General features: G+C 44.9%; 49 protein-coding genes and 4 pseudogenes (2 of these 53 running past the window's edge). 23 read left to right on the top strand and 30 right to left on the bottom strand.

Annotation, left to right across the window (positions count from 1 at the left end; genetic code table 11):
- On the top strand, positions 1-645 hold the 3' portion of the coding sequence (locus NXX38_RS05690; protein ID WP_148366857.1) for a helix-turn-helix domain-containing protein. 195 nt of this gene lie to the left of the window's left edge; the window shows 645 of its 840 coding nt (coding positions 196-840); its start codon lies beyond the left edge, outside the window; the stop codon is at positions 643-645.
- A 123-nt stretch (positions 646-768) separates the two neighbouring features.
- On the opposite strand, the gene NXX38_RS05685 is transcribed toward NXX38_RS05690, so the two are convergent.
- From NXX38_RS05685 to NXX38_RS05670, 4 genes are all read right to left on the bottom strand, one after another.
- Complete coding sequence (locus NXX38_RS05685; RefSeq protein ID WP_004324019.1) at positions 769-1,524, bottom strand: succinate dehydrogenase/fumarate reductase iron-sulfur subunit; 756 nt, start codon at positions 1,522-1,524, stop codon at positions 769-771.
- Between the two features lie 36 nt (positions 1,525-1,560).
- Entirely contained in the window at positions 1,561-3,540 is a 1,980-nt protein-coding gene (locus tag NXX38_RS05680) for a fumarate reductase/succinate dehydrogenase flavoprotein subunit (RefSeq protein WP_004324018.1), read from the bottom strand.
- Between the two features lie 37 nt (positions 3,541-3,577).
- Positions 3,578-4,282, bottom strand: coding sequence for a succinate dehydrogenase/fumarate reductase cytochrome b subunit (locus NXX38_RS05675; protein ID WP_148366856.1), 705 nt, complete (start codon positions 4,280-4,282; stop codon positions 3,578-3,580).
- Between the two features lie 211 nt (positions 4,283-4,493).
- Complete coding sequence (locus NXX38_RS05670; RefSeq protein WP_258978767.1) at positions 4,494-5,363, bottom strand: AraC family transcriptional regulator; 870 nt, start codon at positions 5,361-5,363, stop codon at positions 4,494-4,496.
- Positions 5,364-5,518: 155 nt separating this feature from the next.
- On the opposite strand from NXX38_RS05670, the gene NXX38_RS05665 reads away from it, so the two are divergent.
- Positions 5,519-6,937, top strand: coding sequence for a sulfatase (locus NXX38_RS05665; protein ID WP_148366854.1), 1,419 nt, complete (start codon positions 5,519-5,521; stop codon positions 6,935-6,937).
- A gap of 30 nt (positions 6,938-6,967) precedes the next feature.
- Positions 6,968-9,349 (top strand): glycoside hydrolase family 20 protein, encoded by a 2,382-nt coding sequence (locus tag NXX38_RS05660; RefSeq protein ID WP_258978766.1) that lies wholly within the window; start codon positions 6,968-6,970, stop codon positions 9,347-9,349.
- On the opposite strand, the gene NXX38_RS05655 is transcribed toward NXX38_RS05660, so the two are convergent.
- From NXX38_RS05655 to NXX38_RS05615, 9 genes are all read right to left on the bottom strand, one after another.
- Entirely contained in the window at positions 9,324-9,473 is a 150-nt protein-coding gene (locus NXX38_RS05655; RefSeq protein WP_167511870.1) for a hypothetical protein, read from the bottom strand. The two genes, NXX38_RS05660 and NXX38_RS05655, sit on opposite strands and share 26 nt — an antisense overlap.
- Positions 9,466-10,182, bottom strand: coding sequence for a sulfatase/phosphatase domain-containing protein (locus NXX38_RS05650; protein ID WP_258978764.1), 717 nt, complete (start codon positions 10,180-10,182; stop codon positions 9,466-9,468). Before NXX38_RS05650 ends, NXX38_RS05655 begins: the two co-directional genes overlap by 8 nt.
- Before the next feature lie 16 nt (positions 10,183-10,198).
- The gene (locus NXX38_RS05645) at positions 10,199-10,960 is read right to left on the bottom strand and encodes a sulfatase-like hydrolase/transferase (protein ID WP_258978763.1); all 762 of its coding nucleotides are present in this window, start codon (positions 10,958-10,960) and stop codon (positions 10,199-10,201) included.
- A gap of 158 nt (positions 10,961-11,118) precedes the next feature.
- Positions 11,119-12,264 carry a DUF1735 and LamG domain-containing protein gene (locus tag NXX38_RS05640; protein ID WP_148366851.1) on the bottom strand — a complete coding sequence of 382 codons (1,146 nt, stop codon included), beginning with the start codon at positions 12,262-12,264 and terminating at the stop codon, positions 11,119-11,121.
- 6 nt (positions 12,265-12,270) lie between these two features.
- On the bottom strand, positions 12,271-13,203 hold the full coding sequence (locus NXX38_RS05635) for a glycoside hydrolase family 18 (protein WP_148366850.1): 933 nt from the start codon (positions 13,201-13,203) through the stop codon (positions 12,271-12,273).
- A gap of 28 nt (positions 13,204-13,231) precedes the next feature.
- On the bottom strand, positions 13,232-14,785 hold the full coding sequence (locus NXX38_RS05630; RefSeq protein ID WP_258978762.1) for a SusD/RagB family nutrient-binding outer membrane lipoprotein: 1,554 nt from the start codon (positions 14,783-14,785) through the stop codon (positions 13,232-13,234).
- 12 nt (positions 14,786-14,797) lie between these two features.
- Complete coding sequence (locus NXX38_RS05625; protein ID WP_409012880.1) at positions 14,798-18,031, bottom strand: SusC/RagA family TonB-linked outer membrane protein; 3,234 nt, start codon at positions 18,029-18,031, stop codon at positions 14,798-14,800.
- Between the two features lie 210 nt (positions 18,032-18,241).
- Entirely contained in the window at positions 18,242-19,189 is a 948-nt protein-coding gene (locus NXX38_RS05620; protein WP_258978760.1) for a FecR family protein, read from the bottom strand.
- Positions 19,190-19,245: 56 nt separating this feature from the next.
- Complete coding sequence (locus tag NXX38_RS05615; RefSeq protein ID WP_258978759.1) at positions 19,246-19,839, bottom strand: RNA polymerase sigma-70 factor; 594 nt, start codon at positions 19,837-19,839, stop codon at positions 19,246-19,248.
- Positions 19,840-20,054: 215 nt separating this feature from the next.
- On the opposite strand from NXX38_RS05615, the pseudogene NXX38_RS05610 reads away from it, so the two are divergent.
- Positions 20,055-21,016 (top strand): annotated as a pseudogene (locus tag NXX38_RS05610) (glycoside hydrolase family 18 protein).
- Positions 21,017-21,133: 117 nt separating this feature from the next.
- Here NXX38_RS05610 and NXX38_RS05605 read toward each other — a convergent pair.
- Entirely contained in the window at positions 21,134-25,252 is a 4,119-nt protein-coding gene (locus NXX38_RS05605) for a two-component regulator propeller domain-containing protein (RefSeq protein ID WP_258978758.1), read from the bottom strand.
- Between the two features lie 190 nt (positions 25,253-25,442).
- Between NXX38_RS05605 and NXX38_RS26700 the strand changes: the two are divergent.
- From NXX38_RS26700 to rhuM, 6 genes and pseudogenes are all read left to right on the top strand, one after another.
- Positions 25,443-28,575: pseudogene (locus NXX38_RS26700) on the top strand (SusC/RagA family TonB-linked outer membrane protein).
- 15 nt (positions 28,576-28,590) lie between these two features.
- Positions 28,591-30,441, top strand: coding sequence for a RagB/SusD family nutrient uptake outer membrane protein (locus tag NXX38_RS05590; protein ID WP_074637502.1), 1,851 nt, complete (start codon positions 28,591-28,593; stop codon positions 30,439-30,441).
- Positions 30,442-30,453: 12 nt separating this feature from the next.
- On the top strand, positions 30,454-31,128 hold the full coding sequence (locus NXX38_RS05585) for a DUF3823 domain-containing protein (RefSeq protein WP_074556561.1): 675 nt from the start codon (positions 30,454-30,456) through the stop codon (positions 31,126-31,128).
- A gap of 77 nt (positions 31,129-31,205) precedes the next feature.
- The gene (locus tag NXX38_RS05580; RefSeq protein WP_258978755.1) at positions 31,206-32,204 is read left to right on the top strand and encodes a family 43 glycosylhydrolase; all 999 of its coding nucleotides are present in this window, start codon (positions 31,206-31,208) and stop codon (positions 32,202-32,204) included.
- Between the two features lie 84 nt (positions 32,205-32,288).
- On the top strand, positions 32,289-33,881 hold the full coding sequence (locus NXX38_RS05575) for a glycoside hydrolase family 30 protein (protein WP_258978754.1): 1,593 nt from the start codon (positions 32,289-32,291) through the stop codon (positions 33,879-33,881).
- A gap of 110 nt (positions 33,882-33,991) precedes the next feature.
- On the top strand, positions 33,992-34,969 hold the full coding sequence (rhuM, locus tag NXX38_RS05570) for a RhuM family protein (protein WP_258978753.1): 978 nt from the start codon (positions 33,992-33,994) through the stop codon (positions 34,967-34,969).
- A gap of 181 nt (positions 34,970-35,150) precedes the next feature.
- On the opposite strand, the gene NXX38_RS05565 is transcribed toward rhuM, so the two are convergent.
- Together NXX38_RS05565 and NXX38_RS05560 are read right to left on the bottom strand one after the other, a co-directional pair.
- Positions 35,151-35,807, bottom strand: a complete 657-nt coding sequence (locus NXX38_RS05565; RefSeq protein WP_148366840.1) for an HU family DNA-binding protein — start codon at positions 35,805-35,807, stop codon at positions 35,151-35,153.
- Positions 35,808-36,978: 1,171 nt separating this feature from the next.
- On the bottom strand, positions 36,979-37,107 hold the full coding sequence (locus NXX38_RS05560; protein ID WP_004301204.1) for a hypothetical protein: 129 nt from the start codon (positions 37,105-37,107) through the stop codon (positions 36,979-36,981).
- Between the two features lie 71 nt (positions 37,108-37,178).
- On the opposite strand from NXX38_RS05560, the gene NXX38_RS05555 reads away from it, so the two are divergent.
- The 4 genes and pseudogenes from NXX38_RS05555 to NXX38_RS05540 all read left to right on the top strand — a co-directional run bounded on the left by NXX38_RS05555 (position 37,179) and on the right by NXX38_RS05540 (position 38,278).
- Entirely contained in the window at positions 37,179-37,472 is a 294-nt protein-coding gene (locus tag NXX38_RS05555; protein ID WP_004301205.1) for a hypothetical protein, read from the top strand.
- 18 nt (positions 37,473-37,490) lie between these two features.
- Positions 37,491-37,667 carry a hypothetical protein gene (locus tag NXX38_RS05550; RefSeq protein ID WP_004301206.1) on the top strand — a complete coding sequence of 59 codons (177 nt, stop codon included), beginning with the start codon at positions 37,491-37,493 and terminating at the stop codon, positions 37,665-37,667.
- Between the two features lie 11 nt (positions 37,668-37,678).
- Positions 37,679-38,005 carry a hypothetical protein gene (locus NXX38_RS05545; protein ID WP_004301207.1) on the top strand — a complete coding sequence of 109 codons (327 nt, stop codon included), beginning with the start codon at positions 37,679-37,681 and terminating at the stop codon, positions 38,003-38,005.
- A 16-nt stretch (positions 38,006-38,021) separates the two neighbouring features.
- A pseudogene (locus NXX38_RS05540) lies at positions 38,022-38,278 on the top strand (hypothetical protein).
- Positions 38,279-38,339: 61 nt separating this feature from the next.
- Here NXX38_RS05540 and NXX38_RS05535 read toward each other — a convergent pair.
- On the bottom strand, positions 38,340-38,654 hold the full coding sequence (locus NXX38_RS05535) for a hypothetical protein (RefSeq protein ID WP_004301209.1): 315 nt from the start codon (positions 38,652-38,654) through the stop codon (positions 38,340-38,342).
- Positions 38,655-38,958: 304 nt separating this feature from the next.
- Between NXX38_RS05535 and NXX38_RS05530 the strand changes: the two genes are divergently transcribed.
- The gene (locus NXX38_RS05530) at positions 38,959-39,339 is read left to right on the top strand and encodes a single-stranded DNA-binding protein (protein ID WP_004301211.1); all 381 of its coding nucleotides are present in this window, start codon (positions 38,959-38,961) and stop codon (positions 39,337-39,339) included.
- Between the two features lie 87 nt (positions 39,340-39,426).
- Here NXX38_RS05530 and NXX38_RS05525 read toward each other — a convergent pair whose 3' ends face one another.
- Together NXX38_RS05525 and NXX38_RS05520 are read right to left on the bottom strand one after the other, a co-directional pair.
- Positions 39,427-39,720 carry an HU family DNA-binding protein gene (locus NXX38_RS05525; RefSeq protein WP_256596129.1) on the bottom strand — a complete coding sequence of 98 codons (294 nt, stop codon included), beginning with the start codon at positions 39,718-39,720 and terminating at the stop codon, positions 39,427-39,429.
- A gap of 263 nt (positions 39,721-39,983) precedes the next feature.
- Positions 39,984-40,595 (bottom strand): recombinase family protein, encoded by a 612-nt coding sequence (locus NXX38_RS05520; protein ID WP_004301218.1) that lies wholly within the window; start codon positions 40,593-40,595, stop codon positions 39,984-39,986.
- A gap of 238 nt (positions 40,596-40,833) precedes the next feature.
- On the opposite strand from NXX38_RS05520, the gene NXX38_RS05515 reads away from it, so the two are divergent.
- From NXX38_RS05515 to NXX38_RS05480, 8 genes are read left to right on the top strand one after another with little or no spacing between them, the layout of a single operon-like run.
- A complete protein-coding gene (locus NXX38_RS05515) occupies positions 40,834-41,883 on the top strand; it encodes a hypothetical protein (protein WP_004301222.1) in 1,050 nt (349 codons plus the stop codon).
- 27 nt (positions 41,884-41,910) lie between these two features.
- Complete coding sequence (locus NXX38_RS05510; RefSeq protein WP_005680025.1) at positions 41,911-42,357, top strand: hypothetical protein; 447 nt, start codon at positions 41,911-41,913, stop codon at positions 42,355-42,357.
- Positions 42,354-42,755: a hypothetical protein gene (locus tag NXX38_RS05505; protein ID WP_004301227.1), complete on the top strand. Its 402-nt coding sequence runs from the start codon at positions 42,354-42,356 to the stop codon at positions 42,753-42,755. The genes NXX38_RS05510 and NXX38_RS05505 overlap by 4 nt, the downstream gene beginning before the upstream one ends.
- Entirely contained in the window at positions 42,746-43,336 is a 591-nt protein-coding gene (locus NXX38_RS05500; protein WP_004301229.1) for a hypothetical protein, read from the top strand. The genes NXX38_RS05505 and NXX38_RS05500 overlap by 10 nt, the downstream gene beginning before the upstream one ends.
- A complete protein-coding gene (locus NXX38_RS05495) occupies positions 43,326-44,171 on the top strand; it encodes a hypothetical protein (RefSeq protein ID WP_004320581.1) in 846 nt (281 codons plus the stop codon). The genes NXX38_RS05500 and NXX38_RS05495 overlap by 11 nt, the downstream gene beginning before the upstream one ends.
- Before the next feature lie 19 nt (positions 44,172-44,190).
- A complete protein-coding gene (locus NXX38_RS05490; RefSeq protein WP_073350124.1) occupies positions 44,191-44,415 on the top strand; it encodes a hypothetical protein in 225 nt (74 codons plus the stop codon).
- Positions 44,390-45,847, top strand: a complete 1,458-nt coding sequence (gene mobV / locus NXX38_RS05485; protein WP_004301236.1) for a MobV family relaxase — start codon at positions 44,390-44,392, stop codon at positions 45,845-45,847. Before NXX38_RS05490 ends, mobV begins: the two co-directional genes overlap by 26 nt.
- A gap of 54 nt (positions 45,848-45,901) precedes the next feature.
- Positions 45,902-47,302: an OmpA family protein gene (locus NXX38_RS05480; RefSeq protein WP_004301238.1), complete on the top strand. Its 1,401-nt coding sequence runs from the start codon at positions 45,902-45,904 to the stop codon at positions 47,300-47,302.
- A 100-nt stretch (positions 47,303-47,402) separates the two neighbouring features.
- Here the strand turns inward: NXX38_RS05480 and NXX38_RS05475 are convergent, their stop codons facing one another.
- From NXX38_RS05475 to NXX38_RS05430, 11 genes and pseudogenes are all read right to left on the bottom strand, one after another.
- Entirely contained in the window at positions 47,403-47,999 is a 597-nt protein-coding gene (locus tag NXX38_RS05475; protein WP_008669449.1) for a DUF2284 domain-containing protein, read from the bottom strand.
- A pseudogene (locus NXX38_RS26695) lies at positions 47,996-48,094 on the bottom strand (ABC transporter ATP-binding protein); the annotation flags it as partial. The pseudogene NXX38_RS26695 and the gene NXX38_RS05475, both read right to left, overlap by 4 nt.
- 116 nt (positions 48,095-48,210) lie before the next feature.
- On the bottom strand, positions 48,211-48,948 hold the full coding sequence (locus NXX38_RS05470) for a DUF6064 family protein (RefSeq protein ID WP_258978750.1): 738 nt from the start codon (positions 48,946-48,948) through the stop codon (positions 48,211-48,213).
- 3 nt (positions 48,949-48,951) lie between these two features.
- Positions 48,952-49,452, bottom strand: a complete 501-nt coding sequence (locus NXX38_RS05465; RefSeq protein ID WP_008782454.1) for a threonine/serine exporter family protein — start codon at positions 49,450-49,452, stop codon at positions 48,952-48,954.
- Positions 49,449-50,216, bottom strand: a complete 768-nt coding sequence (locus tag NXX38_RS05460) for a threonine/serine exporter family protein (RefSeq protein ID WP_016278623.1) — start codon at positions 50,214-50,216, stop codon at positions 49,449-49,451. Before NXX38_RS05460 ends, NXX38_RS05465 begins: the two co-directional genes overlap by 4 nt.
- Before the next feature lie 14 nt (positions 50,217-50,230).
- Positions 50,231-50,986, bottom strand: a complete 756-nt coding sequence (locus tag NXX38_RS05455) for an ABC transporter ATP-binding protein (protein WP_008782458.1) — start codon at positions 50,984-50,986, stop codon at positions 50,231-50,233.
- Entirely contained in the window at positions 50,983-51,963 is a 981-nt protein-coding gene (locus tag NXX38_RS05450) for an iron ABC transporter permease (protein ID WP_008782459.1), read from the bottom strand. Before NXX38_RS05450 ends, NXX38_RS05455 begins: the two co-directional genes overlap by 4 nt.
- The gene (locus NXX38_RS05445) at positions 51,964-53,103 is read right to left on the bottom strand and encodes an ABC transporter substrate-binding protein (protein ID WP_008782460.1); all 1,140 of its coding nucleotides are present in this window, start codon (positions 53,101-53,103) and stop codon (positions 51,964-51,966) included. It lies immediately after the preceding gene.
- Positions 53,104-53,107: 4 nt separating this feature from the next.
- Positions 53,108-55,198 (bottom strand): TonB-dependent receptor, encoded by a 2,091-nt coding sequence (locus NXX38_RS05440; protein ID WP_258978749.1) that lies wholly within the window; start codon positions 55,196-55,198, stop codon positions 53,108-53,110.
- 13 nt (positions 55,199-55,211) lie between these two features.
- Positions 55,212-56,291, bottom strand: coding sequence for a glutaminyl-peptide cyclotransferase (locus tag NXX38_RS05435; protein ID WP_004320571.1), 1,080 nt, complete (start codon positions 56,289-56,291; stop codon positions 55,212-55,214).
- Positions 56,292-56,376: 85 nt separating this feature from the next.
- A protein-coding gene (locus NXX38_RS05430; RefSeq protein ID WP_016278620.1) for a DUF4971 domain-containing protein crosses the window boundary here: on the bottom strand, positions 56,377-57,671 show its 3' portion. It continues 760 nt past the right edge of the window; 1,295 of the gene's 2,055 nt are visible here — the last part of the coding sequence; its start codon lies off the right edge, out of view; it ends in the stop codon at positions 56,377-56,379.

Here is a 57,671-nt window from a genome sequence, read left to right as displayed (position 1 = left end):
GGTGAATTTATACTTCAAGCTATTGATTCTACATTTGAGATGCTTGCCATGCTTGAATGTGAGTGCATTTATTATCGTTTTATTCAACCGGAATTATTTTGTGATTCTCGTTTCAATCATATAATGAAAGATGTATCACCTCCACTTATCTATTCCCCAATAAAGATAGTTCCTGAACTACAATATTTTTTGAAAGGTTCCATCACTTATTTAAAAGGAAATAAAGTCTGCCGGGATTTGTTGTCTCTCAAGCGGAAAGAACTGGCATTTGTGTTGGGGTATTATTATTCTGATTATGACCTCTCGAGTCTGGTGCATCCGCTCTCTAAGTACATAAACAGTTTCCACTACTTTGTTATTAAAAATTATAAGAAAGTAAAGACAGTAGAAGAGCTGGCTCAATTAGGTGGATATACCCTTAGCACATTTCGTCGTATTTTCAACAATGTCTTTCATGAACCAGTTTATGAATGGATGCTGGCACGCCGTAAAGAGGGCATTCTCGATGATTTGAGTAATTCTGCTTATAGTATTTCCGAGATATGCTATAAATATGGTTTTGAGTCCTTGCCGCATTTTTCTAATTTCTGTAAGAAATCTTTCGGTGCTTCTCCACGTAATTTGCGTGGACAAAACCGTTCATGATGATTGATTATTAATAATAATCGTGATCTATTCATACATAAAGAAATCCCCTGTCGGACTAGCCGGCAGGGGATTCTGTCATTAATCAAATTAAGCTCTCGCTATCTTGAAATCTAGCAATTTCTAGTCTTTTAATTTTGCGATGATGAAGTCACGGTTCAAGCGGGCGATGTTGCTGATAGAGATGTTCTTCGGACATTCAGCCTCACAAGCACGAGTGTTGGTACAGTTACCGAATCCCAGTTCGTCCATCTTTGACAACATAGCTTTTGCACGACGCAAAGCTTCCGGTTTACCTTGCGGCAGCAAGTTCAACTGGCTAACTTTTGCAGAAACGAATAACATAGCAGAACCATTCTTACATGCAGCTACACAAGCACCACAACCGATACAAGAAGCAGCATCCATAGCTTCGTCAGCGATAGGCTTCGGAATCAGGATAGCGTTAGCATCCTGCGGAGCACCTGTACGTACGCTCACGTAACCACCAGCCTGCATAATCTTGTCATAAGCAGTACGGTCTACCATCAAGTCCTTGATTACAGGGAAACCGGCCGAACGCCAAGGTTCAACAGTAATCGTATCACCATCCTGGAAACGACGCATATAGATCTGACAAGTAGTAGCACCTGTTGCAGGACCGTGCGGGTGTCCGTTGATGTAAAGAGAACACATACCGCAGATACCTTCGCGGCAGTCGTGGTCGAATACTACCGGTTCTTTTCTTTCGCTGATGAGCTGTTCGTTCAGAATATCCAGCATTTCGAGGAAGGAAGTATCGCCGGGGATATCTTTCATTTGGTAGGTTTCAAAAGCACCTTTAGCTTTCGGACCAGCTTGGCGCCATACCTTCAGTGTAAATGATATATTTTTATCCATTTTCTTCTAATTCTTTTAAATGTTTAACTTCACCGATTAGCTCTTGTAGTTACGGGTTTGAACCTTGATAGCTTCGTATACCAGCGGTTCTTTGTACAACACCGGAGCTTTTTCATCGTCACCTTGATATTCCCAGCATGCTACATAGAAGAAGTTTTCGTCATCACGTTTAGCTTCTCCTTCTTCAGTCTGGTATTCTTCACGGAAGTGACCACCACAACTTTCGTTACGGTTCAATGCATCGTAAGCAACAAGCTCACCCATTGTGATGAAGTCGTACAGACGGATTGCTTTGTCAAGCTCTACGTTCATGCCTTCTTTAGAACCGGGGATAAACAGATTCGTTTCGAATTCCTTGCGGATTTCTTTCAGTTCGGCAATACCTTTCTTCAAGCCTTCTGCTGTACGTCCCATACCTACATATTCCCACATAACATGACCCAGTTTCTTGTGGATAGAATCAACAGATTCTTTACCCTGGATGCTCATGAACTTGTCGATCTTAGCTTGAACTGCCTTTTCTGCTTCTGCAAACTCAGGAAGATCAGTAGAGAAACGAGGAACAGTGATTTGATCTGCCAGATAATTCTGGATTGTATAAGGCAATACGAAGTAACCGTCAGCCAAACCTTGCATCAATGCAGAAGCACCGAGGCGGTTTGCACCGTGGTCGGAGAAGTTACATTCACCGATAGCGAACAGACCCTTGATAGTGGTTTGCAGTTCGTAGTCTACCCAGATACCACCCATTGTATAGTGGATAGCCGGATAAATCATCATCGGATTATAATATTTTACGCCATTGATTTCTTTTGCCAGTTCTCCCGGATTAACGTCAGTGATTTCTTCATACATATCGAAGAGGTTACCATAACGTTGGAGAACGATGTCGATACCCAAACGGTTGATAGCTTCAGAGAAATCGAGGAATACGGCTAAGCCGGTGTTGTTTACACCGAAACCTGCGTCGCAACGTTCTTTGGCAGCACGGCTGGCAACGTCACGCGGAACCAGGTTACCGAATGCCGGATAGCGGCGTTCCAAGTAATAGTCGCGGTCTTCTTCAGGAATATCACTTCCTTTGATTTCGCCTTTCTGAAGTTTCACAGCATCTTCTTTCTTCTTCGGAACCCAGATACGACCGTCGTTACGGAGAGATTCAGACATCAAAGTCAGTTTAGACTGCTTGTCACCGTGTACCGGGATACAAGTCGGGTGAATCTGAACGTAAGCGGGGTTAGCGAATACAGCACCCTTGCGGTAGCAAGAGATAGCAGCTGTACAGTTACATCCCATAGCGTTGGTAGACAGGAAGTAAGCATTGCCATAACCACCGGTAGCGATAACTACAGCGTGAGCGGCAAAGCGTTCCAGTTCACCTGTTACAAGGTTTTTAGCGATGATACCGCGGGCACGTCCGTCAACGATTACCACGTCTTGCATTTCATAACGAGTGTACAGTTTTACAGTACCTACGTTTACCTGACGGCTCAATGCAGAGTAAGCACCCAGCAACAACTGCTGACCGGTCTGGCCTTTAGCATAGAAAGTACGGGATACCTGTGCACCACCGAAAGAGCGGTTGTCCAGTGTGCCACCATATTCGCGAGCGAAAGGAACACCTTGTGCCACACATTGGTCGATGATAGCGTTAGATACTTCAGCCAGACGATATACGTTAGCTTCACGGGCACGATAGTCACCACCTTTTACAGTATCGTAGAACAAACGGTAAACGGAGTCACCGTCATTTTGATAATTCTTTGCAGCATTGATACCACCCTGTGCAGCGATAGAGTGCGCACGACGGGGAGAATCCTGAATACAGAAATTGAATACTCTGAAACCCATTTCACCGAGTGAAGCAGCGGCAGAAGCACCTGCCAGACCCGTACCCACAACGATGATGTCCAAACGGCGTTTATTAGCGGGGTTCACCAATTTCTGGTGAGCTTTATAGTTGGTCCATTTCTCAGCCACCGGGCCTTCTGGAATTTTTGAATCTATCTTGATCATAATATTATTTACAATTTAATCATTTACAATTTACTATTTAGCAAGCACCGCCACAAATCAGTGTTTTCACAAAGAATACCACTACTACCAGTGCGAAACCGAGTACAACAATCGTAGAATAGATGTTAGAAATACATTTCCAACGATTGATCCATACTTTGTTGTTCCATCCCAGTGATTGCATTGAACTCCAGAAACCGTGAGTCAGGTGGAACCACAAAGCAAACAGCCAAACGAGGTAAAGAACTACGTAAACCGGGCAAGAGAAAGTCTGCTGGATGTGATAAGCACCGTTAGCAGCATAAGCCAGTGTCAGTGTGTCAGCATGCATGCCCATGTTGTGCATCAGTTCCGGCAACTGCATTTTTGCCCAGAAGTTGAAGAGGTGCAAACCAAGACCTACGATAACGATAAGACCCAGCACCAACATGTTTTGAGATGCCCATTCTACAGTTTTCGGTTTGTCTGTCACTGCATAGCGTTCGCTACCACGCGCTTTGCGATTCTGCATTGTCAGCCAGAATGCGTAGATAATGTGAATTACGAAAAGAGCAGCCAGTCCTGCGGTAGCCACTAATGCATACCAGTTTGCTCCCAGGAACTCACAAATCATGTTGTAACCATCAGCCGAGATGATCGCAACCAAGTTCATCGCCATGTGAAATGTTAGAAACAGGACAAGGGCGATACCGGTAACGCTCATCACCACTTTCCTTCCTACAGATGAATTACTTAACCACATAAATGATTGAATTTAAATTATTTAATTGTTAGAACTAAAAATTCGACGTTTTACACCTCTTACGGACTGCAAAAATAGGGGAAATAGATTGATTGAGCAAGGAATTAAAGAAATAATTCTTTAATAATGAATCAATGTGCTAATGTGTCAATATGCCAGCCAGTATGCATGCATGGCGCAACTGATTGGCATATTAGTATTATGGGACTATTTATTGTATCTTTCCGATTTTCTCACCACTGGCTGCTTTCTTGCGTAAAGCGCGTGGGGTATCGCCGAAAGAGTCTTTGCAGAAGTGGGCGAAGTGAGACAGGGAGTCGAATCCGTATTTGTTGCAGATTTCAGTGATTCGCATTTTGGTGTGTTGCAGGTCTTCCAGTATTCCTTCCCGTTTCTTTTCCAGTATCCATTCATATACGGGCATGCCATACAAGTTTTTGAAAAGGCGGCGGAAGGTAGTGGTCGTGTATCCTCCCAGATGTGCAAATTCTTCCACATTCTTTACATTACTGTAATTCTGCATGACGAAATAGTGGAAACTTTCCGTATAAGTGCTGATGGGATAGAAGAATGAACTTAGCTGGGGCAGAGGATAGAAATTGGTGATCAAGAAGACAAGTTCCTTACATTTTAAGTCGATATACTTGCCGCAAGGAGTTTCTTCGTTGAGGAATTCGGGCATGCTGGTGACAAGGTGGTATAACCTTTCACTCATAATCAGTGGAGTGTAGGTCACCGGGACCTCTGTGTGTTCCATCATTTCCTTGTACCGGTCTTCGCAGAGCAGAGGCAGCTCGTTGAACCAGTAGACAACGTATTCAACATCTGTCAATGCTAGTATTTCGACCTTGGAACCAATAGCTTGCAGGATAAACTGTCTTTCACGCAGTGTATTTCCGGGATACTCCTCACTATTGATAAGTAACTCACCCTTTATCATGAAAAGCATACAATTCTGCGTACACTTATCCTTGGGGATATGTTCCCCTTTGGGTAAGTTTCTGTATATAAGGATATTCTCAACAGCTTTGGGACATCCTGTACAGTTGGTATATTGTATGCAAAATGAATTTCCTGGCATGAAGTTATTCGTGAATTGTTATTTACGGGGAACAAAGATATAATTTTTTTGCGGAAAATGACATTCTTTCTTTCATTTATGTTTTAGTAGAAAGCTTTGTACGATTGTCTTTATTATAGTGGAATGAATTTATAACTAAAATTATGAACTATATTATGAAGAACAAAAAGGTATTAATAGGAATGGCGGGCATGGCTGTATTGTCTGCCGAAGCTATCGCACAGAAACCGGCCAATATCATACTTATCAACCTGGACGATGCCGGAAACGGAGATTTCTCTTGTCGTGGAGCAGTTGGTTATCAGACTCCACATATTGACTGGATGGCTGCCAATGGGATGGCAATGAACAATTTTTATGCGGTTCAGCCTATTAGTGGTGCTTCGAGGGCGGGGTTAATGACAGGATGCTATCCGAATCGTATCGGATTTGCTTACGCTCTGAATCCCGGTTCTCCTTATGGGATCAGTGCGGAGGAAGAAACGGTTGCGGAATTATTGCGCGACAAAGGATATGCAACGGCTATTTTCGGGAAGTGGCATCTGGGAGATGAGAAAAAGTTTCTTCCGCTTCAGCATGGTTTCGATGAATATTATGGGCTGCCTTATTCGAATGATATGTGGCCTCATCATCCCCAGTACAAGTTCCCGGATCTGCCTTTAATTAAGGGGAATGATATTATCGGTTATAATACGGATCAAACAAGGCTGACTACCGACTATACCAATTATGCAGTCGACTTTATTCATCGCAATGCAAGGAGTAAGCCGTTCTTTTTGTATCTGGCCCATTCGATGCCTCATGTACCTTTGGCTGTATCTGATAAGTTTAAAGGAAAAAGCAAGCAGGGGTTGTATGGTGATGTGATGATGGAGATAGATTGGAGTGTGGGGGAGATTCTCCGAACCATTCGTGAGGAGGGGATAGAGGACAATACGATAGTGATTCTCACTTCGGATAATGGGCCGTGGGCGAATTATGGCAATCATGCAGGGTCGTCCGGCGGACTTCGGGAAGCAAAGGCGAATACATTTAATGGAGGTACCCGTGTTCCTTGTTTCTTCTATTGGAAAGGGAAGATTCAACCGGCTACAGTGTGCAACAGTTTATATTCCAATATCGATATTCTGCCTACTTTGGTTGAGATAGCGGGAGCTGAAAAACCGAAGCAAAAAATAGATGGAATTAGTATGTTGCCAGCATTGACGGTTGATCCTACGATTGCTGCCCGCAAATATCTTTGTTTTTATTATCATAAGAATTCGCTGGAGGCTATTACTGATGGAAGTTATAAGCTGGTTTTTCCTCACAAATATGTGTCTTATGACAGCCAGGTGCCTGGTAATGACGGACTTCCCGGAGCGTTGGGAAAGGGTGAAGTGAAGGAGTGCGAACTTTATGATTTGAGACGGGATATGGGTGAACGTGTGAATGTGATTACGCAGTACCCGGAAATTGTGAAAGATTTGATGAGAGAGGCCGATGTGTGGCGTGATGAACTGGGAGATGATCTGACCGGGCGTCAGGGAAAAGCACGAAGGGAAGCCGGTAAGTCGGATAAGGCTGCCAAGTAGATAAGATAACCTAATAGATTCAGAATATATATGGTTAAAGTCAATATCTGCCGGAGTGCATTATTTCCACCTATATCATTATTTCTATTCATTTTTGTAGGCTTCTCTTTGTTTACGGTGGATTCTGTGGCATCGGTTTCTTATCGGAACTTGATTCCCGAACCAGTGTCGATAGTAGAAAAAGATGGGAGACCATTCGTCGTGAATGAGCAGACGAAGGTGATTTATTCGGGGAACTATCCTGAATGGAAATCTGTTGCGGATTTACTGGCTGCTTATCTCTCGGAAAGTACCGGATATCCGTTGACTATTGGAAAGTTCTCAAAGCTGCAGCGTAGTAATGAAATTATTTTTGAAAGGAATTTCCAACTGCCGAAAGAAGGGTTTAAGTTAGAAGTTACGGAAGATTATATGATTATCGAGGCGGCAGACTTGGCGGGAGCGTTTTATGCTGTTCAGATGTTGCGGCAGTTATTACTTCTTGGGTGGGAAAGACCGGCGGAACAGGAAAAAAGAATAGGAGAAGTAATCGTATCGGGGAAGGAGTTAAGTTTTCCTCCTGTGGCGTTGGAAGATTATCCTTCCATGTCATATAGAGGGGCCATGCTTGATGTGAGCCGTCATTTCTTTTCCGTTGCGCAGGTGAAACGTTATATCGACTTATTGGCTTTTCATCGTTTGAATCATTTTCACTGGCATCTGACGGACGACCAGGGATGGAGGATAGAAATAGAAAAATACCCGAATCTGACTAAAGTCGGTGCATGGAGAGGAGCGGACAAATATGGTGGTTATTATACCCATGAAGATATAAAAGAAGTAGTGGCTTATGCAGCCGAAAGATTTATAACGATTATTCCGGAAATAGATATGCCCGGTCATACACAGGCTGCTTTGGCGGCATATCCGGAATTAGGTTGTATGGAGAAGAATTATGAAGTGGCTACGGAAGTTGGTGGAGTTCATAAAGATGTGATGTGCCTGGGAAATGATTTTACCCTGCCTTTTGTAAAGGACGTTTTGAAAGAAGTTGCCGGGTTATTTCCGGGGGTGTTTATTCATATCGGAGGGGACGAAGTGCCTAAAGACCGTTGGCAGCAATGTGATGCTTGCCAGAAGGCAATCACGAAACATGGTTTGAAAGATGCTGGTCGGCATACGGCAGAGGAGTTTTTGCAAAGTGCTTTTAATGAAGAAATAGCTGGTTATCTGCATGGATTGGGAAAGCGGATGATTGGCTGGGATGAAGTGCTTTCCGATAGTTTGAGCAGGGAGGTTACTATTATGTCCTGGCGTGGGCTAGGACGTGCCACGGCTGCGCTCCGCAAAGGTCACTCTGTGATTGTATCTGCGGATTCTCATTTGTATTTGAATCATTATCAGACAATAAATTCGGAACAGGAACCTCGTGCAACCGGCGGACTGGTGGAGATGAAGAAAGTATTTGAGACTCCTTTTTTCTCCCTGCAACTTTCAACGACCGAAAAGGAAAGAGTGCTAGGGGCGGAAGCATGTTTGTGGACTTCATTTATCGACAATGACTCATTATTGGATTATATGCTCCTTCCGCGTCTGGCTGCTTTTGCAGAAGCTGCATGGTGTGAAGGGAGGCGTGGCACTTACGATCATTTCTTGCACCGTTTGCCCGGTCTTCTGAATTGTTATAACCGGTTGGGATATGGACATGCGAATCACTTCTTTACTATTTCCGCAGCCTATCAGTCCGTTCCTGAAGAAAGGAACTTGCAGATTTCGTTGGAAAGTTTGCCCAATACGGAAATTTACTACACGTTGGATGGCAGTCAACCAATTAAATCTACTTCTTCCTTATATAAATCTGCCTTCCGGATAGATAAGAGTTGTGTCTTGAGGGCTGTTTCCTGTTTATCTGACGGACTTTCTAGTGATGAATTGCGTCAGGAAATCTTTGTGAATAAAGCCACATTCAGACCTGTCCGGTTATTAAATGCCCCTTCCGAACGTTATCAGGGGGAAAATGGGAGAGTACTGGTAGATGGAATCCGAAGCATAAACTTTCATAATACAGGTTTGTGGGTAGGGAACCACTCTTCTGATCTGAGCGTAGTGATAGATTTGGAGTCTTTGCAATCTATTTCTTCGGTGGAAGTCTCTGCCTTGACTGATTTAAGTGCCTGGATTATGGGGCCACAGTCTATTTCCGTATTCGTATCTACGGATGGAGAGAAGTATGCAGCAGTATCCCGCCAAATATACAATGCGCCGACAGACGCTATGGGAGAAAAACAGAGTGATCTGAACCGGCTTTCTTTTGATGCAACGTCTGCGCGTTATGTAAAGATTGTGGCGGAGCCTTTTAAAAGCTTGCCTAAAGGACATTCCGGTGAAAACGAACCCCCTTTTCTATTTATTGATGAAATAAGAATCTATTAGTACTACTACTTCTTCCGGCAAGTCCCGTACTGTAGCCATTGGCTTGCAGAGTAGTTGTCAGTCGGCGGATGTTGCTATTACAGGCATAGTCTGCCGACAGACCGGTAAGTATCGTTTTATTCATAGATATATAAGTGTTGCATTTCCTCAAATGTCAGTTTGTGCCCGTCTTGCCACCAGTGGGAGTCGGATAAGTTGCAGAAATCTTTTTCTTCTTCCATACGGAAGGCTAATTGTTCTTTCAGGTCGTGCGCTGTTTTTTCCTGTCCGGGTAATAGATTATGTTGTTCCGATGGATCTTTCTGCAGGTCGAATAATTGTTCGGTAATTGTTCCGCCTACATTGTAAATAAGGTATTTGTATTTTCCGCTGACGAATCCCCGTTGCAGGTTGGAGTAGGCGAGAAATAAATCGCTGCGGTGTGTGGCGGTAGAGTCTTCCAACACATGACAGAGAGATTGTGCCGTCATACTTTCCGGTAAGGCAATGTTTGCCAGTTCACAAAGTGTCGGGGCAATGTCGTGCAGATAGCACAGGGCGTTACTCTTTCTCCCTTTCTGTACTTTGTAGGCGGGAGCGATAAGGGTGAGCGGTACTTTCACGCTGTGGTCGTAAAGGTTCTGCTTTCCCAGTAATCCGTGACGTCCCATTGCCAGACCGTTGTCGGAGGCAAAGACGACAATCGTGTTGTCCGCCTGTCCCGTTTCTTGCAATGCCTGCATAATACGTCCTATCTGTACATCCACTTCGCTAATCATCCCGTAATAATCGGAGAGTTCTTTTTGTATCTGCCCGCCTGTCCGTGGGACAGGTACCAGTAATTCGTCACGCACGTTCATCTCTCCATTGTCAAATGGGTGGCGGGGGGAGAAAATTGGCCGGCAGGTTAAGAGTGTCCGGAGCGTATTTCTGACCGTAAGCAGGGAGTTGGTTGCGCGGGTCGTGAGGTGAAGTAAATGCGACATAAGCAAGGAAAGGCTGCTTTTCATCTTTACGCCTTTGCAAAAAACGGATAGCTGCGTCAGCATACATTTTTGATGAGAATTCTTTTCCTGTAAATTCAGTCTCTTTTCCATATACGCCTGTCGAGTCGTAATGGTTCAGATGAGGTGAACAATGCCCGTTCAGTTCATACGGATGCATACCACCGAAATAGATGTTGTCTCCTTCCTGAAATGAGCGGTTGAAGGAGGCCTTGTCCGAATGCCATTTTCCTGTGGCAAAGGTGCGGTAACCATTCCGTTTGAATTGTTGCGGAAAAGTGGTGTGTGTTTCGGGAATTTTCATCCCGTCCGCCTGAATATCATAGATTCCGCGTCCGGTCATCAACATGGCGCGGCTTGGCATGGATAATGCTCCACACAACGCACCATTCGTATAAGTATTTGTAAAGGTGATACCTGCGGCGATGAGGCTGTCGATTGCAGGAGTGCACACGTCATTATTACCTAGAGCATGAATAGAAGAAGCTTGTAAATCATCTGTTAAAATGAATAAGAGGTTGGGATGCTTCGGAGTATTTTCTGTGTTCGGCTGACATCCGGTGACTAATGGTGTAAAAATGAATGGGAGATAGCAGATATTTAATGAATGTTGGATGATTTGTTTCATGTTGACAATGGCTGTATTTAAAGTTACCTTTAAAAGGTTTATTATGTTTTAGACGTGAATTAAGTTTGTAGAACGAACCGGGAAGAAATTCGTAAGGTCACTTAATTCACGTCTAAAGATAATGAATGTAATTTGCGCTATTTATTTTTCAACAAAAGTTAGTTTGTCTTTGTAAAGCATTGGTCGGCTTTCCATTCCTTGACACTTCCGGATACTAACGTTGCATGGTTATTGTTTCCTGAACTGTCATACAGAATTTCGTCTTTACCTTCCTCGACCGGACCTTCATCCATTTTCCAGTAACCGACAAGATTGGAGTTTACAGTGACTGGACCTGCCATGTTGTTTTGGATTTCAGACTGCGTGAGAGCTTTGTTCCAGAGTCGTGCCTGTCCCATCATGTGCTCATTTATCGTATTGGTGTTGAAGAATGCAATGGATGTGATAGGAACAGGTATGCCGCTTGCTTCAACGTCTTGTACTTTTTCTCCGTTGGCATAGAAATAACATTTCACTTGGTCGTAGACAAGAGCGACATGTGTCCAGGTCCGTTTCTGGAAGGAGAACTTGTTGAAGAACCCTTTGTTATTTTCGGCTTGCGTTCCGAAGATATTAATCTGCATCTGGTCTTTGGTAATCTGGTTGTTGGCATTACCCAAACGAATGTAGAAGGCAGAACAGTCGATAACACACTGGTTGTTGTAATTGAAGCCGTCCATCCACAGCCAGAATTCGATTGTGAAGTTTTCTACCGAAATAGTGTTTACATTTTCCGACTTGAAGCCACCTAGAGTACTCATATAAGGTGTATACTGAGTCCACGGCTTGTCGAGTAACAAAAGATATTTGGAACCCAGTTTTTCTTCGGGGACACTGCCGTCGCCTATCACTCTGATGGGCAATGCATATTTTACGCCTTCTGCCGCGTCATAAGGGCTAATGGTCACAACAGTCGGTTGAGCCATTGTCTTGCCGCTTGCGATGGTCACTTCTTTGTTGAATGAATGTTTGTCCGCCGGCAATAATGAATAGTTGGCCAGCGTCTTTTCATTGTATTCGTTCAGTATGGTTTCATCCACCACCAATGTGGCGTTGACGTCTTTAGACATGATGTCGGCGATGCGGACCGTAAAATCTGTTACTGTCTTTTCACCTACATTGACAGGCACGCTCTTTACATTCTTGAAAGCAGCTTCATTGATGTAAATGCGGTTTCCTATCGGGTCATATTCTTCCTTACAACCGGTTAAGGCTAACAAAGTCAATAATCCGGCAAATAATGTATATGCTTTATTCTTTCTCATAATATATTATTTTTTAGCTGGGTTCATTATTTGGATAGCTTGGCGCAAGTATTTGTAATTGTTGGAGAATTCGTATTCCATGTGGAATGTACCCAGTCCCCCTTTGCGTCCTTCAACAGGGTTCCAGTAAGCCATTCCGAGCAAGGAAGGCATTTCTCCTCGTTCCGGGTCACGGAAAGTAACTCCACCGGTTGCGGCCCAACTTTCAAAGTTTTCCGTTACGATGTAACGTTCGGGACCTATATATTCTTTTATCCAGTCGAACCGTTGTTTTAATCTTGTGGCGGAAGTTGCTCCGTATGCTTGCGATACTGCATAATTGGCATATTTCCAACCCTCTTCCGAGATGAGATCTACAAAGCCGTCTACAATAATCAACTTGTCCGGACCTAATCTTTGACGCATTTCCCTTAACAGGGTAGTCATGTTTTCTTCTTTGTACAGCAAGTCTTTGCTGGTACATTCGTGGTCGAAATCAATTCCGTCATAGCCGTATTTGTGTATACTGTCGGCTATCGCTTGTGCAGCTTTCGGAATATTTTCCGCTACGTTCTCGAAGTTACCGGGAAGATTGGCCATGTTGTGTGAGAATAGGGTGAATGTAACACGTGTTCCCAACACTTCCTGAACATATTTCAGGTCGTCTTTCTGGAATTGCGTCAGACTGCCGTATGATCCCCAGATAGAAACGATATCTACACTGTCCGGAATACTTTTCAGACTGTAGTATAACGAGGCTGCCCCTTGCGGTGACCAGCTTCCGAACCATCCGAATGTGAGGGGGTGATCACTTTTTTTATATTCCCTGAGTGCTGCATAATATTCTTCAGACAGCGGTTCAGGTTCGAAATTCTTGGTTTCCATTTCAGTCCAGTCATCGCAGCTATGGAAATTCATAGCTATGAGCATCACAAATAATAGGTTGAATATATTTTTCATATTGTTTATTCTTTGGTAATTTATCCGGTTAATCCTTCTTTGCCCACCATAAATCAGTAGCATCCGTATCCTGTCCGTTCGACAAGAAAGTACAAGCCTCTGTAACGTTGGCTCCATTACTGTTGTATTCATCTTCCGAGAAACGCAGACGGCGTTGCTGGCGTTTTTTAGTGACACCTTGTGTGGAAAGGTTGTCATGTGCGGGGAATACAGCCGGATATCCGGTGCGACGGAAGTCAGCCCAAGTTTCGTTTCCAATCGGGAAGTTGGCAATCATCTTTTGTGTCAGGATGCGTTGCAGGTTATCTTCGTCTGCATTAGCACCTGTCTTATCCCAAGCTACCGTTAATTTGCATGGGTTTGTGTAGTTGTAGGCAGCGTTCAACGGACATATGTAATCAGCCGGTACGTTCGTATTGTTGGCAATGTATGCATCGGCACCTGATATTCCGTGCTCGTTGAATGACAGGCGGATACCTTCTTTGTAGAATTCTTCTGCCGTTCCGCCCATGTTCCACTTTTTCAGTGCGCCTTCAGCCCGTAGGAAAGCTACTTCTGCTGCGTTGAATATCAACATGGGAGTTTTCGTTTCTACTTTGACGGTAGAATAGGTTGAGAACATACTGGTGGTAATACCTTGTATGCCGGAGCGCACGCCGATATAATCATAATCTCCGGATACGGATGATTTAGTAAAGTAGGCTTCGCAACGAGGATCCTGATATCCGTTCATAAAGGAGACGATGCAGGCATTGGCACGAACCTCCCCCCAAGAGTTCACACTGGCAAGACCATTCTTATAGTTCGTTGCAGTGATGTTGTCGTAGGCGTCGCAGTCGTTACTGTCCATCACTCCGTATGGATGCGATACGGCTTCTTCTGCTTTTTCCTGTGCATATTCGGGTACTGCATTACTGATGCGGATAGCGATACGTAGTTTCAGGGAATTGGCGAATTTAATCCATTTCTTATAATCTCCCTGATAGATACGGTCTTCTGTGGTCAACTCGTTAAAGGACGGGTCGGTATTCATCAATGCGGTGAGTACGCCGATGCTGTAATCCAAATCGTCCATCATTGCTTTCCATGCAGTCTCTTCATTATCGTATCCTACGGAGTATTGTCCGCTTTCAACTTTTGTGTAAGGAAGCGGACCTTGCATGGTAGCTATAATCTGCATGATATATACCCGCATGATTTTAGCTAATGCATAATAGTGTCCCGAGGCTTCGCTGAAACGCTCGATGGAGAAATAGTTGGGGTAGAAATTTTTGAAATACCAGTCAACCGACCATTTATTCCAGTTGTCGTCTACATTATAAGTATAGAAATGTTGCGACCGGCTCCAACTGCTGGAAGGAGTCAGCATGCCACCGAACGGACCTGCCCAGAAAGTGATGTTACGTTGGGCGGGGTTCTCTTCGGTAGAAGACATACACGTGATAAGTTGTGCAAACAGCAGACGGGAGTTCAATGTAGGTGGCTGATACTGATTGGTGTTGAATTCCTCAAATTTTCCCGTACAATTACACATGAGTACTGTCAATAGTACCGAACATATTATTTGGGTTACTTTTTTCATAATTCTTTTTGTTTAGAAATTGAGTTTTACGCTAAATCCGAGATTACGTGTAGTGGGCTGCATAAAGTAGTCATAACTTTGATAGTAGTTCGACTGTGTTGATGCGGTTGCTTCTGGGTCGAAAGGTGCCTTGCAATAAATCATCCAGAGATTCTTACCTACTAATCCGACGGTCATTCTTAGTTTGTCACGGAACCATTCTTTAGGCAAAGTGTAGCTCAGGCTCAATTCCGCCAGACGCACATTGGTGGCGCTGTATGTATAATATGCAGCGTATCCTTTCACAGTGTCAAAGTATTTTTCCGTATCTACATATCCATGATTGATAGGCACGCCACCAGTATCACGGTAGTTGGCAGTTACTTGTGAAACTCCGTACTGGTCAAGCACACTTTGTGTACCGGACAAGGCAATACCACCGAAACGAGCAGTAAGCGTCATACCCAGATTGACACCTTTGTAAGAGAAGTTGTTGCTCCATCCCATGTTTGTCTTCGGCAGGATCGAACCTAGTTTGAATTCGTCTACCGATTCGATTTCAATCTTTCCTTCCTGTGAAACGAAGACGTTACCATTACCGTCTCTCTTGATACGGTGAGTAGCATATACGTCACCGATAGAACCGCCTTTGTATAATTTTACACGTGCATCGAGATTGCCTAATTGTCCCATATCGTAATTATCTTTGGTAATTGGCTCTCCGGTCATCGGGTTAATGGAACCTTCGGTCAGCTTGATAATTTTATTCTTGTTCCAAGAGAGAGTCAGGTGGCTGTCCCATGCAAAACCGTTCCACTTGTCGCTATATCCTAATGCCATTTCTATACCTTCATTGCGGACATTACCACTTTGGATATACGCTTTGGAGTATCCGGACGAGATAGATAGGTCGGCGGTGAAAGTCTGGTTGATCGTGTTCGACTTATAATAAGTCAAATCGAAAGAAAGACGGTTGTCCAACCATTTTGAGTTCAGACCGAATTCCCATGAACGGGTCTTTTCCGGTTTCAGGTTACGCATCGGGTAAATGGATGTGGAAGACCATTTACCGGAAGCTATATTGAATTCGTATGTCGGACGTGTGATGAAACGCTCGAAAGAAGTACCTACTTCTGTATATGAACCGCGCACTTTCAGGAATGAAATCCATTCGGGTAGTCTGGCCATGCTGGAAATGACACCGGACAAACCTACGGATGGATAGAAGAAAGAAGATGCTTCGGAAAAGGCAAGTTGTGATTCCCAGTCGTTACGTCCGGTAGCGGTTAAGTAAAACATACTCTTGTAGCCGACTTCCGCATTGATGAAAACACCTTGCGACTGCTGGATATATCCCGATTGGATTCTTCTGTATTTGGCAGATGTGTCAATGTTGTGTACGGCAAAGAAGTTATAAATACCTTCCAGGTTACCGCCATGACCTATCTGCTCTTCTCTCTGGTCGTTGATAGAAGCTCCGATATTGGCATTTACGGACCACATGTTTTCGTTGAATGATTTGGCAATGTTCAGCATGATGTCACCGTAGAAACTGCTGTACTCTTTGCGGTTGTCATAGTAACCACCATAATCGCTGGCAAACTGCTCGATAGTAGAAGCGTAGCGCTTATCGGTGGAACGCATATCTGTTTTGTCATATTTCAGACGACCGGTAATGTCAATTCCGTCGATGATGTTCCATTTCAACGATGCATTGGTCATGAAACGTTTCTTTTTATTCTCACGGACAATGCGGTTCATGGTCCAGTAAGGATTTTGCAGTTCCATACTTTGAGTTTCGTACGGCCAGTATTGTTCATAAATGCCCAAACCTTCGTTGTAGCGTTCGTACATACGGATTGCATCGAAGTTTTCTCCGCGTGGGAACAGGTATAAAGCGGTAAGCGGGTTGAAATAACGTCCCTGTGCGGTCATATTTCTGTCATTCTGGAAAATCAGGTTGGCACCGAAGTCCAGAACCAGTTTGTCGTTCAGGAAACTAGCGGTATTGCGTCCTGATACGTTATAACGTTCGTATTTGTTGTTGGGCAGAATACCGTTTGAGTTAGTTGCCGAGACGGAAACATACGTCTGGTTTTTTGACGTACCAGTAGAGAGCGATACCGAATTAATGGTATTTACACCTGTGCGGAAAAACTTTTCAGGGTCATAGTTGCTGTTCACAAGGTCACCCCAGCTGGCGAATACTCCATCTTTATTTCCATATTTACTTTGCATTTTGGGTAACATGGTGGGAGTAGAGAAAGTAGTACTGCTCGATACACTGATATTCGTTTTATCTTTTGTTCCTTTCTTGGTGTTGATAAGTACTACACCGGAAGCAGCAGCATTACCATAAAGTGCCGCTGCAGCGGGACCTGTCAGCATGTTGATGGACTCAATATCTTCCGGGTTGATATCCGCAACGGCGTCACTACCAGGCTGGTCGGCTGTGATACCCGTATCGGTCCCTTCGTTCACAACGTTGAACATCGGAATACCGTCGATAACGTAAAGGGCATTATTAGATTTGGTAATTGACTTCACGCCACGCATTACCACACGCGCTGCAGAACCCGCACCGGATGCCGAAGAATTGATTGTCACACCTGCAACCTTACCATTCAGCGAGTTCATAAAATTCGCATCCTTTACAGTAGTGATATCGTCAGAGCTTAACTGTTGCACATTGTAGCTCAACGCTTTCTCCGAACGTTTGATACCCAAAGCGGTTACAACCACCTGCTCCAGTTCAGTTGCTTCTTCCGACAGGACGATGTTCAGTCTCGTCTGACCGTTGAAAACAATGTTCTGTGTCTGATAACCGATATAAGAAACAGTCAGCACATCACCGACGTGTATATTTTCCAAACGGAAATCACCGTCAATAGAAGTAATGGTTCCCTGTCCGTTTTTAGTGGAGATGGAAGCTCCGATAACAGGACCGGAGGAATCATTTATTACACCCGAAACGGCATAGGATTTCTGTTGTTCCGTTCCTGATTTTTTGATAAACAAAATAATCCGTTTGTCTGTAATCCGATAATCTATGGAAGTGTTTTTCAGTAAAGAGGTTACGATTTGATTAATATCATTCGATGTCATCTTTATTGACGTCTTCTGATTAGTGTTGATGTCACTGTTGTAAAAGAAAGAATATCCACTTTGTTTCTCAATACTTTCGATTACTTTGGCAATGGAGGTATTCGTAAAGTCTAGCTTGACATCCCGTTTCACGGTCTGTGCGAGAGCAAAATAGGGAATCATTAAAAGTAATATTGCCAAAAAGAGGTCTTTTTTGAGCTCTTGTGTGGAAGTGTGGCAATATTTTTGATAAGAAATTTGGTACTTTCTTAAGTTTGTCATACTTTTATAAATTAGAAATTAAGGATTGTGACGATGGGCATCGTCATGATTTTTGCAAAGTCTCAGAAGCGGGAAAATATTGGTACTATTTTCTCGCTTTTTCTGTGTTTTTTACAGTACTATGTCATAGGCTATTCGTTTTTTAAGTTTTACAATATGGGTTATTTTAGTATTATATTTTTTTCCTTTTCGTTCATACTTGAACGGGGTGCTTATCTGCATTATTTTTAAAATAGACTCAAGCGGCTCATTGGTATAAAACTCTCCAGTAAAGGATTTTCCTATCAGCTCATCATTCATGATGATAAATTTCACATTAAACAGTTGTTCCAGGCGTTGGCAGATGTCGAGCAAAGGAGTATCTGACAATACCCATACATTCTGGGTCCAACGTATCTCACGGATGGCATTGTTTAATTCTGTGAGCAGCATATTTCCGCTGTTAACATCGTACTTCAGTTGCTGACTGGGTTTCATCAACATCTGTTTCTTTTCATTGCTTACTTCAATAGAGCCTTCCAGTAAGGTCGCTGTAATCTGCGGAGACTGCGAACTGGCATTTACAGTGAACTTTGTTCCCAACACCCTGATCTTTAATTCACCGGCACGTACAATGAATGGATGTTTCTTATCATGCTTTACATCAAAGTAGGCTTCCCCTTCCAGAAAGATTTCTCTTGAATCGCCCGAAAAATGCTCCGGATAAATCAGCTTGGAATGATTGTTCAACTGAATCATGGTTCCATCGGGCAATGGCACTTTCTGTACGATCCCACTGTTGTTGGTCTTTATGATGAACGAAGGATCTGTATCCAACATCATGTACAACCACCCGCTCATTGCAATTAACAAAGCCACCGTAGCTGCTGCGAGCCATATTCGGTACTGCTTGTTACGGCGGCGGAAAATGTCAATAGAGTTGCTGTCAGTTTGGATTCGTGTCATCAGCCGGGAGAAAGACTTTTCTGCTGAGTGTTCTTTACTTGGTCCCGGAGATCGCAGTTTGATACCGGCAATCAACTCATCCATTTCATTTGTTTTTTCTTTTTCAATGCGCATTTTTTTCTTGTTTTCTAAAGCTTTATACTATATAGAAAACTCAAGTGGTAAAACTACTAAAAGGAAAAAGAACTTTTTTTTAAAATTTTTTCTAGAAACGGTTTTATTGATTCCTTTATTTTAGCTTTGGCGAGTAAAAGCTGGCGTTCTACGGTACAAAGTTTCACGTTTAAAGCCTCTGCTATTTCGCGATGATTCATTTCATCTTCTTTCGCCATTTGAAAGATGACACGGCAACGTTCGGGCAATGAGGAGATTGCCTGTTTTACTGCTTGATGCAATTCTTTGTAAGATAATTCGTCCAGAGGATTCTGGGTAGTGATGTTTATTTGCAGTTCGGTCTCAGGAAGATCATCCCTTTTGGAGATATATCCACTTTTCAGTACATTGAGGCATCCGTTGCGTACTGCTTGATAAATGTAAGGGTGAAAATTAGGGATAGCCGTAAGCATGCTTCTGTCTTTCCACAAAACAAAAAATACGTCTCCTATAACGTCCTCGCACGCAGCTTCCGAATGAAGAAACAGCATCGCGAAATTGAAAAGGCGGTCGTAATAATGCATATATAACGTACGAAAAGCTTTCGAATCCCCTTCAGATACTAATTTCAGTATCTCTTGTTCATTGCTTATACGTTGTTTATTACTCATAGATTCTTCTCTTCTGGTAAAAGATTGTGGTTTGGCGTACAAAGAAACAGACTTTATTTTGTTTTTCCTAACGTTTTTATGAGTGGTGTTTGTTTTTTCTCTGTTATTGAGAAAACTTTATGTTGATTTTTGGAAGTATTATAGTAATTATTGAACATCTATTTCTATTTGTCATGCGTATTTTTGTGATCTAAATTCATTAATTATCAATCATTATGCTAATGCTAAGAAAAATTGTATTCTTCTTTTTTTGTTTGTAGGGTTATTGTTATTTGCACAACAAAACTATATGGTGAGTTCTTATGTGCGGGGTAATTTCTACAATCGCGGACGTATTTCTACTGAAAGTCTGCGGGCGAGTGACGACCTTATTTTCTTGAATGTTCATCCTGATAAAGATGGATCGCTTTCATTCGAGAACCCACGTGCATTTCAGGGAAAGGGGGTGACAACTTGGGAAGGATTGATTAAATCGGTTCGTGCAAAAGTAAAAGGAACAAAAGCGAAAATACGTTTAGGAGCTTCCAGTGGTGAATGGAAGGCAATGGTGGCTGATGAGACTGCTCGTACGGCATTTGCAAGAAACATAAAGAAAGTGCTGGAAAAGAATAAATTGGATGGCATTGACCTTGACTTTGAATGGGCGGAGAATGAGAAAGAGTATGAAGATTATAGTCTGGCTATCGTGAAGATGAGGGAGGTGTTGGGCGATAAGTATATTTTCAGTGTTTCTTTGCATCCTGTTTGCTATAAAATTAGCAGGAAAGCTATTGATGCAGTTGATTTTATTTCACTTCAATGCTACGGTCCTTCGCCGGTTCGTTTTCCGGTAGAGAAATATGATTCGGATATTCAGATGGTATTGAAGTATGGTATTCCCAAAGAGAAACTGGTAGCGGGAGTTCCTTTCTATGGTGTGACAAAGGATAATTCAAAAAAGACAGAGGCTTATTTCTGTTTTGTACAAGAGGGATTGATTACTGAGCCTGCACAAAATGAAGTAATATATAAGGGAGAGAAATATGTGTTTGACGGACAGGACAATATCCGCACTAAGACCCGTTATGCGATGGAGCAAGGACTAAAAGGCATGATGAGTTGGGATTTGGCCACGGATTTGCCGTTGGATGATTCTAAATCATTGCTCAAAGTGATGGTTGAAGAATTAAGGAAATGACCTCCCCTACAGGTCGCTGAATTTCCTATTGGGAGGTATCAGAAGAGATTCTTCATTATCGTTCTGAATAATAGAACAACATGAAGGCAGATTCTACTTCTGATACATCTCCCTTTCTCAAGATTGTTTAATTTGCTTCAGGTAATCTGAAGGAGAGAGCCCAAATTCTTCCTTAAAGCATTGACGGAAATATCCCGTACTGTTCATTCCTACTTTGTAGGCTATTTCAGAGATATTGAACTTCCCTTCAAGCAGCAAACGTTCTGCATTCTTCATTTTCACTTTTCGGATATATTCGTTGGTCGAGAGTCCTGTAAGTGCTTTCATTTTCCGGTAAAGAGTGGAACCGCTCATGCACATTTTATCAGATAGATAGTTAATATCAATCTTCTCTGAAGAAAGGTTTTCCTCGATTAACAGGGTAATTTTTTCGATAAACTCATTATCTAATTTGCTCAAAGCTTCGGCAATTACTATACGCTTTTCACTTAAATCTATTTGACTTCCCGGAGTAGATTGCGCCTGGAATTGGGCTACTAACTTTTTCCTTGAATCGAGCAGATTATTGATTCGGCTACGTAACAGAGAAGCACTGAAAGGTTTCGTCAGATAAGAATCGGCTCCTACTTCATATCCTTCTTCTTTATCTTGGAGAGAATCTTTGGCTGTCAGCAGAATAATAGGAATATGGCTGGTGCGCACATCATCTTTTAATTGCTTGCATAAAGTGATGCCATCCATCACAGGCATCATAATGTCGCTGACTACAATATCGGGGATACGGCTAAGAGCTTGTTGCTTACCTTCTTCTCCGTTGTTGGCCGTGATTACCTCAAACGAGTCGGTGAAGGATTCAACTATATATTTCTGTATTTCTTCATTGTCTTCTACAATCAATAGGATTGGTTTACTGGTATCTAATGTCGCTTCTTGTGAATATTCCAGTTCCGTATTCTGGTTCATCTCTTCTTGAACCGGTTCCGTTGAGTCTGCGTGTAAGGCATTGGGGTAGATATTATCCGTCAGTAAACTGATATAGAACGTACTTCCTTCATTTTGGATGCTTTCTGCACGAATTTCCCCTTCATGTAAGGTGACGAGATTCTTCACCAAGGCCAGTCCGATACCTGTACCGGATGCCTGATGCTTGCCGCTTTCCTGATAATAGCGGTCGAAAATATGTGGCAGGGCCTCGGCGGAAATTCCGTACCCTGTATCACTGACTTTTATTTCCGTATAAGCTACCTCATTACGCATGGTCTGATGCAAACTTAGCGTTACGCACCCTTGTTCTGTATATTTGATAGCGTTGGAAATCAGATTGTCCAAAACAATCGTGATGATTTCTTTATCGAAGAAAAGAAACATTTCTTCTTTTTCTATCTGAATCCGGAAATCTATTTTGGTATTTTGATTTAATTCTTTGTATTTAAGCCCTATTTCATAAATCAGAGGGGCAATGTTTCCTTTGCTGACACACAATTTCTTGTTTTGTGTCTCCGTCTTTCGGAATTCCAGTATCTGATTGATCAGATTGAGCAAACGTAGTGCGCTCTGATGGATAACTGATAGTTTCTGGGCTTGTTTTGCAGGAAGTGATGCTTCTTTTTGCATATCTTCGAGAGGACCGAGGATTAAGGTCAACGGTGTACGCAGCTCATGCGTGATATTGGTATAGAAACGCAAGCGTTCCTGATTTAACTCCTGTTCCTGCTCATGGTTTTTCTTTTCCAACGTATAGAGACTCTCCAGATCTAACTTCTTTTTGTAAGCATGCAAGATAAGATAAGTGATGCTGATAGATACCAAGATGTAGATAAGTTTTGCCCACCACGTCAACCAGAGAGGAGGATTGATACGGATGGTCAGGGAAGTGGCTTCTTCCGGCCATTTTTGATTATGAATTCGTGCTTTGATAAGGAACTCATATTTTCCCGGAGGAATGTTTCGGAAAGTGACACTATTATTTTCGTTGACGGTATACCAGGAATTTTCGAGTCCTTTCAGCATATACACATATTCTACCTGATTGACAAGTGAGTAGTTTTGTACATTGAATGTCAATCCGAAGCTATTTTGTGCATGACTCAACTCAACGTTTTGTCCTTTGGAGAGATTGATAATCATGTCATTGTTTTCCAGATTACTCAACCGTCCCAGTATTTTCATCTCTGTGACAACTGCTGCCGGGGCCGGTTGTTCATTCATAGTAATGTCTGGATTGAAACAACATACTCCATTGATAGAACCGAAATAAATCTGTCCATTCTTGCTTTGTGTGACACAACTGCTTGAAAAACTTCCTGCCGGAACATCGTCAGAGTGGTCATAGTTATAAAAACAGCCTTTATTCGTGACATAACAACTGATACCTTTATTATTGCTAAACCAGATATTCCCTTTTTTATCTTCTGTTATGGCACAAATATTCGTATTGATCAGCCCGTCTTTCCGTTGGTAAGTTTTGTAATTCAGCTCATCAGTCGACAGGAAACAAACTAATCCTTCCCCCGTTCCTATCCACATTCTTTTTTGTTTATCCTGTATGATCTGATTGATGGTGTTAGAACAAAAGCCATCTCTTTGAGTGAACGTCTTGATTTTCTGTAAGTTCGGGGTGTATATGCCAAGTCCGTCTCCGAAAGTTCCAATCCAAAAACGTCCTTTCTCATCTTGAGCTATAGAACGTATAAAATCACTGTGCAGTTCGCTATTATCTGTATTGTAATGTTGGATAATTTTCATGGTGAGAGGATTTAATACAACAATTCCTCCACTATATCCAACCCAAATGTTATGTTGGGCATCTTCATAGATCGTACGGACGTCTAGATTAGATTGTCCCATGAGGGAGATGGAACGGAATCTTTTATTCCGGCTATCATAATAGCTGATTCCTCCTTGGTAGGAACCGAACCATAAATTCCCTTTTGAATCCTGTAAAGAAGCTAATATAAAATTTGAAGGAATATCTCCACTCTCTTTCTTATAAATGGCAATCCGTTTCTCTCCTTCAAATACATTAATACCTCCTCCGTCTGTTCCGATCCAAATCCGTCCTTGTCTGTCCATACAAAGACTGCTGGCTACTTTGTTGTTCAGGCTGTTTTCATTGTTTGGAATCGGGGAATAGCTTAATGTGGTGAACAAAGGAGGTTTGCTACTAATAAAGTTGATGCCTCCTCCCCATGTTCCTATCCAGATATTGTCGAAAGAATCCTGAAATATACATCGAGCGCTTGCATTAGAGAGGCTTCGACTATCATCACCCTCCTGTATGTATTCAATAGAAAGCTCCTCTGGTGAGAGAAACATACCTTGCTTCAGGTTTAATATGGCAATGCCATTGAGCTCTGAAGCAATCCAAAGTCTATTATCTTTTAATTGCCGGATGGATAATATGCGACTGCATAAAGTAGCATACTTGTCATTCTTGTTATTTCTGAATGTGATAAAGTTATCATTGGCAGCATTATATAGAGCCAGTCCATTATTCGTTCCTAACCAGATGTTGCCGTTTGCATCTTTTATGATACAAAACACATCATTACCGGGCAAGCTTGTCGGATTTCCCGTTTCATTCTGGAAATTCTTTACACTTTTGTCTTTGAGAGAAAAAATACTGAATCCGCTTCCGACATGGCCGATATACAAATTGTTGTCTCCTCCGTCCAATACTGTCCATGTCTGATTGGAGGGCAGACTAGGCACCGTACTCCTATTATAATGTGTGAATTGCCCGTTATTAATATTTAGATATTCTATACCTCTATAATAGGTGCTGACCCATAAACCATCGTCGTTTTGGGTGGAAGGAGAGATGTCCGTTACGTCATTTGTAATCAGGCTGTGTGGATTTTCCGGGTTATGTTGGTAGGCAGTAAATGTTTGTTCGTCATAATTGTATGCATTTAGTCCGTCTCGCTGAGTGGCTATCCAAATGATGGGACGTTTGGAATCAGCATACACCCGGTTGAGTTCGTTGCCGGTGATTCCCTGATTGTTATGTGGCAAATCATTTTTATAATAAGTAATGAAGCGGGTACCGTCAAACTTATTAAGTCCTTCTTCTGTAGCAAACCATAAAAAGCCTTGTTTATCCTGTGTAATACTGACTACATAATTGTTGGATAATCCTTGTTCTATCCCCAGTTTTTTTACAGAATGAGACTGGGCTGTCAATTGAAGAATAGACAACAAGGATAAAAATAAAGTAGAAGCAATGTGTTTTTTCATAACTCGTGCTTATTTGTTTCAATTACCAGTTCAAAAATAAGAATAAATATTTTATTTAGAGTGTGTAAATCGTGCAATGAATGATTTGCATAGCTCTTCTGCATGATTTTTGCTTAATTGATTTATATCAATACTCTATATTTGCATCGGAAAAAACAACAAAAAATGTTTAATCTTTAAATTCTAATTTATGAGGTATGTAAGAATCTTATGCATGTGTGTCATACAGTTGCTTCTGTCAGCTGCAGCATTTGCACAAACACAAGTTACAGGACATGTGGCCGATGTGAGAGGAGATGATATCATTGGTGCCAATGTTACTGTCAAAGGAACTTCTAATGGAACCATTACGGATATCGATGGTAATTTCACAATTAATGTAGATAGTAAAAATGCCGCATTGGCAATTTCGTTCATCGGTTATAAGACTAAAGAGGTGAAGGTGGATGGAAAGACACATCTTCAAATCGTTCTTGAAGAAGATACGGAAACCTTGGATGAAGTTGTGGTGGTGGGTTATGGTACACAAACCAAGAAAAGTCTGACCGGAGCCATCAGTGATGTTAAGTCTGATGCGTTGACGCGTTCTGTTTCTACGACTACTGCGGGAGCTTTATCCGGTAAGATAGCAGGTGTGTCTACGCGTGCTGTGGATGCCCGTCCGGGTAGAGGCATTAATCTTGAAATTCGTAATATGGGTAGCCCCCTGTTTGTAATCGACGGCATTCCTTACGGAGGAATGAACAGCCGCGACTGGTTGCAGGCATCGGATGTTTCCGGTAGCGATGTGTTTAATGCTCTGAATATCGAGGATATCGAGAGTATCACTGTCTTGAAGGATGCTTCTGCTGCTATTTACGGTCTGCGTGCATCAAATGGTGTAGTTCTGGTAACTACCAAGAAAGGTAAAAAGAATGATAAAGTAAGCATCAATGTCAATGGATACTATGGTTGGCAGAATCTGACCCGTTTCCCCGAATTGGCAAATGCAGGACAATATGTAAGAGGTTTGGCCGAAGCAGCACAGAATAGAGGTGAAGATCCAAGCAAATTATATAGTCCCGAAGAACTTGCTAAATGGGAAGCTGGTACCGAACCGGGATATAAGAGCTATGACTATTATGATATGGTAATGAGAAAAAATGTGCCTCAATACCACATCAATGCGAATGTGACAGGTGGCTCTGAAAAGACCAACTATTATCTTTCTGTAGCTCATACCGGACAAGATGCGATGATGCCTGACTTTAAATATGAGCGTACCAATCTTCAGTTGAATATTGATACTAAGATAACAGACCGTTTTACAATAGGTGCACAGATTAGCGGTAAGTATGAAAAGAGTGAAGACGTAGGTTTGCCGGGTGGTGACGGTTATTATTCGGCTATATTGGCTATGTTTAAAATGCAGCCTATCGAAAGCCCTTATGCCAATGATAATCCGGAATATATCAATAATGTACATGAGAATGGTTACAATCCGGCTGCATTCAGTCGTGACATTGCCGGTTACAAAGATAATTTGACTCGTAATGCCAATATCAATGCTTATGCGCAGTATGATTTCTCTTTCGGTTTGACTGCAAAAGCTACGTTCTCGTACAATTACACCAACAGTCGTTTTGACGGTTATCAATATGCTTATCAAATCTATACATACGATAAGGAGAAAGATACTTATAACGGAACATCTGCCGCAGGACGTTGGAGAAATCAAATAGATCGTAGTGTGCCTGCGCGTTATATGCAATTGCAACTGAATTATGCAAAACAGATTAAAAACCATAATATTTCGGCGGTTTTGGGTTATGGAAGCCTCCGATTATGATTGGACTAAGAAAACTTATGGTACAGAACCTTCTACTGACTATCTGCCGTTATTGCAGTTTGATGAGCTCAACAGTTTCGCTGATGAATGGAGTTACGAAGCGCGTGCCGGATGGATTGGGCGTATCAATTACGACTTTGCCCACAAATATCTGATTGAATTATTGGCTCGTTATGACGGTTCTTATCTCTATGCAGCAAATAATCGTTGGGGATTCTTCCCGGGTGTATCTATAGGTTGGAGAATCTCGGAAGAGAAATTCTTTGAAAAGTTGAGACCTGTTGTAGATGATTTGAAGATTCGTGCTTCTATTGGTCAGACAGGTACAGAAAAGGATGTAAAACTGTTTGATTACTTGAGTGGTTATACGTGGAATAATGGTAATGCTGTATTGGATGGTGAACTGGTGACCGGATTGAACCAGAGAGGATTACCTATTACCAACTTATCCTGGACGAAGAATACAACATCGAATATCGGTTTTGACCTGACTATGTTCAATAATCGTTTGAAGGTAACCGCCGATGCTTTCCGCAAGGATATTACCGGTGTACCGGCTGCCCGTTATGATGTATTGCTTCCGAGTGAAGTGGGATATACATTGCCTAATGAGAACTTGAACAAACAAGCATATATCGGTGCGGAAGGTATGGTTACATGGACCGACCATATCGGTGATTTGAACTATACCGTAAGCGGTAACTTTACTTTCTCACGTTACAAGAGCATTGAGACTTATAAACCGCGTTTTAATAACTCTTGGGATGAATACCGCAATTCTGCGGAAGGCCGTTGGGGAGGTATCTATTGGGGATATCAGGTAATTGGCCAGTTCCAGTCGGAAGAAGAAATTCGTAATTATCCGGTAAATTTGGATGGAAATAATAACCGGACACTGCTCCCCGGTGACTTTATCTATAAAGATGTAAATGGTGATGGTATTATCAACAGTATGGATGAGCGTCCTATCGGTTATCCGGAAGGTTGGGCACCTATTATGTCGTTTGGTGGTAATATCGGTTTGGCATGGAAGGGGATTGACTTGAATATCGACCTTTCCGGTGGGGCTATGCAAGGATGGAGACAAAACTATGAATTGGCTAATGCATATCATGGAAATGGAAACTCACCGGTTTATTTATTGGAAGACCGTTGGCATCGTGCCGACTTGTACGATCCGGAAAGTGAATGGATACCGGGACGTTATCCGGCCATCCGTAAAGGTGAATTCAGCTATAACAATAAGAATAGTGACTTCTGGTTGCACAATGTGCGTTATCTCCGTATCAAGAATCTGGAAGTGGGTTATAGCCTGCCGGTACAACTGTTGAGACCGATTCGTGCACAGAAAGTACGTATTTATGCTAATGTTTCTAACTTGTGTTCGTTTGACAATGTGGGTAAGTTTGGAGTCGATCCTGAAATCACTGCCGCAGCTGCAGTGGTATACCCGCAACAACGTACATTCCTTCTTGGATTTAATATTACATACTAAAAAATGAACGCTATCATGAAAAGCAAATCTATAAAAATAGTTCTGTTGGGAGCCGTCCTTACTTCCATGTTATCGGGTTGTGGCGACAGCTGGTTCGAAAGAGATCCCAAAAATATTCTTACCAATGAGTTGGTATGGAACGATCCGAACATGATTAAATCACAGCTAGCCAATTTATATAATCGTATTCCACAGTTGCACGGTGACTTCAATACCGGTGGTATGTGCGAAACGGATGATGCTATGTACTGTGGCACGCTGGATCAGAATTATCGTAATGAATTACGTTATGGCAACGACTACGGACGTTGGTGGGATTATGGATTGATACGTGACATCAATATGTCTATTGAGAATATCGACAAATATGGAACAGATATTTCAGCAGATGCCAAGCTACAGTTCAAAGCTGAATTTCGCTTTATCCGCGCTTACGTTTATTTTGAGCTTGTAAGACGTATGGGTGGTGTACCATTGATTACAACTACTTTGGAGTATGATTTCAGCGGAGATCCTTCTTACTTACGTAATCCGCGTGCCAAGGAGCACGAAATATATGACTTTGTATACAGTGAATGTGAAGCAATCAAGTCACAATTGGGCAATAAAGGCAGTCAAAGTCGTGCCAACTATTACACTGCATTGGCATTGGAAAGCCGTGCTATGTTGTATGCCGGTTCTATTGCCAAATATAATGCGCTGAAGACTCCTAATATTGTAACGTCTGGCGGAGAAGTAGGTATTCCGGCTGATATGGCAGACGATTATTATCGTAAATCGTTGACAGCTTCGCAGGAAATCATTAAAAACGGTGGATATGAACTTTATGAGAAGGAGTCAGATAAAGGAGTGAACTTCTATAAGATGTTTGTGGACAAGACGCTGAATAAGGAGGCTATTTGGGTGAAAGACTATAAGAATCCTTTGAAAGTGCATAGCTTCGGTTATGATAATGTAGTTCATCATTTAAGAGAAGATAACGATAATTCTTCTTGCATCGGTCCGTCTTTAGGATTGGTAGAAGCATTTGATTATTTGGATGGAACTTCGGGGACCTTACATTATAAGAATGGTAATGACTATGTAGTATATGATACTCCGAGCGATATCTTTGCCAATAAAGATGCACGTTTGTATGGTACGATCGTCTATCCGGGCTCAAAGTTCAGAAATCAGGATGTGGATATTCAGGCAGGAGTAGCAGTATGGAATGATAAGACCGGTTCCTACGACTTACTGACAGACTCGAAATTAGGAAGTGCTTATGACGATGATAAAACTTTTGTCGGCCAGGACGGTCCTCAGACTAATAGTCCTAACGTGAGCAATACCGGATTTTATATTCGTAAGTTTATCAGTGAGGCATCCGGTTACACTCTCCGTAACTACGCTGAAAACTGGTGGCCTTGGTTCCGTCTGGGTGAAATCTATTTGAATGCTGCCGAAGCTGCTTTTGAATTGAATGACGAGCCGACAGCTTTACCCTACATCAACCGCTTGCGTCAACGTGCCGGTTTCCCGGCCAACAGTCTGACAAGCCTGACAATAGAAAAGATTCAGAACGAACGTCGTGTGGAACTAGCTTTCGAAGATCACCGTTATTTTGATATGAAACGATGGAGAATAGCTGATATCACCTGGAACGGAAATACAGATAACGATAAAGCGATCGTTTACGGTTTATATCCTTATCGTATTGCTAAACCAAAACCGGGAACATCAGATCAGGACAAGTACATTTTTGTAAAGACAAAATCCGAACGTTTCAAGGTGGCAAGAACCTTCCAGCAGTCTAACTATTATTCATTCATTGCTGATGATGTAATTAATAACAATCCGACGATTGTGAAGAATCCATTCCAATAAAAATAAGAGATTATGAAAAAGATTATACCTTTCTTTATTATGATATGTTGTTTGTTGGCAGTAAGCAGTTGCAGCTACGACAACTTTGAGGAACCTAAGGCTACATTGACCGGAAGAGCAATTTATGACGGTGAAGCAGTAGGAGTTAGAAGCGGAAGTTCAGAGTTTGCTTTATTCCAGGACGGTTATGCTTTGCATGGCTCTATTCCGGTGTATGTTGCGCAGGACGGAAGCTATTCCGTGTCCCTTTTCAATGGCGATTATAAATTGGTGCGTATGGGTAATGCTCCTTGGGAAAGACCTTCTAATGACACAATTTATATTACAGTGAAAGGAAACACTGTGCAGGATATTCCTGTGACACCGTATTTCTCTGTTAGAAACGTATCTTTTGCCAGAAACGGCAACAAGGTTACCGCACGGTTTACTATTAATAAAGTGGTTGCTGATGCCAATATGGAGAATGTAGGTATCTATCTGGGTACAGGTGTTTTGACGGATGAGAAACAGAAAGAAGCAGAGTTGAAGTTGGGTAATACAGTCTCACTCGGTCAGGAAAACACTGCTGAAATTGAGATCCCGAATGGTTTGATAAACGAATCCTATCTTTATGCCCGTGTAGGAGTCAAATCAGACAAATCATCGGAATATTGTTACAGTCAATCTATTAAAGTAGCATTGAAATAAATAGTATCAAGAATGTAAATACCGGAGGGGGAGTATCACAACCTGATATTTCCCCTTTTTATCCAACTAATGAAAATATGATAGTACCTATTAAACGAACTTTGATTACAATCGGCTTGATGTTGGCAGTGACGCTGCCCGCTTTCTCGTTGTCTGGTAATCCTGTGTTGCCAGGTTTCCATGCTGATCCTGAAATTTTATATTCCAACAGGACTAAGAAATACTATATCTATTCTACCACAGACGGACAGCCCGGATGGGGTGGTTGGTATTTTACCGTTTTTTCGTCTGTTGACTTAAAGGATTGGAGGGATGAAGGGATAATGCTGGATCTGAAATCAGACCAAGTACCTTGGGCGGATGGTAATGCGTGGGCGCCTTGTATTGAGGAGAAGTTGATAGGAGGAAAATATAAATACTTCTTTTACTACAGCGGTCATCCGAAAGCAGGAGGAGGAAAACAGATCGGAGTAGCTACGAGCGATTCTCCCACCGGGCCGTTTGTTGATTTGGGACGTCCCATCGTAACGGATTCACCCACCGGAAACGGTCAGCAAATAGATGTGGATGTGTTTACCGATCCGGTTTCGGGGAAGTCTTATCTGTATTGGGGAAATGGTTATATGGCAGGTGCGGAGCTGAATGAGGATATGGTTTCCATAAAGAAGGAAACAGTCACAGTGATGACTCCCGTAGGAGGTACTTTGCAGGATTATGCTTATCGTGAAGCGGCTTATGTATTCTACCGTAACGGGCTTTATTATTTTATGTGGTCGGTAGATGATACTGGTTCTCCCAATTATCATGTAGCTTATGGCACTTCAACATCACCTTTGGGACCGATTAAAGTGGCTGATAATCCAGTTGTGCTGATTCAAAACCCGGAAAAGGAAATATATGGTCCTGCTCATAATGCTGTTTTGCAAATTCCCGGCACTGATAAGTGGTATATTGTTTATCATCGCATCAATAAGAATTATCTGAAAAGTGATCCCGGTGTTCATCGTGAAGTATGTATAGATCGTATGGAATTTAATGAAGATGGGAGCATTAAGCAGGTAATACCTACTCTTTGATAATATCTTTCTTGATTTTGGTAGATGGTCAGGTTGTTTCAGGACGGAGTTGTATTGTATGATTTGAATAATGGAAGATTATAGATGAATAGGATTATAGGTAAAAAGAGAGTAGCGATTTTAGGTTTTCTGTTTGTATGTGTGGCGGGTGGATGTTCTCAATCTGTACCTGATGTAAGTTATCAGATAGAAACGGATAAGCCCTGTCAAACGATGGCATATTTCAGCGCTTCAGACGCTTGGAGTATGCAGTTTATCGGACTTTGGCCGGAAGAGAAACAAAACCAGGTAGCCGATTGGCTGTTCAGTACGGAGAATGATGCGAACGGACAGCCGAAAGGTATCGGCCTGTCCCTCTGGCGTTTCAATGTCGGTGCAGGCAGTGCGGAACAAGGGGAGGCTAGTCAGATCGCTTCTCCCTGGATGCGAGCCGAGTGTTTTCTGAACGCGGATGGAACGTACGATTGGAACAAGCAACAAGGACAACGCAATTTTCTGAAACTGGCAAAGGAACGGGGAGTCAATAAATTCCTGGCTTTTCTGAACTCGCCTCCCGTACATTATACACAGAACGGATTGGCAACCAATACCGGTCGTGGAGGTACGGCAAATCTGAAGCCGGATTGTTATGAAAAATACGTCCGTTTTCTGGCAGATGTAATACAGGGAGTGGAAAAACATGATGGCATCAAGTTCAACTACATCTGTCCTTTCAACGAACCGGACGGACACTGGAATTGGGTAGGACCGAAACAGGAAGGTTGTCCGGCAACCAACAAAGAAGTAGCTCATACTGTCCGTTTGTTAAGCAAAGAATTTGTAAGCCGGAATATGGATACGCAGATTTTAGTGAATGAATCTTCCGATTATCGCTGTATGTTCCGCACTCACGAAACAGATTGGCAACGGGGTTATCAGATTCAAGCCTTTTTCAGTCCGGATAGTGTAGATACATATTTAGGAGATACTCCGAATGTTCCCCGCCTGATGCTTGGACATAGCTATTGGACAACGACTCCGTTAAGTGAATTACGTAATATCCGCTGCCAGTTGCGGGATACCTTAGATAAACATCAAGTTGGCTTCTGGCAAACGGAGACTTGCATCATGGGTAATGATGAAGAAATTGGTGGTGGAAATGGTTTCGACCGTACAATGAAGACAGCGCTCTATGTGGCACGTATCATTCATCATGACATTGTGTATGCTAGAGCCGAAAGCTGGCAATGGTGGCGTGCCATTGGCGGTGATTACAAAGACGGACTGATTCGCGAGTACACTACTGACGATAACTTCTTGGATGGTAGAGTAGAAGATTCTAAATTGATGTGGGCTTTAGGAAATTATAGCCGTTTTATCCGTCCGGGAGCAGTCCGGCTATCCGTTTCGGCTTTCGATCAAACAAACGCATTCATCTCTGATGGCGACACCGACCAGCAAGGATTGATGTGTTCTGCTTATAAGAATGTAGACGGAACGTATGTGATAGTCGTTATAAACTATGCTAATGAAGAAAAAGAGTTTTCTATTAATGAAGGAAAGGTAGGAAATGCAGAATGGCAGATTTATCGTACTTCAGATAAAGAAGGAGAGAATTTGCTACCGGTCGGAAAAGTGAAAAGTGGAAAGATTGTTCAGATTCCGGCGCGTTCTATTATAACGCTTCAGAGTAACTAATAAAAGCAGCTTTATATTCTTTATTTCTTTTTGAAAGCTGTACATTTGTGTGTCCGTCCATTGCTACGAAGGTAATGGACGGACACAATGCGTAAATAAGGAGGCATTTTATGGACAATAGAGGAAAAATTGTCATTTATCAAACAAAGGATGGGAAAACTTCCATTGATGTGAAGTTGGAGAATGAGACGGTGTGGCTGACATTGAGTCAGATAACAGAACTTTTTGACCGTGACAAATCGGTGGTATCAAGACATATAAGTAATGTGTTTAGAGAAGGTGAGCTAGACAGAAATTCAGTTGTTGCAAAAAATGCAACAACTGCTTCTGATGGGAAGATATATCAAGTAGAGTATTTTAATCTGGATGTAATCATCTCTGTCGGCTATCGTGTAAAGTCGCAACGTGGCACCCAATTCCGTATCTGGGCGAACAAAATCCTGAAGGACTACCTGATTAAGGGTTACGCCATTAATCAGCAGGTCAAAGCTGCTCAACTGGAAGACCTGAAGAGCACCGTGCGTCTTCTTTCCAACGTCATCGAGCATAAGCAACTGACGCTGGATGAGGCTAATGGACTCTTGCGTGTGATTACCGATTATACTTACGGTCTGGATACACTGGATAAATACGATTACCAGCAATTGGAAGTAGACTCCACGACTCCTACTGAAGAATTTCGTGCCACCTATGAAGAAGCAATGGAAGCCATTCACCTTTTGCAGGAAAAGTTCGGAAGCAGTGATTTGTTTGGAAATGAAAAGGATCAGTCGTTCAAAAGCTCTATCAACACCATTTATCAGACATTCGGTGGAGAGGAACTTTATCCAAGCATTGAAGAAAAAGCCGCAATGCTTTTCTACCTTGTCGTAAAGAATCACTCGTTTAGTGACGGTAACAAGCGTATTGCCGCTTTCTTGTTTCTTTGGTTTCTGGAGAAGAACGGTATATTATATAAATCCGATGGCTCGAAGTTGATTGGAAACAATACGCTTGTGGCACTTACGTTGATGATTGCCGAAAGCCGGACGGAAGAAAAGGACGTGATGGTGAAGGTAGTAATCAATTTGATTAATAAGAATAATTGAATTTAGGTCTTATTAATGAGTGATATAGATAATGAGAGATACCTCGCTTCAAGGTGTCTCTCATTCTACCATAAAATAGGTTATTTTTTTGGGGGAAATTTATTATCAGGAATACCATTTTGCTGACGTCAGCAAAATGATCGGCAGTGTCTTCTTGGGCACTTTTTTCATACTCTTTACTTTATTGCTGTATAGTATTTGCTTCATCCTCTTTTATCTCCGCCTTGCCATAATATCCCGGCATCGGCACATAAATCGGATTATAATAAGTATTGATATTCTTCAACTTCTTCTCCTCCTCTTTCAGCCGTTTGATTTGCCGTGCGGCAGTGGTAGGGGTAAAGCCGCACAATCTTTGAAAGTCGCGACGGGTTAATACAGGGTTGCTCTTGAAGTAGTTTGTCAGCAATTTGTCTATCTCGTCATTTGAAAGGACAGCCGAATGGGGTTTCAGTTTACTTCGCTCCACATGAACAACACTGACTGACCTTTTCAGTTTGGCATCCGCTTTAAAGCTGATGTTGGCTTTGAGTTTTATCTGATTCGCTTTTAGTTTGGGCGAAGTGATAGGTTCTTGACTATTCAGCTTTATCTGGAAATAACCGATGCCATCCAGATGGACGCTTTGTCCTTCCCGAAGACGATCCCCCATAAAATGACTTAGGGATTCGAGAACTGACTTTACATCCCCTTCAGTTAGAGAAGTTGCTATCTGGATTTCTTTTGCCAGATAGTCTGTGTCAATGTGTTGGAAGTTGACTACACGTGCGTGATACACTTCCTTACCTTCCTCATCCTTGGGACGGGGAGTCTTGTACAATTCAAATTGTATTGCCATTATTTACTTGTTTTTGCCTTATACATTACTACGTATTTTAAATTTATCGTTGTAAGCCTATAAGGACATTGTTTTTTTTGTTGTTGCGAAGCTAATCGATCATCTTCGGACTTAGAGGGAGGGTGTTATATAGCTGTTGTTTGTTTGCTATCAAGCGGCTTTTATAAGTTATCCTGCCTTTATTCTTGGACTAAGGCATAGGGATAGTTATCTTCCGGTGCCTTTATCATTAGTTTCCCACGGCCGTGGAGAGATCTCGTCATGGCTGTGGTAGTATCTTTCCACAGCCGTGGTAGGAATTCGCCACGGCCATGAAGAATGAACTATATCGGTAGCAAAGATAAACTATATCAGGGAGAAAAGCAAAGTATTCCTACTTGTTGTAGGTATTTATATGCCTTGTTCTATTTGATAGATATAGGGCAAGGGAGAATTAAACTATTTTACTGTGATAACAGTGGCATTGTCTGAAAAATATAGTTATATTTGTAGCGTGTCTTCGGGAGAGGATACGCTTGTTTTGTATTGGAGATAGTGTTTTTATTATCTATTGTGAGAAATCTGGAAAATTTAGTTATATCTCAAAATTTCACATCTTAATATCTTATAAATTAACAATTTATATTGTGATGTGTTTTTATCAAGGAACAAATTAGGAACAGAAACACGAATTATCATATTTTCTTGTTTTTTTATTTGCACTACCTTTCTTTCTCTTCACTTGTTCGTACTTTGAGTATTTTTCCAAGTCATTTCACACGATTTTCATCCTCTCGCCAAGAGTGATTGTTGCAGTCATCTATGGATGAATAACCACAGCCAAAAGAAAAAAGGACAAATCTCTGTTTCTTTCAAGGAACATTGTTTTTTGCAAAGGTAACCATTTCCCTCAAAACACCTATACAGGCAGTCCAATATATCTGCCTATATTTAGTTTACTTTAGTTTAGCATATATATAAGCTAATAGACTAAACTAAACCTTTACCGAAGTTCTCCCCCTTACTTTTATATTCACAGTCAAAAGAGAAGATAATCGCACCGATATTTTCTTTTTTCGCTGCATCCCAATTTTACGGAAGTTCCTTTTATCGTAACTTCTGCCATAGGCATTTTATCCTCGCATCCCAACTTTCGGTCTGCCTGATGAGAATTGTGTCGCAAAGGTACTTGTCATGTCTTTCTTGTATTCAAGGTCACAGCCTGACGGTTCCCGACAAAATCTCCACGCTCCGCTTTGCAGAGGTCGTATTTGGTCGTGAAACCCTGCATAAAGAGCCATAACACCTTTTGAGGCGACATAATTTTCAATCAAGCCCGAAAGTAGCTGAAATGCTAAAAGAGGGAAAATAAAAAACTTAAAACTTAGGATTATGGCAAACTATGCAACAAACATTTTCTACGCAAGGACGGAAAACAAAGCAGACCTCGACAAGATAGAGGCATTCTTGGATGACACTTTTGACGGCTTTGTCAATAGACACAGCGATAGCGTGGATGCGGAGTTTACCTCTCGTTGGGTTTATCCGGAAGAAGAAATCGACAGGCTGATAGCTTCGTTGGAAGCCAAAGACAAAACTTATATCAAAATTCTGTCCTACGAATTTGCAGACGAATACGTGAGCTTCAGAATCTTCTCACAGGGTAAATGGGATATCAAGTTGTAACCCTAAAATGACAAGACTATGTACGAATACGAAAAAGATAGCGAAATTATAGGTGCGCACTGCACCCTGCTTACCCCCTATAAAGGCTACTCCGAGGGAACAGTTGTCGGCGACTTCGGCAATAAAATAGTGGTACGTCTTAGCAGTGGCAAAGAGGTGGTCGAGTACCGTGATGAAGTGATTATTTACGATTAAATCCAAGAGCGATGCAACAGGTAGCAATGAAATTCGTCCAATGGGACGTACCCGAATTAGAAAAGCTGAAAGGCTGCAGGGTTTACCAGTTACGGGAACAACTTGATAACGGAGACAAGTTGAGCCGTGAAGACAAGAACTGGATTACCCGAAACGTGAAAGAGTGCATCCATTTCAAAAGAGGTATCGCATTGATGGGCTACTTCTTTGATTTCTCCGATGTTCTCAAACGATATTTCGTGAAACAGCACGGACATATCACCGAGTATTGCGCCATTGACAAGACTGCGTTGCGCTCTGTCTTGTATGGTCGAATAGAAGACGTAGTAGAAGTATAATTAAAATCAAAGAAACATGAAAGCAACGATTGAGCATAGCTTTTGTCCTTATTGTGACGAGGTAACAGAACTCTACTTCCGTATCATCAACACGATTCTTTTCTCAACCGATGAAACGGAACTGCGTACCGGCATGGAACGCCTACAAGAAAAAACACGTCTTGATGATTATTTCGTCTTCGGCTATGGCAAGCATCACCTATGGGTCTGCCAAAGACGTCCCAGTAATCAAAAAAGATTTTCGAGCATCGGGTAATCATGGCAGAATTTTGATGATACAGGCAGGAACGGGATAATCTTCCATTCCTGCCACGCCGCATTCCCTTTTTTACATCTATCTCTCTCTTTTGGCTGCGCCATATCCTTTTGTAAAAACCAGCCATTCGTGAAAAGCTGCCGTCCGCTTTTCCGAAAAGCAGGGTTCTTTCCTTTTTCCCTTTTGTCCCCTATTCTTTCTGCCGGACGGGAACATGGCAGCACCCCGATACCCCGTTCCGCCTTTTGTCGCCACTTCGTTGATATTCCCTTCTGCGGTATCGCCACCTGTTGTCAGTTCAGTGTTCTGTTTGTAGCCACCTCTATTCAGTCCGACCGAATTACACGAAAATCCCTGCCGATTCTGCGGACTTACAGCCGAAACGCGCACCATTGTGCCGGTGGACGGATTGCTCTTTCACTTCCCCTGCAACTACGGCTTTCCGCTCATTTTCAGAATAGTTTTCCGCCGAAGTCATCATCATTTTCCGATGCAAAGATAGTATGCAGACGGGAACGACTTTGGAAGTCTTGACCAATGGCACAGCCGTACAATCTTCCTTTATCGAGCCTTCTGGTTTTGCCTACGGACAAAAATAAAGAGTATTGATGCGTCCGGCCTTGGTGCATTCCCTTAACTGCACCTACTTTTTGAGGCAGCGTAAAATTGATTTAATAACTTCTAAAAACAATTCATTATGAAAAAGATTGAAAACAATTTCGTAGTAACCGGTTTCGTAGGAAAGGATGCAGAAATCCGTCAGTTCACCAACGCAAGTGTAGCACGTTTCCCTCTGGCAGTAAGCCGACTGGAGAATAATGGCGAGGAATCCAAACGCGTTTCCGCCTTTATGAATTTTGAGGCGTGGCGTAAAAACGAGAACACCGGGTCGTTCGACCAACTGACCAAGGGTACGATGCTGACCGTCGAGGGGTATTTCAAGCCCGAAGAATGGAGCGACCAAAGCGGTGTGAAACACAACCGTATCGTGATAGTCGCCGTCAAGTTCTATCCGCCCGTCGAGAAGGAGGAGACTCCTGAAAAGCCGGCCAAACCAGCGAAAAAAGGCAAGAAATAATCCTTGCCTTATCACGACAAAAGCGGCCTTTGGGTCGCTTTTGTTTTACTCATTACGGTGTTGTTGCACCATCTGTACTTTTATACTCTACTTGTTCTCTTTTACCGCATTCAGAAATGCTTTGGCAGGTTTGAATGCAGGGATGTTGTGAGCGGGAATTTTAATTGTCGTATTCTTCGAAATGTTCCGGGCCGTCTTTTCAGCTCTCCGTTTTATAACAAAGCTGCCGAAGCCGCGCAAGAACACCTCGTTTCCCGCAACCATCGACTCTTTTACATTTTCCATGAATGATTCCACCACAGTCATCACAACCGTTTTCTCAATTCCGCTCTGCCGTGAGATCTGAGCGACAATTTCCGCTTTTGTCATATTGTTCTTGATTTTAATGAATACGGTGCAAAATTAACAAATATCCGCCTGTTATAACAATCCAAACTTATTTGTCATCCCGAAAACTGCTTTTACTGAATCCGCCGAAGACGCCCCTCAAGAGCCTGCCCACTACCAAAAATACCAACAATAAAATTATAATATCTCCCATAGGTCTTATTTTTTATAGTTATATCCAACTTAAAGATACGAAAAAATAATGAATTACGCAAGTAATCTACTGATTTTCAATATCCATATTTGATTTATAAGTTCTATTTCCGGATGCCCGGCACGCGTCCCGGTGTTCGGTTAAGCTGAACCTTGTATTTATTGAGAATGCTGTACACGGTGCTTTTACTCCGGACACCGCTCTCTTTCCAAATATCACGGATTGAATACCCATTGTTATACATATCCACGATTTTTTTGTCCCGTTCAGTTTTACTCATACTTTTTTTGGTAATCGGAATACTGATACTCTGCTGCAGGCGTATAATCTTATCTGACGACTTCCGCAAAACAGCCACTTCCTCCGGTAATGCCCCGAACATGGCCAATACTTCCGCCGGTGTCGTGTCCGGAAACAATTTGTTGTCGGTGTCAATTTTATCGTGAATGGAGATAATACGCACGACCTTGATGCGGCATAGCTCGATCAATGCCGATAGTTCCCGTAAACCACGCACGGCATTGCTGAATTTTGACACCACCAATTCGTCGCCTCTTTCAAGATTCGACATCAGTTGTTTCCATCTCGGTCTGAGCGTCTCGTGTCCGACCGATTCTTCAACCACTTGTACACACCCGTACTGGCGCATCCATTCCTTATCCGCATCAAACGCATCGTAGGAATTCGCCTCGAATATATAACCGACTTTTGCCATATCAATATACAATATTCATGATAACAAGTGCAAATATACAAGTTTTATTCGAGTATCTGAATCATACTATATTAAAAAACGAAAATCGTACATTTTTCATGTTTTTATCTTCACTTGTTTTCATTGGTAATCATACTATTAAGTACGATATTAAAAAATGCGCAAAATACGGTTTTTCGGATGCGAAGTATCAAAAATAATATATAGTTTTGCACTAAATAGTACGAAATAATATAGTATGAAAACATCAAAATCGAACTTAAAACAGCCGATAATCTTTGCCAAAATAATTGCCGTTTCGATTGCCGTATTCCTATGCGCGTCATGCGACAACGGCAATGGCAAACGATTGGCGAAAGCCAAGAATGACCCTGCCGGAACATACAGGGAATACCTGTCTGACATACGCAGGCAGAAAAGACTCTCCATTAAAGAATTGACCGGACACCTCAAGCAATGGCAAACATTGAGGGATTCCGTATTCCTGTATCTCGAATGTGATACGCTTGGCCGGCTTCATTCCACTGTAAGAGAAGAGTGTGAACAGATACATGATTCCATCCGCATGGAATTTTCACGGATGGTGCTGTCTCAAACACGCACTTATAAGGATATACTGTGGGTAAAAGAACAAATCTCGCCGCATCTTGAAGACAAAGAGTTGCATCGTGTGGCTGAAACAATCCGGCCGTTCTTTGCCTCATTGGATAACCAGCCCGTCAGTCAGAGAAACCGACAACATATTCTTGCCACTTATCGAGCTACCCTTGCTGAAACGATTGATTACGGTATTCATTGTATGGCAGACCTGACGACCTTTATCGAAAAGGAGGATGCTGTGTACCGGGCATTCCTTTCACGTCTGCCTGATTTCGACGGCGAGAATCTTTCCGACATCACGCATGACACGGAACGATGCTGCGCACAGGTATTTCTTGCCGCCGAACGGAACGACATCACCTATCGCAATGCCATGATTTATTTGGCCATGCGCACCAACCGCAGGCTGATTCAGAATGTCCGAACCTGTATCGACGACATCTGCAATCAAAAAGTCAAGACACCGGCACAGGCACAAGCCTACATCTGGATGCTTCTCCAGCCTTATTCGTCGTTGGACGGTTTCTGCTTGGCGTTGCTTTCAGCCGAAGAAAGAGAGCAACTCGATATGCTTGCCTCGCAGACACCCGACGCTTTCAGAGAGTTGGGCAGGATGCTGCACCCAGGAGACAACCGCTTGGACGAGCTGCCCGGAATGCTGATGGAAGCATTCATACACACGCTGTAAAATATGACAACAGAAAAATATATGAATATGTTACGACATTTTTATAATGACTTCATGGCATTCGTCCCCCTGCAACTTCCGCAGTTGCTCGATGTGACGACGATGGAAGAACCGCAGTTCTACGGCGACTATGTGCTGCTTACGTTTCCGTTGCGCACCCCTTACGAACTGGACGAAGTAATGGATATGTTCGAGGACGACATGGAGTTGATCACGCTTTACCACCATATCCCGATGCGGACGGAAAAATTCGGTCATAGCACTTGTGCATACTCGAATCCCGCTTTCGGACAGATGTTCAAGATGAACGCCAAGACTGATACGGAGGGTAATGTAAACAGCATCCTTGTTACCATCTATGATTCTTTGGAGCAGATGTACGGGGACCTATGCCTCGATTTGGAACTTCACTCCAAAAGCGGGTTCCTGAAATACAAGAAAGACAAGTCCGACGTGCTGATGAATTTCATATGAGAGAAAGTTTATACCGACAGATGGTCTATTGCATCAACACCTACCGGACGTGGATAGAGGTTGCCGATGACAATCTCTACAAGGAGCATATCATCTCAAGAACCGACCGCACCGATTACCTCGTTTCCCGTACATTGGTGCTGCGTGCCTTCAAGACGAACGGCATACACGCCGAGGGTACGACATGGACTATTCCCGAACACGAACTGGACAAGGCTTTGGCCATCTACCGAAAGCAAGACAGTACATTCAAGCAGCGCATCAAGAAAGCGGCCATGTACTTTTCGCCCAAGGATGCCGAAACCCTTATCCGACTGGCGACATACGGTATTGTCCAGTTGGAACTCATTGTGCGCCCCACTCCCATACCCGAAAAGCCCTATTACTTATGTTACTGAATATCCTGCTACTCATTTTCTGCGCGATACCTTTCGGGGTATCAATGTCATTGTACAAGAACAACAAGCGGTTCATGACACCCTTTTACATGGCAATGGCACGAAGCGGCAACGCCCGTAAACTGTATGTGCAAGTATGGCTGATATGCCTGCTTCTTTTCCATTATGTATATGCCTGTGGACATATGGGTGAGTTTGGAATCCTACTCTCTACCGGTGTCTGTGCCGCAATGTTCTCGTTCCGATGGACGGACAACTGGTTACGCAGGTTGCTTGACCGCCCCGGTGCATTTGTCACACTCGCATCGGTCGCACTGGTCATCGGCTTTGTGCCGCATCTGTACACCTTGGCGATAACCATTACCTATCTTCTTCTGGCAGCCCTGTTCTATCCCTCCGTTCGGGTCATGTCCGAATGCAAGGACACGGGGACACTTTCCGGATGGGCAAAGCATCCCGGAATGCTGTCAGAATCCTATCACGACAATCATCACGCAAATCTGCCGCATGAAGCGGACAGCGGCAACACTGACATATCCGCACAATATGAATCATTAAAACCGAATGAAAATGAAAAATAACCAAAAGATACCTGTTTCCATATTGGCAGACAGGGAGGTATTCGAATATCTCAAGGAGAAAGGGGATGAACGCAAGACACGCACCGAAGCGTACTGTGACCTGTTGGACAAATCACTGGCAGGTTTCGTTTCCCCGTTTTTAAGAAAGAAGGACTACGTGCTGCAACCCAACCAGTGCTACCTGACCGTTTCCGACCTCGCATCGGAGTGGCATTGGCACAGGGCTACCGTCCGTTCTTTTTTGAGTGCAATGGAGGCATTCGGCTTGCTGACCCGCATCCAGCTTCCCAAAAGCGTGGTCATTACCATGACCGTACAATCCGGTCAGGCAGCACAGCCCCGCGATGCACAGGAGCAGCCGGACTTTGCCGGACAGCTCCGTGAGGTATTGTCCGATTGGGTAATCGGCAAAACGACCGCTGCCGAAACTGGCGTAATGTGTGGACAACTCGTAAGTCTGGCAAAGGCTGAAATTGCCGACCGTGACGCCGGACACTGTTCGGACACCCATTCCATCACGACCTCCGCACATTCCGGCACTTTGGTCACGGAACATCGTGAAACAGCCCTGTGCTGCATCGCCCACGCCGCCCTGCAAAAAATCCTGCACAAGTCGAGATTCGATGACAGTTCGCCGCTTGTGGATTTCTTCCGGCTTGACCTCGGCGAAGAATGGGCAGCTTTCATCGAGTCCGCCAAAGACCTCGCCGGGCTGATTCTCGACACCGAGGCATCAGTGACGGACTTCGACATGGACGAAGACCAAGAACGCCTCAAATCGCTTCGCAAACCCTTTTTATCGCTTCTGGCGAAGGCACAGGCGATGGTGGATTGAACCGGGAGTCGAAAACAGATTGTATAACGCGAACAATCCGCCTCCATCCCTTAACGGTCATCCTGCCGGTTATAGGAGGCACACGGGCTTGCCCGTCTGCCACGAAACAAAGGGAAGGGGGAGCCTAATACCCCGACCGTCTATCGACCGTCGGGAGGCTGTCCGGGCAAGCAGCAAGCTGGGACAGGACGGATTGTCCGAAACAACACGAAAAGAGTATGGCAGATCAAAAACAGGTACTTGATGTGAAGGTGTCGAAAGGCATCACCACAGCCCAAAGTAACGAACACTTGCGTGATCGCAGTGAAAGGGCGGAAAAGTACGCTATGAATAAGGGGAATTACGACCCCACACGCAAACACCTGAACTTCGAGATTGCACCCGGAGGCAAGGTACGTCCCATCGACACGAGCCGCAACATTCCCGAACGGATGGCGGACATATTGGAGAGGCGTGGAATCAAAGACCCCAACGAAGGACTGGCAGAACCGAAGTACCGCACGGTGGTGAACTTCATTTTCGGCGGTTCCCGTAAGCGGATGCACGAACTCGCATTCGGCACGCAGAAAGTGGATTTCGAGAAAGATGCGGACAATATCCATATCAAAAGAGAAAGCGATATTGAACGCTGGGCGAAAGACGTCTATTCATTCGTGAGTGGCAAATATGGCGAGCAGAACATCGCCGCATTCATCGTACACCTTGACGAATTGAATCCGCACGTCCACTGTACGCTCCTGCCAATCAAAGACGGTCGCTTTGCGTACAAGGAAATATTCGCCGGTAAGGACAAGTTTGAATACAGCGCAAGGATGAAACAGCTTCATACCGACTTTTTCACCGAAGTCAATACAAGGTGGGGAATGTCGAGAGGAACAAGCATATCCGAAACAGGCGCACGGCACAGGACTACCGAAGAATACCGCCGTATGCTATCGGAAGAATGTACGACCATCGAGGAAAATATCAGCCGTCATCAAAAAGTTCTGGCTGACCTCCAATCGGACATCCGTCTGGCAGAGCGCAGGGTCAAGGGGCTTACGACAATGGTCGATAACCTTGAGAAGTCGAAAGCCGAAAAAGAGGCCCTGCTATCGGCAGCCGAACAGGATTTGAAAGCGAACAAGGGTGATGCTGAACAATTAGCCGCACAAGTGAAAAGTCTGGAAAAAGAACTGGCCGGAATCAACAGGCAACTGGCAGATAAGCAGGAGAAGTTACAGACGGCTGACCGGCAGCTTGCCGAGCTGAAAGAGAACATGGATGCCATTGAGGAACGTACCGGGGAACTCAAGGAGGAAGCCTACAAATACTCCCATGATGTACATTCCAAAGTGGACACGTTGCTCAAGGATGTCCTGCTGGAAAATGTGGTCGGCGAGTATAGGAACGTATCGGCACAGATGGACGTGGCGGAACGGCAACTGTTCGACGGCTCGCTCGTCCAGTCCATAGCGGAACAAGGTACAGACGTGATGCACTGCGCGACGATGCTGTTTCTCGGTATGGTCGATGATGCCACCACTTTTGCCGAAACTCGTGGCGGCGGAGGTGGCGGCAGCGACCTGAAATGGGGACGCGACGAGGACGAGGACAACCGTGCATGGGCACTCCGCTGCATGAGGATGGCGAGCCGCATGATGCGCCCGGCCATTGGCAAGAAACCCAAACGGTAAGTGGCGTACGCCTTATTACAAATCAAAAAGTATAACGAATAATATCATTGGAATATGACGAAACAGATCTTTTTTATATTGGCCGTGCTTTGCACGTTGCAGGCGCAGGCAAGTGTACAACCCGTACAGGTGGATACTGTACAACATACACCGTACTATAATGTCTCGGAGGAACGGCAACCGATACAGCCCGTCTATCTTGACGGAGTGGTACTTCCGGCATCCCGGACTGGCAACTGGTTTGTCAGCATTGCCGGGGGTACGTCCGCCTTTCTCGGCACACCTCTCGGCTGCGAAGACCTCTTCGGACGCTTGAAACCCTCGTACAGTTTCGCAGTCGGAAAATGGTTCACTCCGTCCGTCGGTGCACGTATCAATTACAGCGGTGTGCAGTTCAAAGATGGAACATTGTCCAATCAGGAATACCACCATATCCATGCGGATCTGCTGTGGAATGTCCTTGGCCGCAGATATGCCCGGCAAGAACAGGTACGCTGGAATCTTGCTCCCTTTGCCGGTGTCGGCCTGTTGCACAATGCTTCTAACGGGAATAATCCCTTTGCTGTTTCGTATGGCGTACAGGGAGAATATCGGATTTCCAAACGAGTAAGTGCCATGTTGGAACTCTCCGGCACGACCACCTTTCAGGACTTCGATGGTTACGGACGCCCGAACCGCCTCGGCGACCACATGGTATCGCTGACCGCCGGTTTCACGTTTCATCTCGGAAAGGTCGGTTGGAAACGCGCGGTTGATGCAACACCTTACATTCGTCAGAATGAGTGGCTCGTGGATTATGCCAATGTCTTGTCCGGAGAAAACAAGCGTTATAAAGACTGGTACGACCGCAACCGACGGACGCTCGCAGAATTGTTGAAAATTCTGGAAATAGAAGGCTTGCTTGACAAGTACGGTCATCTGGTTAATGACGATGAGACCGACCGCCGTCAAGGTTATCCCAGAAATAATTACAGCGGATTGAACTCACTTCGGGCAAGATTGAAAAACCGGCATTGGGATGGAATCTCGCCACTTGATTCTGCAAGTATTATATATGGCAACAACGGAGATGATTCCGAACAACCGGGCATAATCGTTTCTGAAAAGACGGAACTCATACAAGCCGGAAATTGCATCGGGTCGCCTGTCTATTTCTTTTTTAACCTCAATACGGCGCACCTGACGGATGCTTCCCAAATGCTTAACCTTGATGAACTGGCTCGCGTGGCCAAGAAATACGGATTATCCGTGAAAGTGACCGGCGCGGCCGACAGTTCGACTGGAACTCCCGTGCTTAATGGTTCATTAAGCACATTGAGAGCGGATCATATCGTTGCAGAATTAGAAAAGCGTGGCATACCGATCGAACGCATCGTCAAGGTAAGCAGGGGCGGCATAGCTGACCATGTGCCGGTCGAAGCCAACAGGCATACGAAAGTGGAGTTATTCTTTTAGTTTTTACATTAACTTTCATCAAGTCCCTCAATCTATAATCCGGATTGCAGGGACTTTTTTGTGAATGGCTATCATAACGTTATCAATGAGAGTAATAAGATTATAGGTTTCCTGAATCCGGATTACGCTTCGTATGACTGATAATATTTTCTGTCGAGTTATGAAATAATCCGCTTACGAGCACAAGATATTCTGGTAAAATATCATTCTTTCCCCAAAGCAGTTCTATCCCGAAAAGTTCCGAGAGGGTACGTGCTATATCGAATCCGAATGCTTCAAGCGAGGGACGTACTTTGTCCGGATGCAGGCAAGGACGGTTGCATTTGCGGGCGCATTCGGAATCTGGACAGTATAGGCATTTTCCTACATAGGCGAATGCCCTGCCTCCGTATCTGTGCTCCAGTTCCAGCAACTCTTTTTCTATCCTGATTCGTTCTGGTCTGATTAACTCTTGTGATTTGTCTATCGGGATGCCTTTTTCGATAGGAATAATTTTGGTAGCCATAAGATAGGCATACTTGTACTGGCGCAGAAATTCTCCGGTATCGAAATCAAACGGCGGACATCCCCAACTGTTACCGTAATTAGGGCATTGCCTGCAAAACTCGACAAACCGTTTCTCATCCCGGAAACGTGAAATATATTCATCCACGCCGATGCCTGCCGTGAAATTCTCTATGATATATTTTTCAGTCATTGCTTCACTTTAATGAATCCTATTGTAGTGTCGAACTTCACGCAATTATTTCGGAACAGCCGTTCTATACAGCCGCTCAGGCGCATCTCCTTCGTCAGCAGAACCGGTAAATCGAGAAAAGGGCTATAAAGGTAATATCGAGTTATGTGCCGGTTTATCGGCTCGAGTCCATTGCAATGGTAAAATATTTGTTTGAGCATGCGCGTATAAATCAGATGATTTGGGTGAATAGGTCGAGTTGGTGCAGGAGCGTGACGGTAAAGAAGATGCCGACGACCAGACTCAGCGCAATGAGCAGTGCATCGAGTACGTGGGCCGAGGGTTTCGTCGGCCGGTCGGCGTTGCTTCGGACATACTCCCGAAAGAAGATGTAGAGTGCAGGTACGGTACTGCACGCCAGCAGGTAGTCTTCGGGTATGCCGAAGAAGTAGACTTTCGACAGTCCGATCAGCGCCCAGTGGCAGAGGAACATGGCCAGCACGATATTGACCTGCTCCGAGAAGGCGAGCATCAGTCCAATGGTGAAAACCGCCACCGAACAGGGCATGACGGGCGAGGTCATCATGGGGAATTCGTGGCCCAGCGCCAGCGAGCAGAGGGGATATATCAACGGCATGACAAGGAGCAGGATAGCGAATGCGTTGTGCTGGCCGGTGCGTTCGAGCGAGGCGTGCTTCACCAGCAGCTCATAGATCCATATTCCACCCATTATGGCCCAGAAAAGCGCCAGCATGCCGTGATATTCGCGCGGACGGCAATAGATCATGTAATAGACTCCGGCGATCCAGAAGTTGAGAAACGCCATGAAGAGTTTCATGGCGATCCGTACTGCGGGCGTCGGACGGAGGTAGAGTAGCACAAGCAGCATGGCCGCCACGAGCGTGAAACCGATCTGCGCAGGCCAGGTTGCGGCATTGTAGGCCGCGATCGTGTTCCAAAAGATTTCCATAACCTAACTATTTTTTCGTGTGCGTCGGGTCATCGAGAAAGCCCGGCGTTTGAAGATGAATATCGGCAGCGTGGCACCGGCGGCAAGCAGCGCAATGACACTCAGCGATACGGTGGCATTGAGAAAGAACTGTTGCATGTAGCGCATACCCTCGTCGGCCCGATCGAGCGACTGGAGGAACATGATGAGCGAGAAGACCGTCTTGTAGGCGTAGATGCCCGGCACCATCGGCAGCAGAGCCGGAATGTAGAGGCAGGTCATCGGGCAGCGGACGCCGCGGCCGAGCCACAGGCTGCCCATGCCGATTGCAAAGGCCGCGAAAAGCGATGCGGTGGCGATATCCAGTGCGGCACAGTGTATCAGCGTGAAACGCAAGGCGTGGCCTATGGCGGCAAGCAGGGCGATGCGTGGAAAGGCCCGCATCGGCGGGTCGGAGATGGCCCCGAATCCGATGGCGGCGACAGCGGCGAAGAGGCCGTCGAGCAGAATATCCGTCACGATCATAGCAGCGAATCTTTAACCATTAACAAAGTGGCCGACAAACCGACGGCGATGCAGACAATCTGCAGCAGAGCGTTAACCAGCCGGCTGCCCCCCATGAGGACGTGTCCTTCCATGATGTCGATGACCCCGTTGATGAGCGGCACGCCCGGCACGAGGAAGAGCGGACTTGTTGCCAGCGCTATCTCGGCCGTGCAGTCGAACCGCAAGGCTGCCGTGGCGCAGAGCGAGGCGACGAAAGCCGAGCAGGCGAAGACGAGGAAGTGATTGACAGCGTGGGCCTGCATGCGCTGTTTGACGGCGAAGCCCACGAGTGTCGCCGTGAAGACGATGCCCACGGCCGTCCAGTCGCCGCCGAAGAGCTTGCAGAATGAGGCGTTGGCCAGCCCGACGACCACGAGCGTGAAGATTGGGTCCATGCGCGGTTTGTCAACCAGCGTCCGGTAACGGCTGCGGATCTCGTCGAGCGAGAGGCCCTCGTCCAATGCGTCCCAGCTCAGGGCACTCAGATCGGAGTTACGCTCGAAACTGATGGGGAGCGACGGGATTGCCACAACACGGGTTGCGGACTCGCCGCTTACGGTGTCGAGCACCGTCAGTATCGTACTCTTTTGGAAACTCGATAACTGAACGTCCACACCCAGCGCCTCGCCGATCCGTTGCGCATTGCGTATTACCCGAGAGGTGTGCACACCCGAACCGAGTTGATAGGTCGCATATTCGGCGATGAAACCGAGTATATCGCAAAGTTCCTGCTGCGTTTTCATATGCGGATCATTATTTATCGGGCTTTTACCATACCTGTCGCGGTATCGAACGTCACGGAATTATTACGGAACAGCCGTTCGATGCAACCGCTCCGGCGCATCTCTTCGGTCGGCAGGCACGACAGGCAGGGCGGGTCGATAAGGGCTATCGCATCGGTGAGCGACAGGGCAATATCCAGTTCGTGAGTGGAAAAAAGGATGCACTTGTTTTCTTCATGCGCCAGCCGTGCCAGTAGCGTACACAATTCGTAGCGGTTGGGCATATCGAGAAACGAGGTGGGTTCGTCAAGTAGGATAATCGGCGTATCCTGCGCCAATGCCCGTGCAATCATGATGCGCTGGCACTCGCCGTCCGACATCCTGTCCATCGTGCGTTCCGCATAGTCCTCCATGCCTACCGAGGCGAGCGACCGCATAACGATCTCCGTGTCGGCCTTCTGCATCCTTCCTATCCAATTGGTATAGGGTGCGCGGCCGATAGCCACGACGTCCTCGCATTTGAGGTTGGCGATGCGTGTGCGCTCGGTCGTGACGAATGCCAGTGTTCTTGCCCTCTCTGCAACCCGCATATCGGCGGCGTTATGCCCGTCGAGCAGGATTCGACCGGCATAACGGCGGTTCAGTCCGGCGATGGCGCGGAGCAGCGTCGATTTGCCCGTGCCGTTGCGCCCGATAAGGGCTGTCAGTTTGCCTTTTTCTATGGTGGCTTCCACCTCGCAGAGCAAAGTTCGCTCGCCGTAGCCTATGGAAAAATCGTGTAACTCTATCATGCTGTAACGGATTTGTTGCGCAAGACCACCCACACCACAATGGGGATTCCCAGCAATGCGGTGATGGCGTTGATCGGCAGGGTGAACAGTTTGGAAACAAGGTCGCAAAGCAGCAGCACGGAAGCACCCGAAAGAACGGTTCCCGGCACGAGCACCCGATGGTCACTGTTGCGGAACAGCATCCGCGTGACGTGGGGCATGGCCAGCCCGATGAAACCTATCGGACCGCAAAAGGCGGTCACAGTGCCGGCCAGCAACGTCGTGGAGAGGAACAGCAGTCCGCGTGAGCGACGAACGTTCAGCCCCATCGTCACGGCATACTCCTCGCCGAACAGCAACAGGTTGAGCGGCTTGATCGTCACCACCGCCAACAACAGTCCGGTGGCAATCGACGGGATAAGCACTGCAAGCTGGTTGAAGGTCACATCGCCGAGCGACCCCATCGTCCAGACGACGAACATTTTCAAGGATTCATCGTTGGCAACATACTGCAATATTTGGACAATCGCACCGATTCCCGACGAGAACATCATGCCGAGAATCAGAATTACCATGATATCCTTGATGCGGTGTCCGACGGCGGCGATGACGACCAGCACGATTGCCGCTCCGAGCCATGCCGCCCCAGCGATGCCTATCGACGAGCCGACACCGGCGAGTACGACGAGTGCCACGCCGAGGCTCGCGCCCGAACTGATGCCGAGCACGTAGGGGCCGGCAAGCGGATTGCGGAAGAGGGTTTGCATCTGGAGTCCGCTGACCGACAGGGCGGCTCCGGCCAGCAACGCGACCACCGCCTTAATCAGTCGGATATTCAGTATGATTTTCGCCGTCGCTCGCGGACAATCGCCGCCCGTCAGGGCCGCCCAAACATCACCGAGCGGTACGGCGACAGCCCCCACCGCCAAATCCAGCAAAAACAGGAAAAGGGTGAGGGCAGCCAGTGCGGTAAACAATAGGACGGAACGGGAGCGCATCTATTTCAGTTGCTTGTAATAGACGAAATCTTCCTCGACCAGTTCGGGGTGGAATATCTTCACGAGGTCTCGCAGCACGAGGTCGGGATTTACGACTGCAGACTCATAGTAGTCGTTGCCGCCAGCAGCATTGGTGCGGGCGTTGTTGTTATAGACCTGTCCACCACGGAAACAGCGGGTGTCGATGAACTTCGGGCAGGCGGCTCGCAGCTCGTCGAGCGTGTTCGCCATACCCACATGCAGCCACATATCGGCTTGCGAGGCCAGCAGGTAGGCTTCCTCCAGGTCTATGGGCACCGAGGCATTGCCCGTGTTCTTTTTGTAGATGTAATCGCCTCCGGCATCTTTGACCATTCGGGCGACATAGCTTTCGGTCGAGGGCATGAACCAGCTGTCGCCGTAAGGGGTGTTGAGCATCACCGACGGGGCATCGAGAACATTGTCCGCTACTTTCTTTCTCAGGACATTGTATCTGACGGGGATTTCCGCGAATACTTTTTCGCCCTCCGCCCGTTTTCCGATGATCTCCGAAAGTGCCAACAGCCATTCGGCTTTGCCCAGCGGCGATTCTTCGAGGTAATCGCCGACGTACATGAACGGAATATCCAGTTCTTTGAGCTTGCCCTCCATCGAGCTTGCCCCGTTCACGCCGTAGAGCAGCACGAGGTCAGGGTCGAGCGAGAGCAGCAATTCGTAGTTGATATTCCCTTCGTAGCCTACATCTCCAACGCTGTCCCGCCGTGCCTGAATGTCGGGATTGGAGATGTAGTCGATGCCTGACACGCCGACTACGCGTCCCGTTTCACCGATTGCGTCGAGCATGGCGATATGGGTAGAGGACATGCAGATGATGCGCTCGGCATCTTTTCCGAGCACCTGACCGGTGAAATCTTCGGGTACGCTTTCTCCGTCACGGGCGATGAACAGGTATGTGGTAATGCTGTCAGCTCCCTGCCAAGGGTTCGTGACGGTAACCAATACGCTCTTTTTGCCGTCTGCACCTTTTATGTCAAACCCCGAAGCGTATTCGGGTGTATAGACCGCTCGGTTGAAATCGGCAAGTTTGGAACTCTTATCATGGCAGCCTGTGAATGTCAGTACAAGCAGCAATATCAGGCTCAGATTTTTCAATGCTTTCATATCGTTACAAATTTGTGTTTACGGACTTTTTCTTGTTTTTCCCGAACTTCGGGGTGATACCGATGAACAGCTCGAAGTTGATGCCGGGCATGGGGCGCGAGAGTACCGAGAGGTAATCTTCATTGAAAAGGTTGTTGACGGCGAATTTCAACTGCACGTCCACCGGTTTGAAAAAGAGGTTTTTCTCCAAGGAGACGTTGCTCATGAAATATTCGGGCAGGTGTCCTGTCAGCGTATAGTCGTTGCTCGACATGGTGAAACGCTCCGAGTAGAACGCCCACTTGTAAAGGAACGCCCACGACCGCCACGACAACCGTCCTGTCAGCGAGGCGGAATGCTCCGGCACGTAGGGTAACTGTTTGCCCACCGACTGGTCAGCAGGTGACATTTTCTCGCCCTCGTTGATAGAGGGTGTCCACGAATAGGAACCGTTCAGGTCAATGAGCCAATCCTTTGCCGGCTGCACGGCCAGGTTCGCCTTGACCTCGATGCCGTAGGCGTGTACCTTCTTCACGTTGCGGGGCGAAAAGAAGCCTTTGGTGGTGGGCAGCCAGATAATCCAATCGTCGATGTAGGAATCGAACCAGTTCACGCCGCCGCTCAACTTATAGACATTTTCTTTGCCGACCTCGAAACTTACACCTGCATCGTAGCTGAAACCATGCTCGTTTCTCAGATTGGGATTGCCACCGGGCAGGAAATAGAGGTCATTCAGCGTCGGGAAACGGTAATTGCGTGAAACAGAAGCTTTGAGCATCACATTCCCTTTCGGAGAAATGATGCCGTCAATAAAAAAAGCTGATATAAGCGGAGCCCACTCGGAACCGTACATTTCTTCTCGCAACACAACCGACATGCCAAGCCGGTCTATCGGTTGCCACTTGGCAGATACGGAGCCGGAAAGTTCCACGCGTCCTTTGTCATAGCCCACGATGGCTTTGCCTCCGTCCTGCAAGATGATATTCTTGTCCTCACTGCGTACCAAATGCTGGTGAGCCGATACGTTAGCGGTGAAAAACCAACGTTTTGTCGGACTGTATTCACCTTCAGCCTGCCCGTAGAACGTATTTACCTTGCTACGGGAACGGGTCATCGACGCCCAGTTATCAGGTGCGACCTCACGCTTGTAGTCGTAGGCCATCCATGTGTGTATGTAACCGCCTTTCACGCCGAGTTTCCAGTTGCTTTTGATATGATCCCACGAAAGGACACTGCGGAAAGTCTGTTCCCGCTGGCGGTTCTCGAAGTCGGTTGCATCTCCGTAGTCGGTCGTCAACATCGGAAGTTCCCGGTTGGAGTTGATATACCATGCGTTCAGGCCTAATTTGTCGCCTTTGCGGGTGTTGTAATAGATCTCTTGAAGCAGGTGCAGGTCCTTGAACGCCCCGGAGCGGTTGCGCTCTTTAGGGTGGTACTGCCCGATGATGTTCTTGTCCTCGTCGTAGATGTTTATCTTCTTGTCGTGATTGGTGTACTTGTAATCGTTGGGCGAGGAAGAATAGACCGCACGGGTGGAGACGTGCCACCGCTCGCTTCCGTAGGTGAAGCGGGCGAACTCGTCGAAGGTCTTGAACGAGCCGATGCCCTGCACATATTGAGCATTGAAGCCTTCGGCTACGGTGGGGGTGGTACCGAGCTTAACCAGACCGCCCAGTCCGCCGCCCGTTTCGTTCACCGATGAAGTACCGTGCAGCAGAGATGCGTTGTCTATGAAGTAGGACGGAATGGTGGAGAAGTCCGTCATGCCGAGCATGGGGTTGTTGATGCGCATGCCGTTCCATGTCACCTGCGTGTGTGAAGGCGACGTTCCTCGGAACGCGACGGTCGAGAGCGTGGCGCGTCCGTAGCTCTTGACGAATACGGACGAGTTGAACGTCAAGATGTCGGCCATCGAGAGGGCGATGTTCTCTTTCAGTGCGAGCGAATCGAACTTCGTCTTCTGCACGCCGATTTCTTTCATCGGCCGATGGCCGACGACCGTGACTTCCGGTATGGTAAGATGCCAGGTCGACCGCTTTTTGCTTTCCGTCTGCTGCGCAAAGAGTGCCGTGGGGAGACATGCCGCCAAAGCGAATAACAGATATAGTCTTTTCATATTGCCTCCTTTCTTATTTCCAACAGAATGCACCGGGAATAATCCCGACATAAAATTCATCTATCAATTTCCCTTCGGGTGAGTAGCGGTAAATCATGCCCTGCTGCTGGTAGTCGATGGCATCGGCGATGTATACTTCCCCGTTGGCGGGGTTTACCGTCAGTCCGTAATAAATCGTGCCGCTGTATTCGAGGAACGGACGCACCGGCACATGGCTGGCTGTCACGTCCATGCTCCAAATGGCCTTGTTGATCCAGTAGAGTTTGTCCCTGTCGCCATTGAGCTGTACCTCCGAGGGCCAGTCGCCCAACTTGAACTTGAACTGCTTCTCCACCGTGAATGTCTCGGCGTCGATGCGGTAGAGCGACGGGGCTTCGTAACCGTAGGGGCTGCCTTCGTAACCGCCGTCGGTCACCGTCCACATCTTGTTGTACTTGTCCATGACCAGCGATGTCGGTTGTATGCCGACCTTCAGTTCATCGACCACTTGGTCGGTTTCGGTGTCGATTTTGATGATGCGGTTCTGATACGACCAGCAGTTGCAATAGACGTATTTGCCGTACTGCACCATCTGCTCCGTCGAGCCGCTTTCCATCGTCATGTCCGGCACTTGAATGTAGCCGGTAATTTCATATTTCTTCGGGTTGATGATGAAGATGCGGTTGTCCCACAGTTGGGTGACGTAGGCTTTTTCGTCGCTTAGGAAATGAATGTAGCGCGGCGAGGTCAGGTTCTCGATGCGTCCCACCTCCTTGAAGGTGTTCAGGTCGATGGCGAAAATCACGTGGGAGTTGTTCACCACGACCCAGCCCTTGTTGTCGTAGATGGTCATCGACTGCGCCACGTCGCCGAGTTTCATGCCGTTGGCACGGAAGAAGATTTCGTTCTGTACCTGTTTGGTCGCAGGGTCGTAATAGGACAAGGTAGCATTGCCGTACTGGAAGTTGCCCTCGTTGGTGATGAACAGTCCGGCTCCCGTGGCATTGAAGTCTTCTACGGCATCGCCGTAGTCCCACTTCATGCAGGATGTCAAGGATAGTGTCACTCCGACAACTACGCTCCATAGCAGATATTTCAATTGGTGATAGGTCATACCGTTATTTTTATAGTTAATCCCCGGTAGTCTTACCTTACGGTAAGCATACCGAGGATTGGCAGAAAACTTATTGTTTGGTTATCTATTCGGCAGGCTTGTACTTCCCGTCTTTCATATCTTGGTATGTGGGGTTATAAGCACATTCTCTGACAGACCATTGAGATTCTCCTGTTAGAACATTGTTTTCAAACAGGTATTTGAAAGAACTGAAATCGCTAACATCTCCTTGCCCGCTTATACTAATCCCTTTTACTGATTTGAGACCTGAAAAATCAATGGACAAAATACCATTAGAACCAAAATCAGAATACGGGCATGTTATTGAAAGATTTTCGGATATTGATTCAACGGTAGGATAAGACACCTCATCAGCCGTCATACCCCATACAACAGTAGATGTTACAATATTAAACAGTCCGTTTATCGTTTTTAATTTGGGACATAAAATATTAGTAACATCAATCTTAAACTCAATTTGTGTATTTGCTCCATCCGTCCCAATGCTTTCCAAACTGGTAAACTCAATATCATTCTTAAGAAAATCAGTCGTAACCGAACATGAACCGAGAATTTTTTTCAATGACGGGAAGGTAATATTATTTGCATTCGTATTATTTTCTAATGTTAAAGTACCTCCTATTTCCTGCAATTTAGGAAATTCAATTTCCGCACCCGTATCAACACTTCCCGAATTCAATGCAATAGTCATATTTCCTGCCACACGAATAAATGGCATAACAAATTCTTTTACATAAAAATAATCTTTGCATTGGAAGTCGCCCTCTATATTTGAGATTCCCTCAAGAGTCAATTCGGTCAATCGACAATTTTTAGGAAGCAGAAGAAGGCTACCGTTAAATGTTTCCGAACCTACGATTTTATTTAGTTGCTTACATTGTAGGGTAAGTGTATTCCCGTTAAAATTTATCTGGGACAAATCCAGTTCTTCTATGAGCAGATTACTTAAAGTCATATCACCGAGTACATCTTTCAAAGAAGATATATTAAACTTATTGACTTTATTCGCATCCACACTGGTCTCTCCGCAGGAAATAAGACCGGGAAGTTCAACAATGGAAATCTCTTTGCAATTTTTTATAGTCAGTCCTCCAACCGAATGTAATTCGGTCATTGCAAGACTTCCGATGGAGGACATATCGGAGAATGAGGCAGTACCGGCCACACTTTCCAATGCCGGTAGATAAATTCCTTGCAGTTTGGGAAAATATTGGACTGTAAGTTCATTCCCGACCCGTTTGAGCGCTGAGAAAACAATGGCTTCGGTTGTCGCTGATTCTTTTTGTGCTACCGAACCTTTGACAATTAAGGAAGCTCCGACAGATTCAACGGCATTTGCATCCAAATCAAGCAAAGCAT

It is taken from the genome of Bacteroides sp. BFG-637, assembly GCF_024793605.1.
Taxonomy (GTDB): domain Bacteria; phylum Bacteroidota; class Bacteroidia; order Bacteroidales; family Bacteroidaceae; genus Bacteroides; species Bacteroides vicugnae.
Note: the sequence above shows the minus strand (reverse complement) of the source record. Positions and strands in the feature narration are given on the sequence as shown.

What these genes read in the sequence shown, in the direction of transcription:
- NXX38_RS05530 (WP_004301211.1), top strand. Translation starts at nt 38,959, where the DNA reads ATGAAAAAGATTGAAAACAATTTCGTAGTAACCGGTTTCGTAGGAAAG.
- NXX38_RS05565 (WP_148366840.1), bottom strand. Translation starts at nt 35,807, where the DNA reads ATGGCAATACAATTTGAATTGTACAAGACTCCCCGTCCCAAGGATGAG.
- NXX38_RS05575 (WP_258978754.1), top strand. Translation starts at nt 32,289, where the DNA reads ATGAATAGGATTATAGGTAAAAAGAGAGTAGCGATTTTAGGTTTTCTG.
- NXX38_RS05445 (WP_008782460.1), bottom strand. Translation starts at nt 53,103, where the DNA reads ATGAAAGCATTGAAAAATCTGAGCCTGATATTGCTGCTTGTACTGACA.
- NXX38_RS05630 (WP_258978762.1), bottom strand. Translation starts at nt 14,785, where the DNA reads ATGAAAAAAGTAACCCAAATAATATGTTCGGTACTATTGACAGTACTC.
- NXX38_RS05465 (WP_008782454.1), bottom strand. Translation starts at nt 49,452, where the DNA reads ATGATCGTGACGGATATTCTGCTCGACGGCCTCTTCGCCGCTGTCGCC.
- NXX38_RS05550 (WP_004301206.1), top strand. Translation starts at nt 37,491, where the DNA reads ATGTACGAATACGAAAAAGATAGCGAAATTATAGGTGCGCACTGCACC.
- NXX38_RS05605 (WP_258978758.1), bottom strand. Translation starts at nt 25,252, where the DNA reads ATGAAAAAACACATTGCTTCTACTTTATTTTTATCCTTGTTGTCTATT.
- NXX38_RS05590 (WP_074637502.1), top strand. Translation starts at nt 28,591, where the DNA reads ATGAAAAGCAAATCTATAAAAATAGTTCTGTTGGGAGCCGTCCTTACT.
- NXX38_RS05620 (WP_258978760.1), bottom strand. Translation starts at nt 19,189, where the DNA reads ATGCGCATTGAAAAAGAAAAAACAAATGAAATGGATGAGTTGATTGCC.
- rhuM (WP_258978753.1), top strand. Translation starts at nt 33,992, where the DNA reads ATGGACAATAGAGGAAAAATTGTCATTTATCAAACAAAGGATGGGAAA.
- NXX38_RS05520 (WP_004301218.1), bottom strand. Translation starts at nt 40,595, where the DNA reads ATGGCAAAAGTCGGTTATATATTCGAGGCGAATTCCTACGATGCGTTT.
- NXX38_RS05640 (WP_148366851.1), bottom strand. Translation starts at nt 12,264, where the DNA reads ATGAGAAAGAATAAAGCATATACATTATTTGCCGGATTATTGACTTTG.
- NXX38_RS05580 (WP_258978755.1), top strand. Translation starts at nt 31,206, where the DNA reads ATGATAGTACCTATTAAACGAACTTTGATTACAATCGGCTTGATGTTG.
- NXX38_RS05435 (WP_004320571.1), bottom strand. Translation starts at nt 56,291, where the DNA reads ATGACCTATCACCAATTGAAATATCTGCTATGGAGCGTAGTTGTCGGA.
- NXX38_RS05645 (WP_258978763.1), bottom strand. Translation starts at nt 10,960, where the DNA reads ATGAAACAAATCATCCAACATTCATTAAATATCTGCTATCTCCCATTC.
- NXX38_RS05480 (WP_004301238.1), top strand. Translation starts at nt 45,902, where the DNA reads ATGACGAAACAGATCTTTTTTATATTGGCCGTGCTTTGCACGTTGCAG.
- NXX38_RS05505 (WP_004301227.1), top strand. Translation starts at nt 42,354, where the DNA reads ATGAGAGAAAGTTTATACCGACAGATGGTCTATTGCATCAACACCTAC.
- NXX38_RS05665 (WP_148366854.1), top strand. Translation starts at nt 5,519, where the DNA reads ATGAAGAACAAAAAGGTATTAATAGGAATGGCGGGCATGGCTGTATTG.
- NXX38_RS05455 (WP_008782458.1), bottom strand. Translation starts at nt 50,986, where the DNA reads ATGATAGAGTTACACGATTTTTCCATAGGCTACGGCGAGCGAACTTTG.
- NXX38_RS05470 (WP_258978750.1), bottom strand. Translation starts at nt 48,948, where the DNA reads ATGGAAATCTTTTGGAACACGATCGCGGCCTACAATGCCGCAACCTGG.
- NXX38_RS05460 (WP_016278623.1), bottom strand. Translation starts at nt 50,216, where the DNA reads ATGAAAACGCAGCAGGAACTTTGCGATATACTCGGTTTCATCGCCGAA.
- NXX38_RS05585 (WP_074556561.1), top strand. Translation starts at nt 30,454, where the DNA reads ATGAAAAAGATTATACCTTTCTTTATTATGATATGTTGTTTGTTGGCA.
- NXX38_RS05545 (WP_004301207.1), top strand. Translation starts at nt 37,679, where the DNA reads ATGCAACAGGTAGCAATGAAATTCGTCCAATGGGACGTACCCGAATTA.
- NXX38_RS05510 (WP_005680025.1), top strand. Translation starts at nt 41,911, where the DNA reads ATGTTACGACATTTTTATAATGACTTCATGGCATTCGTCCCCCTGCAA.
- NXX38_RS05680 (WP_004324018.1), bottom strand. Translation starts at nt 3,540, where the DNA reads ATGATCAAGATAGATTCAAAAATTCCAGAAGGCCCGGTGGCTGAGAAA.
- NXX38_RS05660 (WP_258978766.1), top strand. Translation starts at nt 6,968, where the DNA reads ATGGTTAAAGTCAATATCTGCCGGAGTGCATTATTTCCACCTATATCA.
- NXX38_RS05655 (WP_167511870.1), bottom strand. Translation starts at nt 9,473, where the DNA reads ATGAATAAAACGATACTTACCGGTCTGTCGGCAGACTATGCCTGTAAT.
- NXX38_RS05555 (WP_004301205.1), top strand. Translation starts at nt 37,179, where the DNA reads ATGGCAAACTATGCAACAAACATTTTCTACGCAAGGACGGAAAACAAA.
- NXX38_RS05625 (WP_409012880.1), bottom strand. Translation starts at nt 18,031, where the DNA reads ATGATTCCCTATTTTGCTCTCGCACAGACCGTGAAACGGGATGTCAAG.
- NXX38_RS05615 (WP_258978759.1), bottom strand. Translation starts at nt 19,839, where the DNA reads ATGAGTAATAAACAACGTATAAGCAATGAACAAGAGATACTGAAATTA.
- NXX38_RS05685 (WP_004324019.1), bottom strand. Translation starts at nt 1,524, where the DNA reads ATGGATAAAAATATATCATTTACACTGAAGGTATGGCGCCAAGCTGGT.
- NXX38_RS05635 (WP_148366850.1), bottom strand. Translation starts at nt 13,203, where the DNA reads ATGAAAAATATATTCAACCTATTATTTGTGATGCTCATAGCTATGAAT.
- NXX38_RS05515 (WP_004301222.1), top strand. Translation starts at nt 40,834, where the DNA reads ATGAAAACATCAAAATCGAACTTAAAACAGCCGATAATCTTTGCCAAA.
- NXX38_RS05500 (WP_004301229.1), top strand. Translation starts at nt 42,746, where the DNA reads ATGTTACTGAATATCCTGCTACTCATTTTCTGCGCGATACCTTTCGGG.
- NXX38_RS05535 (WP_004301209.1), bottom strand. Translation starts at nt 38,654, where the DNA reads ATGGTGCGCGTTTCGGCTGTAAGTCCGCAGAATCGGCAGGGATTTTCG.
- NXX38_RS05670 (WP_258978767.1), bottom strand. Translation starts at nt 5,363, where the DNA reads ATGCCAGGAAATTCATTTTGCATACAATATACCAACTGTACAGGATGT.
- NXX38_RS05675 (WP_148366856.1), bottom strand. Translation starts at nt 4,282, where the DNA reads ATGTGGTTAAGTAATTCATCTGTAGGAAGGAAAGTGGTGATGAGCGTT.
- NXX38_RS05440 (WP_258978749.1), bottom strand. Translation starts at nt 55,198, where the DNA reads ATGAAAAGACTATATCTGTTATTCGCTTTGGCGGCATGTCTCCCCACG.
- NXX38_RS05560 (WP_004301204.1), bottom strand. Translation starts at nt 37,107, where the DNA reads ATGTCGCCTCAAAAGGTGTTATGGCTCTTTATGCAGGGTTTCACGACC.
- NXX38_RS05450 (WP_008782459.1), bottom strand. Translation starts at nt 51,963, where the DNA reads ATGCGCTCCCGTTCCGTCCTATTGTTTACCGCACTGGCTGCCCTCACC.
- mobV (WP_004301236.1), top strand. Translation starts at nt 44,390, where the DNA reads ATGGCAGATCAAAAACAGGTACTTGATGTGAAGGTGTCGAAAGGCATC.
- NXX38_RS05495 (WP_004320581.1), top strand. Translation starts at nt 43,326, where the DNA reads ATGAAAAATAACCAAAAGATACCTGTTTCCATATTGGCAGACAGGGAG.
- NXX38_RS05475 (WP_008669449.1), bottom strand. Translation starts at nt 47,999, where the DNA reads ATGACTGAAAAATATATCATAGAGAATTTCACGGCAGGCATCGGCGTG.